This window comes from Alteromonas sp. KUL17 (assembly GCF_006538305.1).
Taxonomy (GTDB): Bacteria; Pseudomonadota; Gammaproteobacteria; order Enterobacterales; family Alteromonadaceae; genus Alteromonas; species Alteromonas macleodii.
In genome coordinates, this window is sequence record NZ_BJKJ01000012.1 from 57,672 (window position 1) to 115,342 (window position 57,671).

General features: G+C 44.3%; 55 protein-coding genes and 5 pseudogenes (2 of these 60 cut by a window edge). 23 read left to right on the forward strand and 37 right to left on the reverse strand.

The features are described from left to right. On the reverse strand, window positions 1–433 hold the 5' portion of the coding sequence (locus KUL49_RS12005; protein ID WP_131137426.1) for an SGNH/GDSL hydrolase family protein. The gene continues 383 nt to the left of window position 1, outside the view; the window shows 433 of its 816 coding nt (coding positions 1–433); it begins with the start codon at window positions 431–433; its stop codon lies beyond the left edge, outside the window. Between the two features lie 83 nt (window positions 434–516). Between KUL49_RS12005 and hemN the strand changes: the two genes are divergently transcribed. Then, a complete protein-coding gene (hemN, locus tag KUL49_RS12010) occupies window positions 517–1,890 on the forward strand; it encodes an oxygen-independent coproporphyrinogen III oxidase (protein WP_131137427.1) in 1,374 nt (457 codons plus the stop codon). A gap of 2 nt (window positions 1,891–1,892) precedes the next feature. On the opposite strand, the gene KUL49_RS12015 is transcribed toward hemN, so the two are convergent. The 7 genes from KUL49_RS12015 to moaB form a co-directional block, all read right to left on the reverse strand. Continuing rightward, complete coding sequence (locus KUL49_RS12015) at window positions 1,893–3,134, reverse strand: ATP-binding cassette domain-containing protein (protein ID WP_131137428.1); 1,242 nt, start codon at window positions 3,132–3,134, stop codon at window positions 1,893–1,895. A gap of 1 nt (window position 3,135) precedes the next feature. Next, window positions 3,136–3,831, reverse strand: a complete 696-nt coding sequence (gene modB, locus KUL49_RS12020) for a molybdate ABC transporter permease subunit (RefSeq protein WP_014976765.1) — start codon at window positions 3,829–3,831, stop codon at window positions 3,136–3,138. A gap of 2 nt (window positions 3,832–3,833) precedes the next feature. After that, window positions 3,834–5,066, reverse strand: coding sequence for a molybdate ABC transporter substrate-binding protein (gene modA / locus KUL49_RS12025; protein WP_131137429.1), 1,233 nt, complete (start codon window positions 5,064–5,066; stop codon window positions 3,834–3,836). Beyond that, window positions 5,048–5,521, reverse strand: coding sequence for a molybdenum cofactor biosynthesis protein MoaE (locus KUL49_RS12030; protein ID WP_131137430.1), 474 nt, complete (start codon window positions 5,519–5,521; stop codon window positions 5,048–5,050). The genes modA and KUL49_RS12030 overlap by 19 nt, the downstream gene beginning before the upstream one ends. A gap of 2 nt (window positions 5,522–5,523) precedes the next feature. After that, entirely contained in the window at window positions 5,524–5,772 is a 249-nt protein-coding gene (locus KUL49_RS12035) for a MoaD/ThiS family protein (RefSeq protein WP_014949773.1), read from the reverse strand. 164 nt (window positions 5,773–5,936) lie between these two features. Then, window positions 5,937–6,416: a cyclic pyranopterin monophosphate synthase MoaC gene (gene moaC / locus KUL49_RS12040; protein ID WP_014949774.1), complete on the reverse strand. Its 480-nt coding sequence runs from the start codon at window positions 6,414–6,416 to the stop codon at window positions 5,937–5,939. Next, window positions 6,413–6,919: a molybdenum cofactor biosynthesis protein B gene (gene moaB, locus KUL49_RS12045; RefSeq protein ID WP_014949775.1), complete on the reverse strand. Its 507-nt coding sequence runs from the start codon at window positions 6,917–6,919 to the stop codon at window positions 6,413–6,415. The genes moaC and moaB overlap by 4 nt, the downstream gene beginning before the upstream one ends. 124 nt (window positions 6,920–7,043) lie before the next feature. On the opposite strand from moaB, the gene KUL49_RS12050 reads away from it, so the two are divergent. Together KUL49_RS12050 and KUL49_RS12055 are read left to right on the forward strand one after the other, a co-directional pair. Continuing rightward, window positions 7,044–7,814 (forward strand): HesA/MoeB/ThiF family protein, encoded by a 771-nt coding sequence (locus tag KUL49_RS12050; RefSeq protein WP_131137431.1) that lies wholly within the window; start codon window positions 7,044–7,046, stop codon window positions 7,812–7,814. 90 nt (window positions 7,815–7,904) lie between these two features. After that, window positions 7,905–9,023 carry a succinylglutamate desuccinylase/aspartoacylase family protein gene (locus KUL49_RS12055; protein ID WP_131137432.1) on the forward strand — a complete coding sequence of 373 codons (1,119 nt, stop codon included), beginning with the start codon at window positions 7,905–7,907 and terminating at the stop codon, window positions 9,021–9,023. A gap of 308 nt (window positions 9,024–9,331) precedes the next feature. On the opposite strand, the gene KUL49_RS12060 is transcribed toward KUL49_RS12055, so the two are convergent. From KUL49_RS12060 to KUL49_RS12085, 6 genes are all read right to left on the reverse strand, one after another. Further along, complete coding sequence (locus KUL49_RS12060) at window positions 9,332–10,111, reverse strand: hypothetical protein (protein WP_131137433.1); 780 nt, start codon at window positions 10,109–10,111, stop codon at window positions 9,332–9,334. 261 nt (window positions 10,112–10,372) lie between these two features. After that, a complete protein-coding gene (locus tag KUL49_RS12065; RefSeq protein WP_131137434.1) occupies window positions 10,373–11,164 on the reverse strand; it encodes a trypsin-like serine protease in 792 nt (263 codons plus the stop codon). Window positions 11,165–11,399: 235 nt separating this feature from the next. Continuing rightward, window positions 11,400–11,696 carry a type II toxin-antitoxin system RelE/ParE family toxin gene (locus KUL49_RS12070; protein WP_131137435.1) on the reverse strand — a complete coding sequence of 99 codons (297 nt, stop codon included), beginning with the start codon at window positions 11,694–11,696 and terminating at the stop codon, window positions 11,400–11,402. Further along, window positions 11,684–11,941 (reverse strand): type II toxin-antitoxin system Phd/YefM family antitoxin, encoded by a 258-nt coding sequence (locus KUL49_RS12075; RefSeq protein ID WP_131137436.1) that lies wholly within the window; start codon window positions 11,939–11,941, stop codon window positions 11,684–11,686. The genes KUL49_RS12070 and KUL49_RS12075 overlap by 13 nt, the downstream gene beginning before the upstream one ends. Window positions 11,942–12,025: 84 nt before the next feature. Then, complete coding sequence (locus tag KUL49_RS12080; protein ID WP_242633818.1) at window positions 12,026–12,631, reverse strand: hypothetical protein; 606 nt, start codon at window positions 12,629–12,631, stop codon at window positions 12,026–12,028. A gap of 66 nt (window positions 12,632–12,697) precedes the next feature. Further along, window positions 12,698–15,145 carry a zinc-dependent metalloprotease gene (locus tag KUL49_RS12085; RefSeq protein ID WP_131137437.1) on the reverse strand — a complete coding sequence of 816 codons (2,448 nt, stop codon included), beginning with the start codon at window positions 15,143–15,145 and terminating at the stop codon, window positions 12,698–12,700. A gap of 223 nt (window positions 15,146–15,368) precedes the next feature. On the opposite strand from KUL49_RS12085, the gene KUL49_RS12090 reads away from it, so the two are divergent. After that, window positions 15,369–15,611 carry a YdcH family protein gene (locus tag KUL49_RS12090; RefSeq protein ID WP_131137438.1) on the forward strand — a complete coding sequence of 81 codons (243 nt, stop codon included), beginning with the start codon at window positions 15,369–15,371 and terminating at the stop codon, window positions 15,609–15,611. Window positions 15,612–15,786: 175 nt separating this feature from the next. Here the strand turns inward: KUL49_RS12090 and KUL49_RS12095 are convergent, their stop codons facing one another. Both KUL49_RS12095 and KUL49_RS21520 read right to left on the reverse strand, forming a co-directional pair. Then, window positions 15,787–16,032, reverse strand: coding sequence for a hypothetical protein (locus tag KUL49_RS12095; RefSeq protein ID WP_165477902.1), 246 nt, complete (start codon window positions 16,030–16,032; stop codon window positions 15,787–15,789). 47 nt (window positions 16,033–16,079) lie between these two features. Further along, window positions 16,080–16,306, reverse strand: a pseudogene (locus KUL49_RS21520) (type II toxin-antitoxin system CcdA family antitoxin). Window positions 16,307–16,466: 160 nt separating this feature from the next. On the opposite strand from KUL49_RS21520, the gene KUL49_RS12105 reads away from it, so the two are divergent. Both KUL49_RS12105 and KUL49_RS12110 read left to right on the forward strand, forming a co-directional pair. Next, window positions 16,467–17,696 (forward strand): aminotransferase class I/II-fold pyridoxal phosphate-dependent enzyme, encoded by a 1,230-nt coding sequence (locus tag KUL49_RS12105; RefSeq protein WP_131137470.1) that lies wholly within the window; start codon window positions 16,467–16,469, stop codon window positions 17,694–17,696. Window positions 17,697–17,834: 138 nt separating this feature from the next. After that, entirely contained in the window at window positions 17,835–19,010 is a 1,176-nt protein-coding gene (locus tag KUL49_RS12110; protein ID WP_101564885.1) for a trans-acting enoyl reductase family protein, read from the forward strand. Between the two features lie 74 nt (window positions 19,011–19,084). Here KUL49_RS12110 and KUL49_RS12115 read toward each other — a convergent pair whose 3' ends face one another. Then, window positions 19,085–20,266, reverse strand: a complete 1,182-nt coding sequence (locus KUL49_RS12115) for a histidinol-phosphate transaminase (protein WP_131137441.1) — start codon at window positions 20,264–20,266, stop codon at window positions 19,085–19,087. Window positions 20,267–20,636: 370 nt separating this feature from the next. Between KUL49_RS12115 and KUL49_RS12120 the strand changes: the two genes are divergently transcribed. From KUL49_RS12120 to KUL49_RS21175, 4 genes and pseudogenes are all read left to right on the forward strand, one after another. Further along, window positions 20,637–20,900, forward strand: coding sequence for a Rho termination factor N-terminal domain-containing protein (locus tag KUL49_RS12120; protein ID WP_014949788.1), 264 nt, complete (start codon window positions 20,637–20,639; stop codon window positions 20,898–20,900). Between the two features lie 299 nt (window positions 20,901–21,199). Then, window positions 21,200–22,174 (forward strand): DUF1852 domain-containing protein, encoded by a 975-nt coding sequence (locus KUL49_RS12125; protein WP_014949789.1) that lies wholly within the window; start codon window positions 21,200–21,202, stop codon window positions 22,172–22,174. Between the two features lie 125 nt (window positions 22,175–22,299). Further along, the gene (locus KUL49_RS12130; RefSeq protein WP_131137442.1) at window positions 22,300–23,340 is read left to right on the forward strand and encodes a methionine synthase; all 1,041 of its coding nucleotides are present in this window, start codon (window positions 22,300–22,302) and stop codon (window positions 23,338–23,340) included. Window positions 23,341–23,473: 133 nt separating this feature from the next. Continuing rightward, window positions 23,474–23,722 (forward strand): annotated as a pseudogene (locus KUL49_RS21175) (IS110 family transposase); the annotation flags it as partial. Here the strand turns inward: KUL49_RS21175 and KUL49_RS12140 are convergent. Further along, window positions 23,717–24,280: pseudogene (locus KUL49_RS12140) on the reverse strand (IS1595 family transposase); the annotation flags it as partial. The pseudogenes KUL49_RS21175 and KUL49_RS12140 sit on opposite strands and share 6 nt — an antisense overlap. A 185-nt stretch (window positions 24,281–24,465) precedes the next feature. Further along, window positions 24,466–25,230, reverse strand: coding sequence for a hypothetical protein (locus tag KUL49_RS12145; protein WP_131137443.1), 765 nt, complete (start codon window positions 25,228–25,230; stop codon window positions 24,466–24,468). 165 nt (window positions 25,231–25,395) lie between these two features. On the opposite strand from KUL49_RS12145, the gene KUL49_RS12150 reads away from it, so the two are divergent. The 3 genes and pseudogenes from KUL49_RS12150 to KUL49_RS12160 form a co-directional block, all read left to right on the forward strand. Next, entirely contained in the window at window positions 25,396–25,716 is a 321-nt protein-coding gene (locus KUL49_RS12150; RefSeq protein ID WP_131137444.1) for a hypothetical protein, read from the forward strand. Then, window positions 25,713–26,063: an IS66 family insertion sequence element accessory protein TnpB gene (gene tnpB, locus KUL49_RS12155; protein WP_131137445.1), complete on the forward strand. Its 351-nt coding sequence runs from the start codon at window positions 25,713–25,715 to the stop codon at window positions 26,061–26,063. The genes KUL49_RS12150 and tnpB overlap by 4 nt, the downstream gene beginning before the upstream one ends. A gap of 122 nt (window positions 26,064–26,185) precedes the next feature. Then, window positions 26,186–26,932: pseudogene (locus KUL49_RS12160) on the forward strand (TonB-dependent receptor); the annotation flags it as partial. Window positions 26,933–27,004: 72 nt separating this feature from the next. Here KUL49_RS12160 and KUL49_RS12165 read toward each other — a convergent pair. Next, window positions 27,005–27,454 (reverse strand): GyrI-like domain-containing protein, encoded by a 450-nt coding sequence (locus tag KUL49_RS12165; protein ID WP_131137446.1) that lies wholly within the window; start codon window positions 27,452–27,454, stop codon window positions 27,005–27,007. Between the two features lie 247 nt (window positions 27,455–27,701). Here KUL49_RS12165 and KUL49_RS12170 point away from each other — a divergent pair, with 247 nt between their 5' ends. The 3 genes from KUL49_RS12170 (at window position 27,702) to KUL49_RS12180 (ending at window position 29,817) form a co-directional block, all read left to right on the forward strand. After that, on the forward strand, window positions 27,702–28,586 hold the full coding sequence (locus KUL49_RS12170) for a DMT family transporter (RefSeq protein WP_014949793.1): 885 nt from the start codon (window positions 27,702–27,704) through the stop codon (window positions 28,584–28,586). A gap of 384 nt (window positions 28,587–28,970) precedes the next feature. After that, window positions 28,971–29,189, forward strand: a complete 219-nt coding sequence (locus tag KUL49_RS12175) for a DUF2945 domain-containing protein (RefSeq protein WP_071815042.1) — start codon at window positions 28,971–28,973, stop codon at window positions 29,187–29,189. Between the two features lie 28 nt (window positions 29,190–29,217). Beyond that, window positions 29,218–29,817 carry a DNA-3-methyladenine glycosylase gene (locus tag KUL49_RS12180; protein WP_131137447.1) on the forward strand — a complete coding sequence of 200 codons (600 nt, stop codon included), beginning with the start codon at window positions 29,218–29,220 and terminating at the stop codon, window positions 29,815–29,817. A gap of 16 nt (window positions 29,818–29,833) precedes the next feature. On the opposite strand, the gene KUL49_RS12185 is transcribed toward KUL49_RS12180, so the two are convergent. The 4 genes from KUL49_RS12185 to KUL49_RS12200 all read right to left on the reverse strand — a co-directional run bounded on the left by KUL49_RS12185 (window position 29,834) and on the right by KUL49_RS12200 (window position 31,671). Next, the gene (locus KUL49_RS12185; protein WP_014979563.1) at window positions 29,834–30,169 is read right to left on the reverse strand and encodes a hypothetical protein; all 336 of its coding nucleotides are present in this window, start codon (window positions 30,167–30,169) and stop codon (window positions 29,834–29,836) included. Window positions 30,170–30,206: 37 nt separating this feature from the next. Next, on the reverse strand, window positions 30,207–30,587 hold the full coding sequence (locus KUL49_RS12190; protein ID WP_131137448.1) for a VOC family protein: 381 nt from the start codon (window positions 30,585–30,587) through the stop codon (window positions 30,207–30,209). Between the two features lie 39 nt (window positions 30,588–30,626). Next, entirely contained in the window at window positions 30,627–30,965 is a 339-nt protein-coding gene (locus tag KUL49_RS12195; protein ID WP_131137449.1) for a nuclear transport factor 2 family protein, read from the reverse strand. 85 nt (window positions 30,966–31,050) lie between these two features. Then, window positions 31,051–31,671: a LysE family translocator gene (locus tag KUL49_RS12200; RefSeq protein ID WP_131137450.1), complete on the reverse strand. Its 621-nt coding sequence runs from the start codon at window positions 31,669–31,671 to the stop codon at window positions 31,051–31,053. Window positions 31,672–31,930: 259 nt separating this feature from the next. Here KUL49_RS12200 and KUL49_RS12205 point away from each other — a divergent pair, with 259 nt between their 5' ends. After that, on the forward strand, window positions 31,931–33,358 hold the full coding sequence (locus KUL49_RS12205; protein ID WP_131137451.1) for a PLP-dependent aminotransferase family protein: 1,428 nt from the start codon (window positions 31,931–31,933) through the stop codon (window positions 33,356–33,358). A 107-nt stretch (window positions 33,359–33,465) separates the two neighbouring features. After that, window positions 33,466–33,873: a hypothetical protein gene (locus KUL49_RS12210; protein WP_039216512.1), complete on the forward strand. Its 408-nt coding sequence runs from the start codon at window positions 33,466–33,468 to the stop codon at window positions 33,871–33,873. 54 nt (window positions 33,874–33,927) lie between these two features. On the opposite strand, the gene recD is transcribed toward KUL49_RS12210, so the two are convergent. The 4 genes and pseudogenes from recD to recC all read right to left on the reverse strand — a co-directional run bounded on the left by recD (window position 33,928) and on the right by recC (window position 43,772). After that, the gene (gene recD / locus KUL49_RS12215) at window positions 33,928–36,153 is read right to left on the reverse strand and encodes an exodeoxyribonuclease V subunit alpha (RefSeq protein ID WP_131137452.1); all 2,226 of its coding nucleotides are present in this window, start codon (window positions 36,151–36,153) and stop codon (window positions 33,928–33,930) included. Window positions 36,154–36,186: 33 nt separating this feature from the next. Next, window positions 36,187–39,261 carry a UvrD-helicase domain-containing protein gene (locus KUL49_RS12220; protein ID WP_242633820.1) on the reverse strand — a complete coding sequence of 1,025 codons (3,075 nt, stop codon included), beginning with the start codon at window positions 39,259–39,261 and terminating at the stop codon, window positions 36,187–36,189. Next, on the reverse strand, window positions 39,254–40,153 hold the full coding sequence (locus tag KUL49_RS21180; RefSeq protein WP_242633821.1) for a UvrD-helicase domain-containing protein: 900 nt from the start codon (window positions 40,151–40,153) through the stop codon (window positions 39,254–39,256). The genes KUL49_RS12220 and KUL49_RS21180 overlap by 8 nt, the downstream gene beginning before the upstream one ends. Then, window positions 40,150–43,772: pseudogene (gene recC, locus KUL49_RS12225) on the reverse strand (exodeoxyribonuclease V subunit gamma). Before recC ends, KUL49_RS21180 begins: the two are co-directional and overlap by 4 nt. Window positions 43,773–44,408: 636 nt before the next feature. Here recC and KUL49_RS12230 point away from each other — a divergent pair. Further along, window positions 44,409–45,062, forward strand: coding sequence for a dUTP diphosphatase (locus KUL49_RS12230; RefSeq protein WP_131137453.1), 654 nt, complete (start codon window positions 44,409–44,411; stop codon window positions 45,060–45,062). A gap of 159 nt (window positions 45,063–45,221) precedes the next feature. Here the strand turns inward: KUL49_RS12230 and KUL49_RS12235 are convergent, their stop codons facing one another. The 8 genes from KUL49_RS12235 to KUL49_RS20815 all read right to left on the reverse strand — a co-directional run bounded on the left by KUL49_RS12235 (window position 45,222) and on the right by KUL49_RS20815 (window position 54,873). Beyond that, a complete protein-coding gene (locus KUL49_RS12235; protein ID WP_131137454.1) occupies window positions 45,222–46,901 on the reverse strand; it encodes an AMP-binding protein in 1,680 nt (559 codons plus the stop codon). Between the two features lie 221 nt (window positions 46,902–47,122). Then, window positions 47,123–50,251, reverse strand: a complete 3,129-nt coding sequence (locus KUL49_RS12245; protein WP_242633823.1) for an EAL domain-containing protein — start codon at window positions 50,249–50,251, stop codon at window positions 47,123–47,125. Between the two features lie 32 nt (window positions 50,252–50,283). Further along, entirely contained in the window at window positions 50,284–51,297 is a 1,014-nt protein-coding gene (locus KUL49_RS21190; RefSeq protein WP_242633824.1) for a hypothetical protein, read from the reverse strand. A 213-nt stretch (window positions 51,298–51,510) separates the two neighbouring features. Continuing rightward, entirely contained in the window at window positions 51,511–52,899 is a 1,389-nt protein-coding gene (locus tag KUL49_RS12250) for a ribonuclease J (protein WP_131137456.1), read from the reverse strand. Between the two features lie 68 nt (window positions 52,900–52,967). Next, window positions 52,968–53,201: a DUF2789 domain-containing protein gene (locus KUL49_RS12255; protein ID WP_014949810.1), complete on the reverse strand. Its 234-nt coding sequence runs from the start codon at window positions 53,199–53,201 to the stop codon at window positions 52,968–52,970. Between the two features lie 124 nt (window positions 53,202–53,325). Beyond that, window positions 53,326–53,676, reverse strand: a complete 351-nt coding sequence (locus KUL49_RS12260; protein ID WP_014949811.1) for a DUF2750 domain-containing protein — start codon at window positions 53,674–53,676, stop codon at window positions 53,326–53,328. A 72-nt stretch (window positions 53,677–53,748) separates the two neighbouring features. Next, window positions 53,749–54,579 (reverse strand): LysR family transcriptional regulator, encoded by an 831-nt coding sequence (locus KUL49_RS12265; protein WP_131137457.1) that lies wholly within the window; start codon window positions 54,577–54,579, stop codon window positions 53,749–53,751. Between the two features lie 126 nt (window positions 54,580–54,705). Continuing rightward, window positions 54,706–54,873: a hypothetical protein gene (locus tag KUL49_RS20815; RefSeq protein ID WP_014949813.1), complete on the reverse strand. Its 168-nt coding sequence runs from the start codon at window positions 54,871–54,873 to the stop codon at window positions 54,706–54,708. A gap of 399 nt (window positions 54,874–55,272) precedes the next feature. Here KUL49_RS20815 and maoP point away from each other — a divergent pair, with 399 nt between their 5' ends. Beyond that, the gene (gene maoP, locus KUL49_RS12270; RefSeq protein ID WP_014949814.1) at window positions 55,273–55,629 is read left to right on the forward strand and encodes a DUF413 domain-containing protein; all 357 of its coding nucleotides are present in this window, start codon (window positions 55,273–55,275) and stop codon (window positions 55,627–55,629) included. 192 nt (window positions 55,630–55,821) lie between these two features. Beyond that, window positions 55,822–56,571, forward strand: a complete 750-nt coding sequence (locus KUL49_RS12275; protein WP_131137458.1) for a PRC-barrel domain-containing protein — start codon at window positions 55,822–55,824, stop codon at window positions 56,569–56,571. A 96-nt stretch (window positions 56,572–56,667) separates the two neighbouring features. Here the strand turns inward: KUL49_RS12275 and KUL49_RS12280 are convergent, their stop codons facing one another. Continuing rightward, window positions 56,668–56,979, reverse strand: coding sequence for a helix-turn-helix transcriptional regulator (locus KUL49_RS12280; RefSeq protein WP_014949816.1), 312 nt, complete (start codon window positions 56,977–56,979; stop codon window positions 56,668–56,670). Window positions 56,980–57,163: 184 nt separating this feature from the next. On the opposite strand from KUL49_RS12280, the gene KUL49_RS12285 reads away from it, so the two are divergent. After that, on the forward strand, window positions 57,164–57,514 hold the full coding sequence (locus tag KUL49_RS12285; RefSeq protein ID WP_131137459.1) for a rhodanese-like domain-containing protein: 351 nt from the start codon (window positions 57,164–57,166) through the stop codon (window positions 57,512–57,514). 56 nt (window positions 57,515–57,570) lie between these two features. Next, window positions 57,571–57,671, forward strand: the 5' portion of a protein-coding gene (locus KUL49_RS12290; protein WP_131137460.1) for a LysR family transcriptional regulator. 823 nt of this gene lie beyond the right edge of the window; 101 of the gene's 924 nt are visible here — the first part of the coding sequence; it begins with the start codon at window positions 57,571–57,573; the stop codon falls past the right edge of the window.

Sequence of the window (57,671 nt, forward strand, 5' to 3'; positions counted from 1 at the left end):
TAGCATCGATGTTTTGCCGCCACCGTTTCAACGGTACAAATTTGGTCACGTCGTTAACACCAATAGAGACGAGCACCGACGAAAAGTGCTCGGCAGGCATTTCATGAAGAAGCTTGAGCACATCTTCACTTTTAAAACCTGTTTTAGCATTCAACGTCACTCGCGTTGGCCCATGCTTAACAAGGTTTGAGTACAGCAGACCTGTGAGTGCCCCCATTTGCGTCGTTGCACCAACACCAGCGGCAGCAGAATCGCCTATAACCAAAACGTTATTAGTTAATAGCAATTTACTATCGGCTGAGGTTAATACCCGCTCGCCGTCGGGCTCTGGCAGTACAGCGGTCTTCTTCCTCACCCACAATGCTTGAAGCAAAATGACTGGAAGAAGTAAAACAATTATCAGGTTTAATACCAAAACCTTGAAGTAGATCAAATCAGCCTCCTAAGCAATCCATTAAGCTTTAACCATCGAATTGAATTCGCGCCTAGATATCTACATATAAGTGCAGAGCCAATATGACTATAATTGCCGTACAACAACGTCCCGTATCAACCATTACCAAATATGCGTTGAATGCTCCTCGCTATACCTCTTACCCTACTGCACTTAAATTTGAACCGCTACAAGATGACATACTTCCACAAGCACTTGCAGTGTCAAAAGCGCCGACAGTAAGTCTCTACGTGCACATTCCATTTTGCAAAACGCTATGCTACTACTGTGGCTGCAATAAAATGGTGACGCGTCACAATGAAAAAGCGGACGAATATTTAGATTACATAGAAAAAGAAATCCTGTCTAAGCGTTATTTAACTGACGGCAGGCGTGCAGTTTCTCTGCACTTGGGTGGCGGTTCACCCAGTTTTTTGAGCGAGACTCAGCATACTTATTTAATGTACCTGCTTAAGAAACACTTTACCTTTGAAGCAGGTGCTGAACTGTCAATTGAGTTAGATCCCAGAAATATCGATAAACACTATCTTCAAAACTTAAAATGTCTCGGCTACACACGCATTAGCTTTGGTTTACAAGATACTGATTATAATGTTCAGAAAACCATAAATCGCATACAAAGCACGTCTCACATTGCCGATTTAGTATTCGAGGCTCGGTCACTGGGTTTCGACTCAGTTAACTTAGATCTAATTTATGGTTTACCGAATCAGTCAATTGAAACGTTTTCATCAACCATCGCCGCAACTAAAGCCATGATGCCAGATCGTATTTCGCTTTTTAGCTATGCACACCTTCCCGAAAGGTTCGCAGCGCAGCATAAATTTGCTGAAGAAACACTGCCAAGTAGTGAAGAAAAAGCGGCGCTTTACAAGCTTGCCGTTAACAGCTTTACAAACATAGGTTATGAAATGATTGGTCTTGATCATTTTGCCTTAAGCAAAGACTCACTGGCTATTGCGAAAAATAAAGGCGAGCTTCACCGCAACTTTCAAGGCTATACTTTACGTGGAGACACCGACCTTATAGGGTTCGGCGTATCAGCCATTAGCACGGTAGGTAATGCCTTTGCGCAAAATGCTAAGGAGCTAAAAGAATATTACCATCGCTTAGACAACCACCTGCCCAATGCGAAAGTCGGACTGTCATTAAGTGTCGACGACCTTATTCGCAGAGACGTGATTTCTAGCTTAATGTGCAATTTAGCGGTAGACAAGCAAGCAATTGCCGACAAGCACCACATCATTTTTGATGAATACTTTGCTTCAGCCTTAAACAACCTTGAAGAACTTAAAGAAGACGGGCTTATCGAAATAACATCTCGGTATATTCGAGTGCCAGAGTCTGCTCGTATTTACATTCGGGCTATTTGTGCGCGTTTCGACGCTTATTTGAACGCAAGTGAAATACTCAGTAGCTACTCCAAAGCCATTTAAACCTAGGCCAATTTAAACCGCGCAATCACTTGCATCCCTACATCAAGCTTAAGACGCGATAGAGAGATACAGCTAATGCTGGCATAAAGGGTTTGGTTACTGCCTAGTACATCAAGTTTTAACAACACTTTCGCGCTGTTTACGGTCGCTAGCTTTTTAGAAGTTAACTTTGTATCTGCGAGTTTTGTATCGGCGTTATTTTCAGGCTCGTTCAGGGGACTGAGTGGATTCACCACGGGTTCGATGCTAGATATAACACATGGCAGCGCATTTAAAATACTGATTGTGCTGGCATTGCCAAAGTCAGCAGTATTGGTATCAATGCTTACATCACAGGCTTTAACTGCAAAACGAACAGAAACTTTTTCACCGCTTTGCTGAGGCAAATAGGACACTGATTCTGCAGTGACGAATATCTCTTGCCCCGCTACCTCAACGCGCTCAATTCCGTTTTCCGACTGGCACTGCTCATTGCCTTGTAAGGTTAGAGCATTTTGATCTTGTTGCGTTTGGCTACCGTGTTTGTAGCTGACAACGGCGTTTTGTGACTGGTTGCTGTCGTGTGCGTCGCTTTGCGCAGTAACCTTAAATCCCTCAAGTACGCTAGACGGTGTCGCAAATCCTTCTTTTTCGAATACTTGAGTCAAAACATCGCGCGTTTTTCCACAAAGCTCGGTGCGGCCTTGGTCAATAAAAACCAACTCATCGCTGAACAAGGCAAGGTCATCTAAATCGTGAGAAATCACAAGGCATATGAGCTTCCCCGACACACACAAATTGTTCAAAAACTGGTAAATTTTGCGACGGGTGAAGATATCAATTGCGCTTAACGATTCATCTAGCAATAACACATCTGGTCCATTGACCAACGCACGCGCAATCGCGACCCGCTGCGCTTCTCCACCAGAAAGCGCTTGAACTGGCTTATCAATTAAATGTTCGCAATAACAGCCGCGCAAACACGCATCGATAGACATTGCATTAGGGCTTGCGTGGCGCTGCGCAAGGGCTAAATTACCGCGCACATCGGTATGGGGAAATAGCATGGGCTGCTGAAAAACGATGCCGACCTTTTGAGAGGTCCACGGCGTTTGCACTTCTGCGCTTTTTTCTACGCCAGCTAGGGCGCGAAACAAGCTGCTTTTTCCCGCACCTGATGGACCGGTAATCCCAATGAATCGGCTTTGCGGCTGCAATGAGATTTGTGCGTTAATGCGATTAGAAAGTCGCGCAGATATTTGCATGTTAACGCGCCTCATCACTTCGTGCGACACCGTTAAAACGATAGAGCGCCGCGAGCATCACGAATGAAAAAATAAGAAGGGCCAACGCAAGGTTGTGTGCACTGTTATATTCCAACGCTTCTACCTGTTCATATAGCGCGATAGACAGCACCTGAGTTTCTCCAGGAATATTGCCACCTATCATTAACACTACGCCAAACTCGCCTATGGTATGTGCAAAGCTTAAGCCTAATGCCACCACGATGGGCGCTTTGCTTAAAGGAAGCACTATTTTTATAAACGCTTCAAAGGCCGAAAACCCCAGCGTTTTTGCTACATCTAAATAACGGTTATCCAATTGTGAAAAGCCGCTGTACAAAGGCTGCAGAGCAAATGGTAGGGAGTAGATGACAGACCCCAACACCAAACCTTCAAAGCTAAATGCTAAATTGCTCCCGGTTAGGCTTTGCCATCCCTGCCCCAACGCACTTTGCGGCGAAAAAGCAATAAGCAGATAAAAACCCAGCACAGTTGGCGGTAACACCAAAGGCAACGCGAGTATCGACATCACCAAAGGCTTAGCTTTGCTCTGCCATTTCGCTAAAAACCACGCTAGCGGCAATGCGATTAACAACAGCAAACCACTGGTTATAAAGGCCAGTTTTAAGGTGAGTAATATGGCTTCAAGTGTCGATGCCCCGAAGAATTCTGTGAGCATACTTAGTTACCGACGCCCGATGCAATGGTAGGTTCATAACCCCATTCAATTAAGCTGTGCTGCACCCCTTGCGACATTAAATACTGTACGAACAGGCTGGGTGATGACACTCCATTAGCGTCACTCAAACGAAACGCTCTGGTTGTCTCTTTGTCGCCTTTGAGAACAGTCTCATCAACTGGCGCTGTCGCATTTTTAATTGGAAGTGGTTCGAACAGATTCGGAGATAATGTAGCTACCGTTTTACTATTAACCACCAACGACTGAATGATGGGTTGATACAAGGTTTCAGGTACTGGGACGATAACCGTAAAAGTATCGGCGCTTTTGGTATTAACAACACTGTTAAAATTAGAAGGCAAGTTAGAGGATAAGTCTGCGGGCAAATCTAAGGCCAATGAGTACGCAACGAACGCCCCTTTCACGCTGCCGGTGGTATAAAACTGCAAGGTTTGTAGCACGTTTTTACCCATCACTCTGTGAGGTAAAAACTGTTGCCATAAGGATAAGTTTTGCAACGCCTGTTGCGCAGCATCACCATAGGGAGCCAGTTTAGGGTTTGCGATAGCTACCTTGTTTTGAGGGTTTTCCATTAATTGAACAAGCTGCTTCGACAAGCAATCGGTAAGCTGAGCGTTTATTTGTGCAGTTGTGTCTCCAGTAGATGAGCGGGCGATTTGCTCGCAATTCCTTTTACCGGATGTTTCACGTGATGCCTCACTTGATAAGTCGCCAGCATAGACAAACGCAAGCTTGCCTTTAGCGTAATCCACCAGATTGCCGTGGTGAACTACGTTGTTATCCACCAACGCTTGCGGCCTAGCTCGATCTGCAGATAGAAACACGTCGAAGCTAGCACCATGTTGAATTTGCGCATACAAAGTACCGCTAGAAGATACCGTTACCGCGACATCTATGCCGGTTAGCTCAGTAAACTGCTCGGCAATACTCTTCAGCGGTTTTGCAAAGTTTGCCGCAACGGCTACGTTAATTTTTTCGTCGCGCTTGAAATTTACTGACTGGTTTTGTTTTTCGGCACTAATAACGCTCCCTTCATTTACATTATCATTTGCCGCTTGAAAACTGCTCGCCTGTGCCACAGAACTTGAAAAAGCCGTAACGCCTAGGGCTACACTTGCACATGTACTTGCACTTACCAAAATAAGCATCGCCAAGTTAACAAAGCTTGAAAGTCGCATTGCTAAAGAAAAGAGCATTACTTTTTGCGCATCCACTTAAGTGCCGCTTTATCGTCAGATGCTTTCGCCGCAACCCATTCAGATTTATCGCCCTTAAACTCTTTTTTCCAAAGCGGTACCGACTGTTTAAGCATGTCCATTAAGTAGCAGGCAGCGTCAAACGCCGCCTGGCGGTGGGGAGCGGCGGCACCTACCCATACAATTTGCTCGTTGTTGTGTATGCGCCCTACTCTGTGCAGTGCGCCAGCACTGTTAAGTGAAAAGCGTTCGCTCGCTTGTTCAACCAGAAGCATTAATGCTTTTTCAGTCATGCCCGGGTAATGCTCTAATTCGATGCCGTCTATGTCGCCAACGTTATTAAAATCTCGCACTAGCCCAGTAAAAGTAACAATCGCGCCGGTGTTGCCGCAGGCCTTTTCATCTGCCGACTGTTTTAGCCTAGCGTAAAGCTCTCCTTGGTCGAAATCTTCAACTTGAACTAGCGCGAACATAGCTAGCCCCCTGTCACAGGTGGAAATAGCGCCAGCTCATCACCGTCGCTAAGTACTGTTTGCAGATCGCAAAGCTCTTGATTACAGGCAGTAAGCACACTGCCCTCTAGTGCTAATGCCCACTTGTCACTACGCGTTTTAAGCTGCGATATCACGGTCTCAATGGTGCTGTTCTCGCTTATATGAAGCGCGATATTGTCCTCTCCCGTGATCTCTCGGGTTTGTGCGAATGTTTTTACCGTTACCTGCATGCTTTGCCTGTTATCTACGTTGTTAAGGTCGCTTTGTGCGCGCTAATTAATCTTGCCAAGCCTCTGAAATGGGTTGAGCCTAAAATGCGTTGCTTTTTGAGTGCGTGTACGCTTTATGCACGTCATTTTTTAGCTCACTGGCCTTTCACTGGCCTTTGTGAAAACTAGGTGTCGGACTGCCAATGGCCTGTCTTACCGCCTTTTTTCTCCAGTACCCGTACCCCTTCCATATGCATGCCAGGGTCGATGGCTTTGCACATATCAAACAAGGTTAACAGCGCCACATTTACACCCGTGAGCGCTTCCATTTCAACGCCGGTTTTACCGCTTAGCTTACAATAACAGGTGGCTTGAATTCGATTCTGATCGGCCTGAATGTCAAAATTAATATCCACCTTTGACAGTGCCAATGGGTGACAAAGAGGAATAAGATCGGCGCAGCGTTTCGCCCCTTGAATACCCGCTACACGGGCAACTGCAAATACATCACCTTTTGCAATTTTTGATTCAGAGATTTGGCGAATAACGTCTTCGCTTACGTACAAAAAACCTTCTGCTGTGGCTTCTCGCTTGGTAACGTCTTTGTCGCTAACGTCGACCATATTGGCTTCGCCACCAGCGTTTAAATGGCTAAAGGTACTCATGCTTCCACCAGATGCTTTACGAAATTACACGGTCTAAAGTCGGCATCAAGCTGGCTAGAAATAATTTTTTCCCACGCAGTACGACACGCGCCTGTTGAGCCTGGTAAGCAGAAAATAACCGTATTATTAGCAAAGCCCGCAACCGCGCGAGACTGAATGGTTGATGTACCAATCTCTTCATAGCTAATTTGACGGAATAGCTCGCCAAAGCCGTCGACTTCTTTATCGAACAATACACTGATGGCCTCTGGCGTTGAGTCACGGTGGGTAAAACCTGTACCACCAGTAATTAATACGGCGTGAATGTTTTTATCGGCAATCCATTTCGACACCACGGCGCGCTGCTGATAAATATCGTCTTTCACCAAATCGCGATCGTAAAGGTTATGGCCAACCGAGGTAAGCGCCTCTTTCAAGTAGTCTCCCGACTTGTCGTTTTCGAGGGTGCGCGTATCTGAAATAGTGAGTACGGCAATATTAAGGGGTTGGCTGACAACTGACATATGAAATCCTAATTTGATATGCGACATTTTGGCGGTTTTTGATAAAGTACCAGCCAAAATACTATTTGGTAATCACTTTATAAGGGTGCATGCCATGAATTCAACAACTAAGTTGGCATAAACTATGTCTAAAAGCCTAACTCATCAGCAGGCTATGCGTTATAACCGCCATATCGTGCTTCCAAAAGTGGATCTAGACGGTCAAGAAGCGCTGCTAAACGCCAATATTTGTATCATTGGTATTGGCGGGCTTGGCACCGCGGCTGCTACTAACCTTTGCGCCAGTGGCGTGGGCTCTCTTACACTTATCGACCACGACACAGTTGAGGCCACCAACCTGCCAAGGCAAACCTTGTTTAGCGAACAAGATGTAGGCACAAATAAAGTAGAGGCGGCTAAAGCGCGGCTTAGTGCAATAAACAGCGACTGCGACATTACCGTAATAGCAGAACCGTTTTCGGCGCCCAGCTCTACTCAGCTTTCACCAGTATTAAAACAAGCCATAGAGCGTGCTGACGTTGTGCTAGATTGCACCGACAATACAAACTCGCGAGATTTAATAAACCTACTGTGTTTTAAACTAAATACCCCGCTAGTATCGGGTGCAGCCATTCGCTTTGAAGGCCAGCTTTTCGTAGCTATACCCGGTGAGAGCCGCTGCTATGCATGCTTACGAACGCTATTTGAATCACCCGATTTAAGCTGTGTTGAGGCAGGTATATTCTCGCCAGTAGTAAATATTGTTGGTACTTACCAAGCAATGCTAGCTATGCAAGTATTGATGGATTTCGATAATATTCCTAAAAACACGTTAATGACGTTTGATGCGCTTTCGCACGAGTGGCGAAACTGGAAACTACCTAAAGGCGTAGATTGCGAGCTATGTGCTTGTTAAGTTTATGTGCATTTGCGGCATGAATTCTAAAAAAGTGATTAAAAACAATAGACTAAAACAAAGAACAAGACAGAAAATAGGTTGATTTAAATGACAACCCAAGTAGTGAAAAAACACATGGTAGTGGCGCAAAACGCGTCTGGACGTAACATGAACGTGCCAATTTATCGAATGAAAGGAGCGCGCCCTGGCCCCACCGTGTATATTCAAAGTTCTATTCACGGCGCAGAAGTACAAGGTAACGTGGTTATTTACCATCTCATTCAGCGCTTAAAAGACATGGATATTTGCGGCGAAATTATCCTAGTGCCCAACTGTAATCCCATTGGTACTAACATTAAAGCCGGTGAGTACACATTAGGCCGGTTCGATCCTGTGAACGGCACAAACTGGAACCGCGGCTATTTCTTCGATAAAGAAGCAGTTGAGCATTTCGCCAAAACGGTAACCCGCGAAGAGTCAATTGACGGCATAAAACAACGTTTTCGTGCTCACTTGTCTAACGCTATCGACAACAAATTGGCTGAACCATGGGGTTTAGGCTTGGCACAGCAGTTAAACCTAAAGCTACAGCAAATGGCGGTCAACGCCGATTTCGTGTTAGATCTCCACAACGGCCCGGTGTCTACCCGCCACGTTTATATTCCCGAGTACGCCAAAGACAGTGCTAAGCTGTTTAACATTCCCCATTGTATTTTTATTCCAAACGTATTTGCGGGGGCGTTGGACGAAGCGACGTTCTGCCCATGGTGGACACTGCAAGAAAGCATAAAAACTAATTTAGCGCGTGAGGTAAGCTTTAACGTTGAAGCGTTTACGCTTGAAATGGGTAGCCAAGAAGTTATCGACTTTAACGAAGGTAATATAGACGCCACCAGTATTCTTAGCTACTTAAACGCCAAAGGCGTATTGCACGAATGCGATATTAAACCGACAGAAATGAAGCGTTTAGGCGTGTATTTAAAAGACTATAAAACCCTGTTTACTAACTGGGGCGGCATGGTGGAGTACATGGCGAAACCAGGCCAAACGGTGAAGAAAGGCGAACCACTGGCGCAAATTTTAAATATTGACGATCTGGATACCGACAACGGCAGCAGGACCTTAGAAGCGCCTTGCGATTTGATCCCTATTCTACACTTCCCGTCGGCTTCGGTATTGAGTGGGACGCAGTTGTATAAGGTGTTTACGAATTATAAGGAGTTGTAGATTTTTGTACGCAAGTTGATGGAGTAAAACTTTATTACATCATGGTTGATTAGGGTATGTAGATACGGCTCACACAAGCTGCTGGTTTATTCTTTGAATTAATTCCTGCCGTTCAATACATTAAATTTAACGGCAGAAGAGTACCTTAAGATGCCCATCGCACAAAGGCACTTCGATGGCTGCAATGAGCGTGAAGCGGACACTTGGTCATACCTGCTTCATTGAGCAATTTTAAACAATTAGCGGACCGTCAATATCAAGTCAAGCGGCGCAGCTTTGCTGCCGAACTCTGGCATTAGTAAAGTAACTCATAGGCTCAAAAGAGGGTTAACCTCTATTTTGACCGGGAAAGAAAGTTTAAGGTTAACTGGCTCATTCTTTCGTCTATGCCGCAATGAGTAAATTTCATTCTCATCAAAGACTTGAATTAATGCTGATAAAGTCACTTTCGTTCCTGATAAAGCTTCAAAAAAAGTACTTTTAAATTGATACGTATTATTCGATTCATCTCTTGAGAGTTTAAATTTTTTAGAATAACTAACTGATGGTATCTCCGTGATAACCGAAAACTCCTTCGCAATTATCGCAATAATATCGAAAGACACTCTAAGAACAATTTCTAGGTTGTGCTCTCTACCTAAGTTGTCTGTAACTTTTATGCCCTTATCAATAGCATAATAAGAGCCTTCAGAATCCTTGTTAACAATTATAAGTATCGATTCACAAACCTGCTCTATATCGGATACTAGCGGGTTATGCCTGTCAATTTTTTTATGCTTATAGGCATTGGCTATATCAAAGGTATATTTCAAAAACTTTCCGCTTACTTTCTTTTCACCGATACTAAAACTTCTTTTGAAAAGTGCTTCCTTGAATTTACCTTGCCCCGAAACACTGTATTTCGATTTTACCAATTCTCTATTATCAATGAATAGATACTCGATGAAGCTACTTATAGAGCTCGCGAACTTACAGGCGTCTAATTTTGACTCGTAAGATCCTATCGGAAACTTTTCTATATTGAGCGAATTTAGAAATCTTTGATAATGATAAAATGTATCCTTAATGAAAAAGTCAAAACATTCCATTTTTGAGATATCCTTTTAGAAACGATCAGTACTTATAAGTCAGGCTTTATAGTAATACCTGATCCCTCAGAAAAACAATGCTCTCTTTTTTCATGCTGAAGTATACACAATGTCCGCCTCACATACGTTGCAGCTCCTAAGTGCTAGCTGTTCATTGAGACAAGAAGCCGTCGTTCATCTTTTACCTATGGGCATGTAATGCTTAAGTAAACTAGGCGAAAAAGGAACAGAAACTAAACGCTGAGTATGCTTTGGGCTGACTCACAAATTGCCCAAAACACTTTCAATCCAGTCTCGGTAGTTTGACACCCTAACTTGATAAGCAGTAGTACCATATAAACCGCCTTTAAAATTAGCAAGATCTCCACGCCAAAATTGCCAACTCGATAAACCAACCAAATAAGTCTTACCGTTTTCAGTTATCACTGAAGCTCCGCCACTATCACCAGCACCGTGCATTCCTTCAAGGGGCAATGCTTCAGGTGGTTTATTAAATTTATATGAGAGCCAGTTTCCTTTTGAAGATTCAATAATATTTCTAAAATGGTTTAATTCTCGTAATGATTTTGTTTCGAGGTTTTCACCAATTTCTCCGTTACCTGTTGCTCCACGACCAAATACCGTGATTTCTTTACCCGCTTGGTCAATGTTTGGGTAGATATCAATTGGTTCACTCGTTGTAACAGGGGAAGATAGCTTTATTAGAGCTATATCACTTCTAGATTCTAGAAACTTCATTAAGGGAGCTGCATCACCTTTAAAGAGAACCCCATCTGGTTCAATATAAAGTGGATGTATGTGAACCTCTTCTATTTCAAAGACTTTATCGCCAACACGTAATTTTTTACCTATGTAATTATAAAAAATGGTATGAGCGACTGTCACAACCCATTGAGGTTTTATCAATACCCCATGACCTTCGTGAGGTAGGTCAATTAAGTATTCGGGTACTATTTCTAAGACATAATTGCGGGAAGGAATATCGTGCCGTTTCACTACAGCATTACTACTAGTTGCAATGAAAAAAGCAAAAAATAAAACCAAAATTTTCATATTACATCCATGTAGATTTAGGGCTAACTAAAAGCTGCTAACAAAGACCCCATACTAACACTCGTTTTGACTGAAAAACCATCTAACATTTACTCTTGGAGAGGATATTAGACATCCGCATCACTTATTCTTCCGCCGTTTAATTACAAAGAATCGAACGGCAGCTTCTGGCACAAGTCGGAAGTAACGGAAAAAAGCTGCTGTATTCATCAAGTGTACTTAAAATGAATTAACGCTAATCTAATAAAAAGCGCCTAAGATCTTGTTCGTGCCACATTATGTGCAAAGTAAAGGCTTTGTTGTCCTCAAACTTATAAAAAATTCGACAGGGCTTTACATAAAGCTCGCGGTAATTTAGAGATGGTAATTCAGAGACTGACTTTACTGATTTAGAATATTCCTCAAGTATGTCTACTTTGGCGAAGACTTCTTTAACCAGTTTCTTTGCCGCAACTAAGTTAAATACCGCTATGTATTCAGCAATCAGGTCTAAGTCATTTAGAGCAGGTTCTGTCCATACTATTTCAGCCATTTATCCATTTTCTCTTTGGCCTGCAGGTTAGTTAAAACATCATCATTTCTTATTGCCTGCTCACCTTTTGCAATACCTTCCAGAATCGACATGCGCTTTTGCATCATCTCATAATCATCGACATCAACTAAGTAAGCCGATGGCTTACCATGCTCAGTAATCAAAACAGGCTCTTTTGAAGTGTGCAGGTCTTGCAGAATTTTTGTGGCTTGCCTCTTCAATGTCGTAATTAATTCTACTTTCACGATGCAGGTTCCTGCTGTCACTATAGTATCGCTTAACGATTACCACACAAGATTTCATTCGCTCAGAGCAGAGTTACGAGGTAACTAATCACACTTTACTTCACCCAAACTAACGCGATATTTAAACTCACCACGCTGATTAAATACGTCAAAACCATTATCAGAAGTTTTAAGCTCAAGCTCCCATACCCAATTTGTTTTTTCAATAAACCTTAATTCATAGCGGTTTAAAGGTAGTGGACATTTTAAATAGAAATAATGGTAGGCCGTACCCATGGCTCCTGAGTCCGCTGTAAACACGTAAATAGTGTTATTTCCTATTTCGAATTCTTTATGAAAGTAGTCTCGGTTAGCTCCTAGTGTTGCATCAATCAGTACACCTAATAGACCTATCGCAATCTGAATAAGCGCCACTATTGCTAAAACACAGTTCAAAGCAACAGTTAACCATTTACTTTTAACAAGATATCTCAATCTACCGTGCTGCGTGAAAAGCAGGTACACACCTGCGCAAAGCGCTATAAGCTTAACTAAGGCTAACGCGTCGCCGACCTGTGACATAAACCGGGGGGAATGGTAATTTAAGCCCCACAGCACACCGCCATGCAGGCTTTCTACTAATGGAACTATTATTAGAAGTAGTATAGCGAGTAAGGATGTGACCAAGGCCGCAAAGTTTCTTTGCGGCACTTGCTTGTTACTCGGGCTATGATTTTACTCTAATTGCGTTGTCCCTAACATTAATTATCAACTTTCTTAAATCGGCGAACCAGGCGGAAGCGGTTCTACTTCAAAGGTACTTGGCCATGCCTTACTAGCCCAATAAGTATCGAACTGTTCTTTCAGTATTTCATACTGATTGTCGTCTGCTTTGTCGTCTAACCATTCGCTAAATTCAAGCAGAGCAAGTTCGGCTTCCATTCTTACTTCAGGCGCCAACTTATCGTTAGTTACTGCTTTCATCACTGCATTTAACGCCACTAACTGTAAGCGTTTTGCTAATGGGCTTTGTGACTTATTTTTATACCAGTGAACGTTAAGTATTTGCTTCACCAGCATAGAAACGCCTACTTTTTTGCGTCTGTCATTAGTGCTTCTTGTCTGCCACTCTAAGCGGTTTAAGCGCTCTGGGTGCAATAGTAATTCAAACGCAAAGTTAGATGCTGAAGCAGCCGCAGAAACAGGGTCTAACATTAACCCCATTTTGCCCTTAAAATGCTCGCGAGTAATATCGTCGCCATACGCTGTCGGTGGAATAAGGGCGAGTACCGATTCAGGTATCGTCAGGTAATCAGCGGTAGTGGCCGTAATTAACTGCTGCATAGCGCGTTGCTGCACTGCAGGCGCTACAAACTGTTGGCCCTGTGCTTTGGTATAGTCACCTTTGCGTTCGTATTCATACACTAAGCCGCCGACTTGCTTTGCAACGGCTTCTAACTGATAACGGTGGAGTAAGTAAATAGGCACTAAAGCATTTTCAAGAGAGGATAAACTGCTATTTGGGCTTAAGGTGTCTAAACCTAAATTGGCTAACGCCAGTTCGCGTACTTGTGAAATTTCATCGAAAGCATCTAGCGGATTGCTACCGTTTTCCCACATATGGCCGTTTGCCGATGCATGGCGACTACTACGGGTATCGGGGTCTGACTTAAAACTTAAACCCTCATTACGGCCTCTTACGATAATTTTTGCCAAGGCTTCCGTTGCCTCTACGTCGCTGGCAAAATCTTGATAGCCATACGCGACGGCGTGAATATCCCATGCGCCTATGCCTTTATCATACGTGCCTTCCAAGCTAATTTTGCCGTTTTTAATACTAATTTTGGGGTGAGGATAATCCATTACCGACGCACGGTTATTTTCACTTGCCGCAAAGTTGTGGGCTATACCCAATGTGTGCCCTACTTCGTGGGCTGAAAGTTGCCTAATGCGGTCTAAAGCCATTTCTTGCTGTGCAGTGGTGTCGGTGCTCCCGTCCTTAAAAGGACTGGTTAGGCCAAGGGCAATTAAATAATCTTGTCTTACACGCAATGAGCCGAGCGTAACGTGACCTTTGATAATTTCACCAGTGCGCGGGTCGACAACCGACGAACCATAAGACCAACCGCGCGTTGCGCGATGTACCCAGTTGATTACGTTATAGCGCACGTCCATTGGGTCGGCACCTTCGGGCAATACTTTCACCTGAAACGCATCTTTGTAGCCTGCGGCTTCATAGGCTTGATTCCACCAGCTCGCCCCTTCTCTAAGCGCGGTCATTACGGGTTCTGGAATACCAGGATCTAGGTAATACACAATAGGCTCCACTGCTTCGCTCATTGCAGCATGCGGGGTTTTCTTGTTTAAACGATGGCGGGTAATAAAACGCTGTTCAGTAGGCTCGCTGATAGGCGTTGAATAATCAAAGTAACTGAATTTCCAGTAGCCCGAGTACGGGTGGTACTCTCTGGGCGTGTAATTGTCGTCAGGCAGAGCCACAAACGAATGATGCAAGTGCACCGACAAGCTTTCTGGGTCGGGCGTAACTTGCTGCACGTATTCGCCTGGCTTCTTACCTGCAAAGGTGACTAAAGCCTCTAATTCAGTATTTTTTTCAAAGCCTTTGGTTTTAGGTAAATACACGCCGCTTCGCATGTTATCAACGCTGAAGCTACCTTGGTTGGTTCGCGCCATACGGTTTCCTATACCGTGAATATCACTTAACAGAAAAGGCGTATAGTCGATAAGGCTAACTTTGTCGCTTTTTGCTACCAGCGTAAAACCAGCAATAACCGAATCTGCGAAAGCTTCATCAATACTCTGCTTTTCAGCTTCGCTGCCGTGGGCCGCGCGGTATTTGGTGTTGTGCTGCTTTAATAAAACCTTATTACCAAATTTTTCAAAGCTGACTAAGCGCGTGTCGCCTAACTGGCCGCGATCAAGGCCAATATCGTTTGAACCTACGCCATAAGGCAAACTGCTTTGGAACAAGTACTCTGCGTTTTTAATTGGCACGGCTAAGTAAACTTTGTCGCTTTCATCGTCATAGTAAACAGGAATTAAACCATCTTTTTTGGTCATATCGCTGGTGAATTCACCAATGCTTGGTAACGCTGCCCAAGCTGAAGATGCAGACACGACAAACAATACCGTAAACGCAAAAGCTGATTTACCCGATGCTTTCACCTGTCGCGCGGCTTTGTGAAAAATGTTCAATTGCAGCATGCAGTTAGTCCTTATTATTGTGAATTTCTAGCCTACCCTATGTAAGAGATTTTGCCCATGGTAATTCGTCGTTTTAACGCTACTCCTTGCTCGACTCTAGGCATTGACTGCCGTTGTCAATAATTTGTTGAAACTGATTACAGTATTTAGAGCATTATATATCGAAGAAAGTGTTGATAATCTAACTTGTCTGCTATGAAACAGGACAATCAGAAGAACAATTATGTTAGGCGAAAACCACTCACTACTAAGCGACTTTCCAGAACACAAAGATACGATTAACCGTTTAAATGCGACTAGCACTGATTTTGCCGAGAAAGCAAAACGCTATCACATTTTAGATGACGAAATTAGAAACCTTGAAGAGCTTGGATCACCCGCTAATGATGAAACGCTACACAAGCTAAAACACGACCGCGCTGAGTTGAAAGATGTGCTTTATCAGGTGTTGATAAACGTTAAGTAGTCATCCATTTAGTATGCGTATCTGCGGGTTTAATGGGTGATTCGTTTATGGCCGATGCTTACACAACATGATGTTTACACGACTTAGTATTGAAGTGTTTAAAGCAAACAATATTCTTGTAGCCAAGAACTATTATATTGGTGATAGATTTAGTCGAGCATTTTAGAGCCAATCTCTAAAAACCATCGATAAGTAAATCAATGCCAGCTTTAATTTCGTTTCTCATATTTTTGAGTGGCTGTTCTGCTAAAGGCTTCAAGCCGCGCTTTGAAACAGTTGCAATATCAAGTAAGTCGATGTAGTAAAGCACGCCATTCACCTCACAGGGTATTTGTAAGTCTCTCACGTAAGGTTGTCCATCCATTATCTTTAATGGCGCTACTAACAAGCTTTCCACTTCGTTAAAAACTGTGTTAGTCAAGACGATAACTATAGAGGATGAATATCTACATACTGAAAACTGACTTATCACGATAGCTGACCGATTGATTCCGAAAACGTTCCATTCTTAATTACTTTGTCATTATGAGCTTTAAGGGCGCCGTCATTCTGCTTGAACCATTCTGCTTTTTTTTCTCGTTTACCGCCCTAATTAAAGCTGCTTCAAAAACCTCAGAAAGCTTTATATCAAGAGACTTTGCCTCATTGAGAAGGTCACTATTGATCGATGTATTGCAAGAAACTTTTTGACGCATAACTACCTCAAGCTAATCTACTAAAATTATTATGCGCAAAAGTTGTGCGCATAGCAAACGCAGCCCCCTTCCTTTTTCAAATATTTACTTGAATCACAGCCAAGAGTAAGCCCTAATTGCGCTATTGATTTAACCAGCTCAAACTATGAAGGGTTTAATTTTGAAGTTAGCCTCTCGTGCTACTGCTATTTCTCCGTTTCTTGCCATGGCCTATGGCGAGAAAGCCACCGCACTCGAACTGCAAGGTAAAGATGTTATTAGGCTTAATTTAGGCGAGCCTGATTTCGGCGCACCGGCGCCAGTACTTGCGGCAATGAAAGAAAGCTTAAATGCCCCAGTTTTTCCCTATACCTCGGCGCTGGGCATGCCTGAACTACGTGAAGCCATTGCACGCTTTTATGATGTTAAACATGGCGTAGCGGTAAGCCCTTCTAGAGTGGTCGTGACCGCTGGGGCTTCTGGCGCTTTACTTTTGGCAAGTGCTGCCTTGGTTGAACCAGGCGACAACGTGATATTGGGCGACCCTTCTTACCCTTGTAACCGACGTTTTTTAAACGCATTTGGCGCAGAGGTAACGCTGGTACCAACACGCAGTGAGGATAACTTTCAGCTAACCGTAACAAGTGTTGCCGATAATTGGAAGCACAACACGAAAGGTGTACTTATTGCCACACCTGCCAATCCTACTGGTACGGTTATAGATGCAGAAGAGTTGACTAAAATTGGCGAGTACTGCAAATCCAAAGGTGGCTTTTTAATTGTTGACGAAATTTACTTGGATCTATCGCTTTCGGCTGATCTTGATGTACGCAATGATACATTCGCTTCCCAATCGACCTTAGGCACTGATACCAAACTTCAAACCGTACTTGCCAATGCACAGCTTGAAGAAACAGTGGTCGTAATAAACAGTTTTTCCAAATATTTTGGCATGACCGGCTGGCGTCTTGGCTGGTGTGTGGTACCTGAAGCAATGACGCCCATCGTTGAAAAACTCGCGCAGAATTTGTTTATTTGCCCCTCTACCCTATCGCAAAAGGCTGCTCTTGCATGCTTTACACCAGAAGCATTGGCGCAATGCGAGCAAAACCGCCATACGCTGGAAAAGCGTGCTTCCCTTGTTTTTAGTGCACTTGAAAATATGGGGCTTGGTTTAGATGCAAAGCCTGACGGTGCGTTTTACGCCTACATCAATATTAAACATACGGGCTTAACTGCAATTGAATTTTGTGATGCCCTACTTTCACAACATCACGTAGCGCTTACGCCGGGTAATGATTTTGGTGAGCACAATGCCAACCATTACGTAAGACTGTCTTTCGCCACTAGCATTGAACGCTTGGAGGAAGGGCTTTCACGGCTTGCTGAGTTTGTAGAATTATTAAGCTAACGCTTTTTTATGCTCACCATTTAATTTCATGAATAGACAAATATTACCGAAAAAAATGATAGATATGGGTGCTTGTGCGTATATTGAGTAACGCATATTGATGACACGTGTCGAAACGAGATAAAACAGGACAAAACAATGAGTAACGAACGGGAATTTGATGTAGTTATTTTCGGTGCTACAGGTTTTACGGGTAAGTTAGTAGCTGAATATTTTCAGGCTCAGTATGGCAGCGATGACAACGTTAAGTGGGCGGTCGCAGGCCGAAACGAAGCTAAACTCAACGGCGTAAAAAAGGAGCTAGGCATTAGTGAAAGCGTTGCTAGCATTGTAGCCGATGGTGATGATGATGACGCGCTAAATGCGTTGACGAAGCGCACAGCCGTTGTACTTACCACTGTTGGTCCGTATCAAATTTACGGTGAAAAGTTACTTTCTGCATGTGTCGATAACGGCACCGGCTATACAGATCTTTGCGGTGAGCCAGCCTGGATGCACCAAATGATCAATAAATACGAAGCGAAAGCTAAAGAAACCGGCGCAAACATTGTGTTCTCGTGTGGCTTTGACTCCGTGCCTTTTGACCTTGGTGTGTACTACCTTCAAGAACATGCCAAAAAGCAAACTGGCGATGTCATTGAATATGTAAAAGGTCGCGTTCGTAAAATGCAGGGCACGTTCTCTGGCGGTACGGCTGCAAGTTTAAAAGCGACCATGGCGGCTGCGCACAAAGATAAGTCTGTCATGGCGGCACTTATTAACCCGCACTCATTAACCGATGGCGCGTCAAATCAGCCACAGCCCGATGGCAATAAACCTTACTTCGATGAGCAGTTAGGCACATGGGTTGCACCATTTATTATGGCGGCCATCAATACTAAAAACGTTCATCGCACGAACTACCTGGGCGGATATAGCTACGGCAAGAACTTTCAATATGATGAAATGATGATGACTGGCCCAGGTGAGAAAGGTGAAGCCATGGCGAATCACGTTGCCAAAGATAAGTCGCTTGCTAGTGATGATGGCCCTAAACCAGGTGAAGGCCCGAGCAAAGAAGAGCGCGAAAATGGCTTTTACGATGTCATGTTTGTGGGTACCGCTACCAATGGTGATATGCTAGCCGTATCGGTAAAAGGCGACAAGGATCCAGGTTACGGCTCTACCAGTAAAATGATTTCAGAATCTGCCCTTTGCTTGTGCAAAGACGTTAGTTTATCTGGTGGTTTCTTCACACCTGCGGCAGCACTTGGTAACAAGCTTATCCGCCGTTTAGAAGAAAAAGCAGGCTTAACGTTTGCTATCGAGAAATAGCAATTCAAAAAACGAAGGCTGAACACAAATTGCGTTCAGCCTTTTCTCTCTGCGCTAGGTGTTATTGTTGTTTTTTAAGCGAGTACCGCTTTTAATGCTTTAACGCACGCGTCAGTTTCTTCAGGTGTCCCTACGCTAATACGTGACCATGAGTCGTACCCAGGCCACGTGCGCCCTACAACCTTTATACCTTGAGCTTTCATCTTTTCTGCAAATTTATCGTGCGGCATGCCCGTATCCATGTAAATAAAATTCCCTTGTGGATTCGGCGCATATGGCTGTTTTAATTCTTTAGCAACTTTTACTAACTTATCACGTTCAGTTTTAATCCGTGAGCGCATGGTGTTTAGGTTCGCGTGGTCATCCATACTCGCCATACCCGCAACCAGTGCCAAGTAATTCACACCACCCATGCGCAGCATACCGCCCATTGTTTTAGCTTGCTCAGCAGGCATGATGGCGTAACCGAGACGCTGTCCCGCCATGGCGTGAATTTTAGAGAAGGTGCGGCAAATCACCACGTTGTACCCTTCAGCTACTAGCTTCGATTGCACATTAGCGGGGTAAGCATCAGACATTTCAATGTAGGCTTCATCAATAAAGACTTGCGCTTTCTTCGATACGCGTTTTGCAAACGCGGTAAGTTTGGCCGCATCTACCATGCTGCCCGTTGGATTGTTTGGATTACATACATAAACGGCGGTTGTATCTTCAGTTACTGCCGCTTCAATTGCATCTAGATCAAAAGTCATATCATTGGCTAACGGCACGTAGGTCACGTCTGCCCCCATAAACTCAGCGCCCCGTGGTACGCCTTCGTAGGTTGCCATAGACGTTACCAGCTTATTGCCGTTTTTGGTGATCCAGTCCGCATAGCCAAAAAGAATAGGTGAAGATCCATTCGTAATTACAATTTGCTCAGCAGATACGCCTTCTTGCTCAGCAATTTTTTGCGCTAACACTTCAACCGTAGCGTCAGTATAACGCGCTAGGTTTAAAAGCTCGCTTTGCATTGCCTTTGCGGCTTTTTTTGACGGCCCAAAGGCGTTTTCATTTGACGATAAGCGAATAAGACCATCGTTTACATTGGGGGTAGCAGACGGGAAGTGTTCAGTTTGCATCCCTGCGGCACGAAGGTCGCCCATAATACTGTCAACGCTGGTCGTTAGCGCTACCGCGCCTGCACCTAATCCCACTGACTTTAACCAATTACGGCGTGAAGAATTCACGGTGCTCTGTTGTTCATTTTTATTCATATTTCGCTCTGCCTTCCGTCTATATTCACTTTAGACTAAAGGCTTAATTTTGAACGCGCAATAGCATAAAAAACCTAAACCATTGACATAAATGCACTTTTTACGTGCATGTGGCGCACTAAAATTGACAACATAAGAAGTTTTAACGCGTTAAGTCGTTACATTACGGTGCAGCGTTATTTTGTCGTTTTTGGCGTTTGCGATGAATGACATTTTTTCTGATGTTAAAGGCGCAGCACTCTCTCGCTATTGGTTCTTCGCACTTGAAGCCTGCCTTCTAAACGACTGTGTAATCCAACTATATAAATACAAAGTAAGAATTACGGCGAAACATTAATCGATTACTCAGTATGCAAAACAGGAGTTAAATATGGCTAAGGACCACGGCAACCAAATTAAAAACGACGACACTTACGAAGCCCTTCGCGAGGAAGGCTATAGCAAAGAGAAGTCGGCGCGCATTGCCAATGCGCAAGCCAATAGCGAACAAACGCCTTCTAAAGATGGTGGAAAAGGCAAAAAGTACGAGGATCGCACTAAAGAGGAACTGTATCAAAAGGCCAAGGAAGTCGGCATTGAAGGTCGCTCTAACATGAGCAAAGACGAATTAATTGATGCTTTACGCAATCATTAGTGGCGGATAGACCGCCACATACAAAAACTGGTCGCTGTGGCGGTGGTGATTACGTTTTATCAGACACGCATAATTTGTGCATTTCGTGGCAAACCTCAACTTCAAGTAAAGATCTACCGCCTCAATAGTAGGCGGCTAGCTCTTCGCCCGCCCAATACATGACAATATTTCATGATAAAATGAAAATAAGTCATTTTTATTCATAGTTAAATCGACGTATAACGTGTTCATAGCTTTCACAGCAGTCTCACTACTCGGTTTAACTTTAGGAATAGAAGCGCATTCTCATGAACAACAACGTGAACACAGATTTCTCTTTTACTATTAACAGCGTTCAGTTTAATGAAGATTATCGCCCTTCAGACAACACACGCATCACCACCAACTTCGCCAATTTAGCTCGTGGTCAACGCCGCAAAGAAAACTTGCGCGATGCACTAAGCATGATAAACAACCGCTTTAATGCACTGGCTAGCTGGGACAATGAAAGTGGCGATCGCTATGCTGTCGAACTTGAAATTGTGTCGGTAGATATCGACGTTGAGGGTAACGGCAACACATTCCCAACTATCGAGATCTTACAAACCAATATAATTGACAAAAAAACGGGTAAACGCACTCAAGGTATTGTGGGAAACAACTTCTCGTCTTATGTTCGCGATTATGACTTTAGCGTTCGTCTATCTAATCACAATCGTGGCCAGTCTTCGTTCAGTGTCCCTACCGATTTTGGTGATCTGCACGGAAAGTTGTTTAAGTATTTCGTTAATTCAGAAGCCTATAAAGCACATTTTTCAAAGCTGCCGGTCATTTGTTTAAGCGTTTCCGACAATAAAACCTACCGTCGAACAGAAAATCAGCACCCCGTTTTAGGCGTTGAATATCAGCCTAATGAATCATCACTAACTGAACAGTATTTCAAGAAGATGGGCTTAAACGTGCGCTATTTCATGCCACCAAACAGTGCTGCTCCTTTTGCATTTTATTTCTTTGGTGATTTGTTAAACGACTACACCAATTTAGAACTTATCAGCACTATTGCTACGATGGAGACCTTCCAGAAAATTTATCGCCCTGAGATTTATAACGCTAACGCCCAGGCAGGTTTAAGCTACAAACCAAACTTGAAAAATAGCGATCACTCAGTGACTCGCATTGTTTATGACCGTGAGGAGCGGACTCATCTAGCCGTTGAACAAGGCAAGTTCGTAGAAGAGAACTTTATAAAGCCTTATCAACACAAGTTAGCGCAATTCACAGCAAGCTACGCCTGATCCGTTCATTTAGATACTTGCGATATTCAAACCGCACATGTTGCGACTACAAAACTATGATAAGGGCAGCACGTTCTGCCCTTCGCGCATCCATACAAATTATTGATTAGAAGAAAGCGAATCACATGAAAAAACTACTCCCCACTTCAATTGCAGGCAGTCTTCCAAAACCATCGTGGCTTGCACAGCCTGAAACCCTGTGGTCGCCTTGGAAGCTAGAAGATGAAGCATTAGAGGAAGGCAAAAAAGACGCGCTTCGCGTTACGCTTCAGGAACAAGCTCTATCAGGCATCGATATTGTGTGTGACGGTGAGCAAACCCGTCAGCATTTTGTAACTACTTTTATTGAGCACCTAGACGGTGTTGATTTTGAAAACCGTAAAACCGTACGTATTCGCAATCGCTACGACGCTAGCGTACCTGTCGTTACCCAAGCTGTTACACGGCCAAAATCAGTGTTCGTTGAAGACGCAAAGTTCTTGAGAAGCCAAACCGATCAGCCCATCAAATGGGCGTTACCTGGTCCTATGACGATGGTTGATACGCTGTACGACGACCATTATAAAAGTCGCGAAAAACTTGCGTGGGAGTTTGCCAAAATACTAAACCAAGAGGCAAAGGAGCTTGAGGCTGCTGGTGTTGACATTATCCAGTTTGATGAACCTTCGTTTAACGTATTTTTCGATGAAGTCAATGAATGGGGTATTGCCGCTTTAGAAAGAGCCATTGAAGGGCTTAAATGCGAAACTGCAGTGCACATTTGCTACGGATATGGCATCAAAGCTAATACCGATTGGAAGAAGACATTAGGCTCTGAGTGGCGACAATATGAGGAGAGCTTTCCTAAGCTAGCAAAATCTAATATTGATATGGTTTCTCTGGAGTGCCATAACTCTCATGTACCCATTGAACTGATCTCGCTTCTTAAAGGCAAAAAAGTGATGGTGGGCGCTATTGATGTTGCAACTGACACAATAGAGACACCAGAAGAAGTAGCAGCTACATTTCGTGAAGCATTAAAGTACGTGGATGCCGACAAACTCTACCCTTGTACAAACTGTGGTATGGCGCCCCTTTCACGACAGGTTGCTCGAGGCAAGCTTGAGGCGCTCAGCGCTGGCGCTGAAATAGTAAGGCAGGAATTAGCTCAGAAGCTCAGTGCTTAATACGCCTCAAACTTTTGTTAAGCAAGAGCATTTTGAAAGCGCACTAAAGCCCATATCAACGTGGGCTTAATTAGATGGTCCGCCTCACCTCTAAGCTAGTCTTAGAGTTAGGCAATCAAAGAGGCGAACCATCATGTCTACTATTAAAGTTCTTGGTATCGATTTAGGCAAATCATCCTTTCATGTTATAGGCCGTGATTATTCTGATAATCAGATTATTCGCAAAAAGTTTTCCCGCGCAGCACTCATTCAGTTTCTTCACCAAGTACAGCCATGCACAATCGCGTTCGAGGCTTGTGGCGGTGCACATTGGCTCGGCAGGCAATGTGAGTCGATGGGACACAAAGTCAGACTGCTCCCTCCGCAATATGTAAAGCCCTTCGACTACCGTCATCTTCATGCGCACTGGATGGCCTTCTTCGTTTAATGCAACGGCAGCTAAAAACGGTGTTTTACCTCCTGCACCTCGTCCTCGCTTTCCCCCGCGATGCTCGCCACCCCAGTAGACGTCGTCTAGCTGGACGATTCCGCCTATCTTGGATTTATCCTCGCTCTCTTTCATCGCCTGAAGCAGCTTGTGTTTCACTTTCCAAGCGGTGTCATAATTCACACCCAACTGGCGCTTCACTTCCATCGCAGATAACCCTGTCTTCGATTGGGTCAATAAATGGATTGCCATAAACCACTTGGTGAGAGGCAATTTGCTATGTGCGAACAGAGTCCCGCTAGTGAGCGAGTGTTGATGACCACACCGATTACATTGCAATAGCTTCCTGCATTTAAGCTGACAGTAGGTTGTATTACTGCACTCGCGGCATACATAACCTTGGGGGAAACGCCAATTGAATAAGGCTTTCTCACATTTATCTTCTGTGCCAAAGTCTTGCATGAAATCAAACACGCTATAGCCTTTCTGAAACTGTACCTGATTCTTTGCCATGCTCTATCTCACTCAAATGCTGTTTATATATACAGTATAGCAATAACTGAGCAATGTGGGTAATAAGGTAAAAATTTGAAGCGACCTGAAACTAAATTTTTATCCAGTATCAAGGCCGCTAAGTAATTTATGTTAAATGCACAAGATCCGTATATTAAAAAATAACGAATAAGATTTTTTTCGCACTAATAACTAAAATGACAGGTGACCATAATAACTTCAATGCCATCAACAACTCTGGAGGTGGAACTGCATTCTAACTGGCCTCGCTCATTATCTCGTATCCAATTGTTGAACGAAAAAATTGCATGCTCGACTAATGTGGAATCTTCATCAGTCGGACTTAACAACGGGTAATCATACTCAAAGCCATTAGCGCCAACAGGCTTTATTGTAATCTGTGTAACGTTGTCGCAACCACTACTGGTCAGTGTGCATATTGCACTGGGAATGCCATTAGTTTTAAATACTACAAAATCAGCAGACGAAGACGTACTATCTTCATACCATTCTGTTACATCATCAGCTACGGCATCAATCAACCCCTCAAAACCTCCCGCGACTTGTGTACCTAACTCACCTTGGAACTCACTTACAAATCTATTTGGTTCAGAACTCGCAGGTTGATTTTTTCGCCTTTTGTAACCCACATGACAATGCGCTGTAGGACAAGTAGTGTAATCATATGTGTACAATCTGTTTTCAATTGAAGCTCTGATGAAATCTTCAAAAACTGGCATAGGAGCTTGAGATTCATCGATAAAGAAACTGAAACGAACATCTTTAACTGAAGAGCCTGTTTTATCCCATACAACTCTTACCTCATCTCCGCTTTGAGTTTCAAAATAGACGAGAGAACTCGCACTAGAACTACCAGAGAAGATTGCAAGTACAAAAAAGAAAAAAACAGTGATAGGGTTAAATTTTGTGAAGCTAGTTACTACTTTCATTGATATATCCTTATACATTGACAAAAAGTAAATTTATGTAAACTGCGTTTACATAAACTTACAGTCGTGAGTTCTACATTGTCAACAGTGTCCGTCCGGTAATCCCCACGTTCAATTCATAAGTCAGCTACGGCATGGTGTTCTTTTTTGCTAAGGAGAATGACCATGCAGCAACATCAACGAAGAGACATCCAAGACTGGCTCAATCTATTTGAACAACAAAAACAAAGTGGACTCACCGCGGTGGAGTTTTGTCGCCAACAGCAAATTAATGTTCAAACTTATTACACTAGACGGCGAGATATTCGGCTTCAACGAACAAGCAGTAGGTTCGTTCAGGTAAAGCGTAAAGTCACTAAGGTTGAGTCATACACAGAAGAAACCGATAGCGACCTTGTCCTGCAACTCGAAAACGCTCAATTGAGGGTGCCAACGAACATGAGTCCTCACTGGATTGCTACTGTGATAAAGGCATTGGTCGAATGAAGATGTTCGTTGAGCCTGCCGATATCTATCTGTACATGGATATTGTCGACTTCCGCAAATCGATTAACGGCTTGATTGTCGTGGTTGAGCAGGATATGGACCTTAATCCGTTTCGCGATGCACTGTTCGTCTTCTGTAACAAAAAGCGCGATAAGGTCAAAATACTCTATTGGGATAAAACGGGCTTCGCACTCTGGTATAAACGCCTCGAAAAACATCGCTTTAAATGGCCTGTCGATGCGAACTTAAAACAGATGCATATGAGTGAACAGCAACTACAATGGCTGTTATCGGGCTACGATGTCGTAGGGCATCAGCCGTTGCACTACAACGCATCCGGCTTATAACCTGTGATCATAAGTAGCGATTAACGATCACGAAATAGTCTTAATAATGTAAGGTAATCAGCAGCTTAATACGGGGTAATAGCGGTATGAACGAGAAAAAATACCAATCCCGCATCGCTGAACTTGAAGCGCTTCTTGAAGAGAAGAGCGCGCGTATTGCCAACTACTCTTCGATTGGCAACACGAAAAGCTGGAAGCTTGGTCTAGATTGGAAAGTGTATGAAGATTTACGTCTACGTGCGACAAAATCATCTGCACTACGCGCGCCGAACATCGGTGAACTTTATGGTGAAGCAAGCCAAACCTTCTTCCGCGTAGACGATCCATGTCGTACAGACAACCTTGCTGACTTAGCCAACGCCGACCAACGCATTTCAAACTGTGCAGCGTTAGGTATCCCTGCAGATTTCAACTCTGATTACGACTCAGCAACGCTAGAAGGCGCATTCCGTACTAGTTTGATTGCGACTTACCTTAAAGACCGCAAAGAATTCCCATTCCAAGATAACCCTGAAGTATTCTATCAGTACGCAGGTACGGCAGGTGAATCTGATAGGCAGGGTGTATTCACCATCAACTATAGCCGTGGTGATTGGGAAGCAAGCTGGAAAACTCGCTACCTAGAACGTTCAAGCCTTTACGACAACCAAGAGTTAGCGCGTAACCCAAATCCGAGCAACCGTATGGAACTGCCTTCATACGCTGTGACTGACGTGACCGCGGGTTACAACTTTGCTAACGGTGTTAGCCTAACCGTGGGTATTGATAACCTGTTTAACCGTGCGCTACCGACAGGCACGGGTTCAATAGACGGCGCGTACGACAACATTGGCCGCTTCGGATACGTTACCGTAGCGTACAAAATGTAATTTACGTAATATTGAGCAATGATAAAAACGGCGCTTATTAGCGCCGTTTTTTATTATAAAGTTAACATGACGTCATTTTATCGCTATATAGACGTCTATATGGTTGCCATTCACATAGTGCTCGAAGTCTATTGAAAACGTCCTTTCATACTCGGCACCTCCTTCTGTGAAATAGCGCCAAATATCGCTCCATGCATCAATGGCAATTTGCGGCATTTCACCTTGTCGCGAAAAAACGAGATACTTTCCTGCGGGAATAGTGATGTACTCAACCTTTAAATGTTCGGGCACTGAGTCACCGTCAAACCCAGCCAACACGGAAAAGTCACCGGAATGATCGGATTCGTAGTTGAAATACACGCCATACACTCGCTCGCCGCCTTTATAGTCAACAGCTATCGAATTATCTAACCTTTGCCAAAGTGTGGGTATCTTTCCCTGTGGTGAGAATTCAGTGTGATTATTGGTAATCACCGAAAAGCCTTTAATATCTATCGGTGAAGAGAGTTGTCGCATTTCCATGTCTTTATTCCATTTATTTGTGCGAGATAATCATGATACACGCTTGTGCTTTGCCCACCATTCAGATCTTGGTTATTTCACTTACTTTTCATGTGTATTCTAACTGCAAAGTAAAAGGCTCATTGGTTTAAAATAATGAAACTAGCTGTTATCACCTTTTAATTTTCAATACTTTCCCTTATCAACGAGCATTTCAGTTTTAGAACAAATATAATCCGGTTTTGTCTCATCCAGGTTGCAATATATTGTGAATCAACGTTTTTTACTTGCCATAGTCGCAGTGCTTCTGGCGATGGTAACCATACAGTCTGGTGCATCGTTTGCGAAACAACTCTTTCCTATAGTTGGCCCTGAAGGCACCAGTGCTCTTCGTGCGTTTTTCGCCGCGTTGGTGTTAACAGTAATTTTTAGACCTTGGAGAGCGCGCTTAAGCGCGAAAGGATGGCGTAACGTTATTTTCTACGGCGCTTGCTTAGGCGCAATGAATATCATCTTCTATCTTGCGATTGAGCGTATTCCCCTTGGCATAGGTGTTGCGCTTGAGTTCACCGGGCCATTGGCTGTGGCGTTTTTTAGTGCCAGAAAAAAGCGAGACTTTGCTTGGGCTATTTTAGCCGTTGCAGGCGTTTGTTTGCTGCTTCCCGATATTGGCGGCGCGTCGGCCGAGAGCTTAGATCCCGTCGGCGTTATTCTTGCCCTTACAGCCGGAGCGTTTTGGGCCGGTTATATCGTATTTGGAAACAAAACAGGCAACGAAGGTTCTGGCGGTGTTACGGTAACATTAGGCATGCTAGTGGCCGCTATCTGTGTAGTGCCTATTGGCGTTGCAAGTCAAGGTATCGCCTTACTCTCGCCACAGGCTATTTTCATCGGGTTCGCTGTAGGCGTATTCTCGTCGGCTATCCCGTATACGTTAGAAATGAGTGCAATGCGCAATATGCCTAAGCAAACCTTCAGCATTATGATGAGTGTTGAGCCTGCCGTTGCAGCCATAGCGGCGTTCATCATTATTGATGAAACCCTCACGCTTTCACAATGGTTTGCAGTGGCTTTAGTCGTTATTGCTACCGCCGGGAGTTCAGCTACGCAAAAACAACTACCCAAACAAAAACAAATTGAAACCCTTTCCTAGGGCCTGTTGACCTTTGGTGTACGAATTTTGGTCTAAATGGAAGCCTTTTAATCGCGAAACAGTCCTGCAAGCCTAGCGAGCTAAGTTAAAGGACTGTGACAAAGAGTAAAAGGCTTCCATAACGCCCCCTTCGGGCAGCGCCTTTGTGCCATCTATACTGCGTTGAATGTTTTCGATTTAGAACCACTAAACCGTCAAACATCCGCCTTGTCTAGATGGCACACAGACCGCTGCAAAAATGTACAACAAAGGTCAACAGGCCCTAGGGTTTCAAACTTTCTGTACTTTTTTACCATCCTTATTTTTCCCCTTTTTGAACTCAGGTCTTATTCTTTTCGTTAAACAACTAAGTGAATAGTTGATTTAGTGGCTTAGGGAATAATTATGAAACATTATGCGGTAAACACAGAAGTGGAATGGGAATGGGGTAACGGCAGTGCCACGGGCAATATCAGAGAAAAATTTACTAGCGACGTGGAACGCACAATTAAAGGCTCATCAGTAAAACGAGAGGCTAGCGACAGCGACCCAGCATATCTCATTGAACAGGACGACGGTAGCAAAGTGCTAAAATCTCACAGCGAAATTACGAAGTCATCTTAATTTGTTGATTAATAAACCTAAACGAAAAATGCAGCGTTCTTTTTTCACTGATAGCGATGTCGTCAATATAGCGAAGTCGCTCATTGGTAACGTCCTGTTTAGTAATGTCGACGGCGTACTAACCGGGGGAGCGATAACAGAAACGGAAGCCTACCGTGGTCATCAGGATCTTGCCATGGAAAAACACCTGTTGCGGCGCCCTTCTTCGATATCAACACTTAAAAAGCAAGGCGGCGTTGCTTACATCTACACCATTTATGGTTCTCACAGTATGTTGAATATTGTTACAAATGACGCTGACCACACTGATTCAGTTCTGATCCGAAAAATTAAGCCTACAGAAGGTGTAGACAAAATGCGTGAACGTCGCGGCGTGAACACATCATTGCGTAATCTATGTGACGGTCCAGCTAAGCTGACACAAGCTCTTGCGATAACACCTGCGCTTAATGGTGAGCCTGTAGTGAATAACACTTTGATTTGGATTGAGGAAAGTAACCATGCCATTGCTAGTAAACATATCACTAGTTCGCCTCGCATCGGCATAGACTACGCAAAAGACGATCAAACCGGTAAGCTAGGTGTACGGGATGACACAACCTTGCCTTGGCGGTTCACGCTTAAGTAGCGCACCTCAATTGAAACTACTTCGCAAAAGCGAAAGTCAGCTTGCAGTCGATGTATTTGAGCAATTTGTTTACCACCCTTGGCACGGCAATATCACCGTTAGCAATTTTTGATTCAACATAGATATCGCAGTCATCATATTGAATTTGCTGGCGAATAACGTAATCGTTGAGTTCGTCAAACAGGCTTTCTTTTAAAGGCACCATGCCAATGAACGCACCTGAGCCTTTTTCATCTACAAATTCTTCACGCTTGCTAAAGTAAGCGCCTTCAATTTCTCGTTTTAGCGTATACGCCTGCATGGCATCTAATTTTGTTAAGCGAAAGTGCACGCTAGTTTGGGAGTCTGTCACTGGTTATCTCGGTTTTTCTTGAAGTTTATCTAAATGGCTACTGCTTTATTTCCACTTTCCAAGGCGGGTTCACTCTATTCTCTCCTGCCCAGTACAGCTTTATTTTGTTGCCAGATGGATCTCTTAAAATGGCCTCTTTCCAAAGGTAGCGCTGCTGCGTTGGCGGCTGCTCAAAACGAATACCTTTTTCCACAAGAGAGGTATACAACTCGTCTAGCGCCTCGTGTTCAAAATAGATCACACTGTGATTTTGAGCACTTTCGCTTTCTAAAGAGACCGAAAATGTGGACGAGCCTTCAGGACACGTGAATCTGGCATAATGCGGTGTATCTACAATTTGAGTGAACCCAAGTGTAAGGTAAAACTCCACCGCTTCGACCATATTGGTAACGGGTAACGTAACTTGGTTCAATTCCATGAAGACTTGCTCCTTGTATTTGTATTGTTTGCGCTAGATTTAATCGTCGCGTCCTAGATAAGCGTGAATAGCTATGATTTTACCGTTTTCATTAAATTTCAAGACATCAACAACGAACAGTGTTTCAGACTTATCCACCACAATTTTGAGCTCACCAGACACCATCTTCTCGTTTACCATAGTAGACAGCACATCTATTTCTATCGAGTCAGCATTCTCAAAGTTCTTACGTGTTTCATCAACGGCTAACCGTTTACCTTTTACAGAAATTTTCCAGTCCCTTAATGCAATGTCATCCGCAAACATATCGGAAACACTGTCTAGGTCCTTTTGTTCATAGGCGCTTAAGTATTGAATAAAGACGTCGACCCACTCCATTTTACGTGTTCCCTTTATCAGTTTTTTAAAAGACACCAGCCAATCGGTTTACACCCAAAAGGCCAGCGTCCAGTTAATATAACCGTTACACTATCAAAAATAACGTGGCTGCTGTGGCCGCGCCCATTGTAAGGTTAAACTGCCGTCTTCGAGTTGGCGAACTCAACCACACGCGTATTTTTGCGCCTACCGCTGCCCAAAGCGAGATGCTTGGAAAACCAATCACGGCAAAAGCGGTAACAATTGCAATACCAGATTGGGTGTAGTGCTCGCCAGGCAGTGAAAACGTGCCTACGCTGGCTAACGCCATCATCCATGCTTTAGGGTTAATTAACTGAAATAATGCCCCTTCCCACCACTTGAGCGGCCCTTGGCGTTTGGTCGACTCAATTTTGTTTTCTACTAGGCCTACTGGCTCATCTACGGGGCCAGTGGCAATTTTAAATGCTAACCATAACAGGTATGCCACGCCAAGTACTTTTAGCACACTGTACAGTACGGGAAATATGTTGAACAGCGCACCAATGCCTAGCAGTGTGCTTATCATTAGACCTGCAATACCAATTACAATACCCAGCATGTGCGGCAGCGAACGTTTATAACCGTATTGTGCTCCAGAAGCCAATAGCATCATATTATTCGGGCCAGGCGTTACCGTACTGATGAACGCGAATGTCGCAAGCGCGATGAGTAAAGATGTTTCCATGACAGTCCTTATGTGTTGAGGTGACCAATGCGTTTCTTTAAAAGAAAGGGGTCGGTTAGCCAAACGCTTGTTTTTCACCAACACAATACAATCATATTTTTGTATGCATCATACCCAAATACACTTAAAAACAGCCATACAGTTTAATCATTGTAACGTCTGTATGGTAGTTATTTCACCAATCTGTATGGTTAAAAGCTCCTGTCAATTAAGATATAGTTATCTGTATGCAGATGACTTCATAAGAATAAATATTGCGATGACGCTTTACGAAACATTAGCCAATGAACTTAAAGCCCAAATCGAGCGTGGTGTTTTTGAGGTGGGGAACAAGTTACCTTCGGTTAGGCAGCTGTCAACGGAGCATAAAGTAAGTATAGCTACCGTGCAGGAAGCATATCGAGTATTAGAAGCGCAGCAACTGGTAGAGGCAAAACCTAAATCAGGTTATTTTGTCGCCCATAGTATATTAATAGATAACACCCCTAGCATGACGAAGCCTCCGCAACGCCCTATGGATGTGTCTCAATGGGAAGACGTGCTAGACACTTTGCTGAATACCTTCAATAAAGATCATGACGCTAAAACCCTGTGCCAGTTTCAGCATGCCATGCCCACCATGACTGCCAAAACCCTTAAACCGCTTATAAAACGCCTGCATGAACTCACCAAACATCGAGCCTTGGACGGCATGATATACGGTGACGTAAAAGGTGATGAAACTCTGCGAAAACAGCTAAGCCGATTGGCAGCAGCATCTGGCTGTGTGTTGCAAAGCGACGAATTCATTGTGACTTCTGGCTGCCAGGAAGCCCTATCTGTTTGCCTTCGCGCAGTGGCGAGCGCCGGCGATGTGATAGCGGTAGAATCCCCCGGATTCTATGGTGCTATGCAAGCTATAAAAGGCGCTGAATTAAAAGCATTAGAGATCCCCACCGACTCTGAAACAGGACTGAGTTTAGAGGCATTAAAGCTAGCGCTTGATCAATGGCCGATCAAGGCCATTTTAGTCGCCCCAACGGTAAATAACCCTCAAGGATTCGTTATGCCTGAGGCGAAAAAGAAAGCGTTATATGAATTGGCCAGAGAGTACGATGTAGCCATTATAGAGGACGACATTTACGGCGATATTGCCTACGCCTACCCTCGTCCAAAAACCATTAAATCGTTCGATAAAGATGGGCGCGTTTTACTGTGCTCCTCGTTTTCAAAAACGCTAGCGCCTGGTTTTCGCGTGGGTTGGATAGCGCCGGGAAGCTATAGAAATAAAGTGCTCCACGTTAAATATGTCAGTAGCTCTATGTGCCCTACTCTACCCCAATTAGCTATAGCCAGTTTCATTGAGCAAGGCGGTTATGACAAACATATTCGGGCTATGCGTCACCATTACCTAAGTGCACGAGACGCACTACGTTCAGACATTAAGCGTTACTTTCCCGCCGACACCTGTATTAGCTACCCTCAAGGGGGATATGTGCTTTGGGTAGAGCTAAACAGCCGTTATGACTCCGTGAAGCTGGCTGACGAAGCCAAGCAAAAAGGAATTTATGTCGCGCCAGGGCAGCTATTTTCAGCAACAGGTAAGTATCGACATTGCCTGCGTTTTAATTTTATTGATAGTACGCAGGCTGCGCGCACCGAAGCTATTCAGCGTCTTGGTGAGATGCTTGTTGCACAAGAAGCCTAATTTTTTATACAAAGTGCGTAAACCCAAGGGCAGTTGATCCACATCAACGCAGGCTAGCCGTAAGTCCACCAAAATAAAACCATCCAAACTAACCTGTGAAACTTTGTATGCTTACGTTAGTGAATAATACAGATGCGAATGATGACATTGTGCCTGAAGCACACGGACTATACCGTCTGCATTTAAAGCCTAACACGCAAATGGCGATAGAGAATAAGCCCGTCTTCGGTGCGAATATTACGCTACATAGCAGCGTATTGAAGCACGATAATTTTGTGGCAACGCCAGATAATATATTAGGTTGGCTGGATCACTGCGGTTTGTCACACTTTGCAGTGAAAGCCGAGACCGACAATTCAGAAAGTGAAGACACGTCTGTACTTTTGCCTTCACAGTTTTTAAATGCCGAAGGCGGAATTTTGCGCGTAACTGCCCCCACTCGCATTTATCTAATCAGCAAAACCCCAATTGATATTAACAAACGCGGCCTGTGCCTTTTTACGCCAGTGAAATAACCACACAGAAATGTACTCTGCCCCCAAAATTTTGGGGTCAGAGTACATTTATTTCTATTCAGTCTCTGGGGTGGCGTTTGATGTACTCTCTAGTTGCAGGCTTATTGCCTCAGAAAGCCCGGAATAACGCTTATCCACCCGTTGAACCATGTGGCTAAATGTAGCGTTGTCAGAGATGATTAAGCAGCCGTCTTTAGCACGGGTTAACCCGGTGTACACTAGGCCTCGATGAAATAAATTGGCGGCTTTCTCGCTATCAGGCTTAGGTAAAATAAGCACAACATGGTTAAACTCAGAGCCCTGAGATTTATGTATGGTCATGGCGTACACAGTTTCAAACTGCGGTACTCTTGATAGCGATATGCTGCGCAACGCTTGTTTTTGCGCTAGCGTCTTGTTAGCACTGTCCCCCGCATTTGCCGAAGCTTTTTGACTTAAACCGTTTTGACCCGAAGCTTGGCTATCCTGGTAAAACCATGCATATAGCTTTCCTTTGCTGTCAGGCCAGATTACACCAACCTCACCGTTTGATAGTCGTTGAGGATGATGATTCTTGACAATCATAATGGGCTGACCTTGATAGAAATGACCTTCCCGCTTTTTGATTTTGTGCTTGATAGCGTCGAACACCAAATTATTCAGGCCTTCTACGCCCATTCCGCCTTTGCGGACCGGGGTTAGCCACCTAACCACATTCAGGCGATTAAGCGCTTCTTCGGCACTGCCAGCGTCAAAAATAGGCAAGAAGCTTTCTTTGGCCAACTGGTGTAAATCACGGCCGCTAACCTGGAACTCTGGCCATAGGTGAACGCCAGACTGTAGGCGTGATGAAGTATTTGAAACAAGAGTTGAATCGATATTTGAATTAGGGCCAGCAGTTTTATCATTGTCAGTTGCTTTGTCGCTAATAGCGGCAAGTGCACCGCTTGCATCACCTCGCTGTATGGCCGTTGCAACTTTAGCCACCTGTCCCTTAAAGCGCTGCGGTGCTTGCAGTGTTGCTACATAACTTTTTGCCTGCTCATCAACCGGTAACAAGGGCAGATGCGGGCATAGCGTAGCAATGTGCTGTCTCATTAACGATGACACGCCACCTAAAGAAAGCCCGTCGTCATGACTGTTTAAACTAGTTGAACTATGTGCGCTGTTTGTGCCATTTGGCACATTCGCATTTTCGTCAAAACTTGCTGGCCCGGTACTAACTAGCTGCTCTAACACATTGCCAAGCTCAACCGCAGGAAGCTGGTCGGCATCACCGATAAAGTAGAGCCGTGCATGGTCTGGCAATGCTCGTACTATACGTGTCATTAGCGCTAAGTCGACCATACTTGCTTCATCGACAATAAGTACATCTGCTGCCAATTGATTGTGCTGATTGAACTTAGTCGATACACCGTGCTCGCGCAAACCTAGTAATCTATGCAGCGTCACAGCATCGGTAGGCACGTTGTTAAGTACTGCGTCGTCCAACTTGCCGCGAAGCCCGTCGATGCTGTTCATGATAGACTCCGTCATACGCTGTTGCGCTTTACCTGTAGGCGCTGCCAGCACAATTTTTAAGTTTTCATCGCAAGCCTGTAGCGCCAGTAATAAGCGCAATACAGTATAGGTTTTACCTGTTCCTGGCCCACCGTTTATAACGCAAAAGCGCTGCATTAGGCTTTTCGCCACCGCTATTTGCTGCCAATCTTGCCGATCGGTTGTTTCGGTAGGAAAGATTGCTGGCCAAAGTTGCTTTACTTTTTCGCTTGCCTCATCACTTAACGGCGTAAGCGCAGCTCGTTTTACAACATTGCGTGCTACTTCTTGTTCAAATTCATAGTAGCGACGGCTGTACAGCTTGCCGTTGCTATAGACAAATAGTTGAGCCACCTGCTCGTTAACCAGTGCGCTTTTTAAAATTCTAAGTAACGGTGTTAGTTGTGGCACGTCAACACCTGCTTTGGGCGCTTTTTCCTGCTCGGTTTGTTCAACCAGCGTCAGTGAAGCAGCCGCCGCCCCATTACTGCTATGCTCATTCGTTTCAACCGCCAAGGCTGCCTCTTGTTCTGCGACTACCTCTTTAAAAAGCGTCGTACCCGCTATGTCTTTTAGATAGATACAGCTGTGGCCATTGCGCTGCATATACGACAAGTATGCTAAGATCCCAGCCCAAATAAACTGTTCTTCTTGCTCCAGTTCATCAATAAAGCCAAATTCTTTTGCGACAAATTTGTCGATCGCCTCGATGCCAAACAAGTTATCAAAAAATGACGGTACAGAGTGTTGATTGCTTTTCATTATTTTCCTTTGCTTTAGCCTCTATGATGTTGACTACTCGTCATCGAAACTAAACTGCTGCTGACCCGAAGACGTTTGTTCCAAAGGCTGGTGAGAGCTGCCTGCATTCGAAGAACTATTGCCTTGCTGGGCATCGTCTTTGCTCGCAAATATCCCGTCTAATCGATTGAGTACAGACGATGGAACATCAGTATAAAATACCCCTTCCCCGCGCTCGTTTTCTGGGTGCATACCGCGTAGATACAAGTAATACACTCCACCAAAATGCATATCTGGGTCGTAGTTAGGCAGCGTATTCTTTAAATAGCGATGTAGCGCCAAGCAGTAAATTAAGTACTGAAGGTCGTAAAGGTGATGCTGGTTATTGTGAAACAGCGCTGTTGGCGTGTAGCTATCAAGGGTGTCGCCAAGCCAGGTTGATTTGTAGTCTGCCACATAAAACTGACCGTCATGTTCAAAAATCAAATCAATAAACCCGTGCATCATTCCCTGTAATTTAGCTGTGATTAATTGAGGCGCTGTTTCCATCTCGCCACCAATAACGTCAGCTACGTTTTGCCTATGGGTAGCGAGTACTTCACGAAGCTGAGTCCATTGCGTGTCGTTCATTGGAAAATAGAATTCGGCTTCGCGCAGGGTTTGCGCTAAGGGCAAATCACTCATACTTAGCTGCATATTGGGATACAGAGGCGTCTGTAGCGCTTCTTCTAACCATTCATAAAGTAGCGGCGTTCGCTTTTCATCTAACCCGAAGCGGTTAACCAGTTCCTTACCCGTTTCTTCCCAATCGGGCGCACTAAAGTCACTGTGCTCTAGAATATCGTGAAGTAAATTACCTGCGCTCGCACCTTTCTCTAGGGTAAAACGCAGATCACTTTTACTTACCGTACTTTCAACAGCTGCCGAGGAATTGATGTCTGCATCAATTGAGCCCATCTCACCCATGAGGGTGTCGCTTGCATACACTTCTTCATCTCGAATGGTTTGAAGTACGGGCACACTAGGAAGGGTTTGACCCAAGGGCTCTGTTGATGCGCCGCTCTCTGCTGCTGTGCCTGTTTCAACGCTTTGGTTAGCACCAACCGTGGTTAAACGGCTCATTGCTGAGAATGAATACAGTCGCCATTCTTCGCTTGCCGTGCCGGTAAATTGCAACGCGGTAAGCTGAGGAAGCTCATCTTCTTGTTCAAAGCCAGTATACACTTCCTCAAACTCATCACCGTCGATATGGCTGGCATGGGACGCATCTTCTTCAGCAACGCGGTTTAACACACTCGACCAATCGTTGTTGCTGCCATCGTCGCCTACACCAAGTGCTCGTGCTAATGCGCTTCTTTCATTGTTAGTTAGCGGTACAACACCCATGTAACAGCGATGGGCAGCTCGTGTTACCGCCACATAGGCCAGTCGCATGTCTTCCGCTTCGCTCTCGCTTTGAACGCGAGCTATGGCCTGTGGCGTCTGCCCAAGCTGCATTTGTAAATCTTGTTTTTCCTCGTCGTAATAAGTAAATATTTGCGACGTAGTGTTGCCGTTTTTAGCGGCGTCTCTGTAGCCGGTGGCAAAAGGAACAAACACGATGGGGTATTCTAGCCCTTTCGAGCCGTGTTGAGTAATAAGTCGAATAAGTTGGCTGTCACTTTCAAGGCGCAAAGTAAGCTCTTCATCGCTTTCAGGCTTATGAATTTGCTTATTCAACCAGTCGAGTAGCTGCTCTGGGCGCTGGTGAGTAGTGCTAGCTTTTTCCATCACTTCGGCCAAATGCTGATAGTTAGTAAGGGCGCGTTCCACGCTGTCAGCATGAGGTTGATAGCTGTCTTGCATTAAATACAGCAGCACACTCATGCACCCTTTTTGCAGCCACATATCCCGCAGCGACAATACCTTGTCGATAGCAGCATCCCACTGCGCGTCATCTTCATGGTATAGCAATTCAATAAGTGTTTGGGCACTATAACCCCAAAGCGGTGACGCCAAGCTCGACGCCACTTTACTGGTGTCGTTAGCGTGCCAAATACCGTTAAGTAACCGCAGTACATCTTTGGCTTCGGCACTGGCAAATAAGTTACTGCGATCGCTTAAATAAACACACGCCAAGCCTTTTTGCTGCAGTACACTTTTGATAGCGCCAGCTTCGGTCCTGTCTTTCACCAAGATAGCGATATCTTGAGGCCTCACCGGCGCGGTGCCACCATTGGCGGTTTGAAAGTGCGCTTCGTTCAATAAGCGGTAAATCTCTTGCGCAATCCACTGAGCCATTTTGCGACGCATAATGTGGGCGTTTTCTTTGTCGTCCAAACACATGCTAACATAGTTCATTGCGCTGCGTTTCGTTACAGCACTTTTCATTACACCGCTCTTCATTACAGCACTTTTCATTACCTTGTCTTGTTCGGCAGGGTCGATAAGTGGCGTTTTTGCCGCGGCCGCTTTAGGCGTAAATTCGACTGGGTTGTATTTGATATCAAAACCAAACACATCGGCAGGTCTATTTGATGCCACAGGCGCGCCATAAAATAACCGATTATAGGCTTTAACCATTCCCTCAACCGAGCGCCAGTTGGTATTCATCACCCAGCGGTAATCTGCCTGCCTACCCGCCTTTAAATAGGTAAAGATATCGCCGCCGCGAAAGCGATAAATCGCCTGCTTGGGGTCACCTATCATTAATAATGCACTTTCGTTAGCATCCGCAAGATTAGGATAAACTGCGTCTAAAATAGCGTACTGCTTTGCATCGGTATCTTGAAATTCGTCAATAAGCGCTACGGGAAACTTCTTACGAAGCTCAGGCACAAGGGTATTGTTCGGCTTCACCACTTCGTCGGCGAGCATGCGAATAAGATCGTCGAAGTCGATAACGCCAAGCTGCTTTTTCTGCTTTTCAACGCGGGATTTGATGAACGCAATGGCTTCAACCACCAGCTTGAATACAGGCACCTTACCAAGCGCTTTGTCTTTCTCACTAAATGCTTTTTTAAGCGCCCCTGCAAAATCTTTTATAGGCGTTAAGATCTCTTTTACACCAGATGAATTTCGCGCATATCGGTTACCTTTAACAAAGGCTTCCGCTTCGGGCGGCGGAAGATAATAACTTTGTTCATCCACGCAAGAACGCAACCAAGCTTTCAGTGCAGCCAACTCCTGTGGCCGTTCGTTTTTTATGAGCCGGTGTTTTGATAAGCTGTTCTACCAATAGCCCTTCATTATCCTCTACGCTTTGAAGTAGAGACTTCACGTAGGCTAAAGATGTATGCGGCGCTTCATCTAGCTGCTTTTTACACGCCGCCTCAATATCCTCTTCACTAAGCAATATTGGGGTCAGAGTACTTTTAATGCTGGCGTTAAACTCTCGCAGCAGTCTGTCAGGTGTATGCCAGCCAGACTCTGCCAGTAGCCTAAACTCGTCCTCACTTTTGCTAATTTTTCGAATGAAGTCTTCGGCAGCTTCAAGATATAAGTCGCTGGTGTCATTGCCCAAATTAAGCGACATGGCAAAGCCGCTGTTAAATGCTAATTGGGTAATAACATGCTGACAAAAGCCGTGAATAGTAAACACCGAGGCTTCATCAAGCTCCAGCTGCGCCGCTTTTAAAAGTGCCAAACTCTCGTCAATATCACAGCTATTAAATAAATACTGATAAACCGGGTCACAGCCACTGTCTATTTCATTGCCGTTATCTTTGGCTTGCTGCCAAATAAGGAGGGCTTCTCTTAGTGTTGCCGCAATACGCCCCTTTATTTCTTCGGTCGCGGCTTTGGTGAAAGTCATCACCAATATTTCTTTGACGGTAAGCTTTTTTTCAAGCAATAGACGCAGATACAAGCGCGTAATATTAAAGGTTTTACCTGTGCCCGCGCTGGCCTCAATAAGGTGGCGCCCTTTTAAAGGCATAGCGACTACATCGAGTAATTGCGCTTCAGTGCCGCTGTGGTCGTCGGTTTGCAGCTTAGCTTGCTCGTCTAGAGGGTTGTCAGAGGATGTAGGGTTGTAACTCATAGCTTCTCCTCCTGAGACGCATTGTTGACCATGGCGAGCAGCACAAAAGCACTTAAATGCGGTATATCATTCCAACTCACGCCCTGAGGAAACAGCCAATGTAAGTAAGGGTTGCTTGCCATATCGGCGCTGAATTGCCCGCTACTTTGCTGCCAGTCTGTTAATGCTCGCTGTAACTCTATCGTGTTAAAAGTGCAGCGGCTTGATCCACCGCCTGTTTCGCTTTTTCATGTTTTTCATTTGTCGCTTCACTACCTACAGCGTTCTCTTTATCTGCAAACGGACACATCTCGTCAATTGCCTGTTGAACTTGTCTAAGTATCGCTTTGTCGGTTTCACTAGTCCCGTCCGCACTCTCTAGTAACGCATGCAGAATGTCGGTAATCATCTCAGGCTTTATGCTTTCCACTACAGGCTTAGTGTCTGAATTTCTGGTTCCGGGCATAAACGTACCGAACAAACTTAAATGAATAGGTGTCGGCGCCGTGTAAACTGCCATATAAAGCTGTTCAATAAACAAAAGTAAACGCACAGCAGTTTCCCGGTCGTAAGCGGGGAAGCGCTGCTTTTTCAAAATGGTTTCGCCCTTTTCCCAGGCACACGAATAGATATCCAGCGGATAGTTGCTGTAGCTGGTTTCTTCATCGCTACTTGAAAAAACTAATTGTGAGATGAAGAAACCCAAAGCGCGATGTGCGTCAATCTTGCCTGCACAAAGCTCGACTAGCGCGTCACTGCCTAATAAAGCCGATGAAGTAAAGGTGATGTATTTGCCTTGAAAGTGCGCTTTTTTAGGCTCCGCGTCATGAGGGCCCATGGCCTGACTCAATGCCAACGCCCCTTCTTTCCACATGTCAACTTCATCTCTGGCAACGGGGTTATTGGGAATATCCCCTCTAAGCGACGCAAACGTGATCACTTTTTCACTATAGGAAAGCTGGGTAACATCATCTTTCTCTGGCGCAACGCGCTCTGCAGACGAAAAGATAGCGTCGAGCACCTGGTAGCGCAGCCGCGCATTGGTTTCAAACGGCTCGCTATTTTCAAGTAGCGTAAACGATTGAGACAGATTCACGCCCAGCCGTTGGACGGAAAAATACTCCAGCGGATCTTTGAAAGCTCTCGCAATTTGAATACCTGATAAACGAAACGTTTGCGTTGAAAGCGTATCAGCTGATGGCGCTAGCGTTGCCGAATTACCATCATCGGTAGAGTCATTATCTGCTTCGTCGGTATTTAATTTCGTTTTTTGTAACGCGTCAGCTAACCGTAACCACCCTGTTTCGTAGCTCGGCAAGGTTCCCGTAAAGCCTTCTTCACTAAACGGGTGTAGCGGCGCATTAACGCTGTACTTTGATAACTCCAGTGCGTAGCTGTTTGCTAACATATCCATGAACTCAGCCAATACCAGACTGGGTTGTCGCTCACTATTATTAGTAACATCGTTTCCTTGGTAGCTTAAATATAAGCTCTCTCTGGTGGAAATAATGGCTTCGAGGAATAAATATCTGTCCTCCAAACGTCGTGAGCGGTCACCAATTTGGCGGCCAGCACCTGCCATTAAATCGAGACCCAGCGGGCTTGATTTTCTGGGGAATTCACTGTCGTTCAGCCCCAAAATGCACACTTTTTTAAATGGAATGCTACGCATTGGCAGCATAGAACACACCGTAACCTGACCGGTCATAAAGTGGTTACCGGCATCTGGCGACGAGAATCGATTGAGTAGCAGGTCGCGAACCTGACGAAGGGTGAGTTCGTGTTCATAACCTGCCTCTTCGCATCGTGCAGCAAGATCGGCAGCAACTTTGGCGATAAGATCCCAACTTTGCTGCTGCTCTTTTATCGGCATAAAACACGCATCTCTAAGCGATATTAAGGCTTTAGACCACTGCGCGGCCGTCCTTGGGGCTGTTAATACTTGGGCAAACTCACCCAACAGCGCCACAACGTCAATAAGCTTACCTAGCGTAAGCGCACTTTGTCCTTCAACGTCGGGAATAGTAAGTAAGTCACTCACAATGACTTCACTATCTGGTGCAAGCATACCCATAAGTAATCGACGTATTCCCCACCACCAGCTGTAAGTGTCGTCTAGATCAACACCTTCTGAAACGGCCGTTTTATGGGCGCTATTAAGACCCCAATGAATATGAGCTTGTTTTAGCCAAACCACCATTTGCTCGATATCTTCTTGTGACACTGAGAAACGCTTTTGCACTGAATCTAGCTGCAGATAATCCATAATGTCCGACACACCAAAGCGGCTATCGGGCAGCTGTAACAGCGCCATAAACGCCGCAATCAACGGCTCTGCATCCATTGGGCTTCTATCTGCAATGGTACAAGGAAGCCTAACCTGCCCCCTGCCAGCCAAAGCCTTAGTACCTACTCTGTGAAATACAGCATCAACAAATGGCGCGTAGTTTTCGATGGCGGGGCACATCACCAGAATATCAGATGGGGTGCGCGTTTTATCTTGAGATAACCAGTGTAACAAGTGGTCGTGTAAAACCTGCACTTCGCGAAGTGCGGAATGGGTACACATGATAGTAACGCTATCGTCTTTTTCTCTTAAATCATGAGCAAGTGGCTTCGGTTGAGCGGCCTGCAAGATATCGTTGTGAATATACTCGAGGAGACCACGAGCATTGTCGCTGCCAGCGTTATCGTTTGTTTCTTCAAAATCCGGTGAATCAAACGCACTAATCTCAAAGGTATCCAGTTCAGTGAGTAAGTTGAATAGCTCTCTGCCCTGTTTACCTAAGTTGCCAAGCAGCGGGTTTGACTGATCTTCTTCCATCCATTTTTTAAGGCCTTCTAACCGCAATAATTTCGCCTGTTCGCTACTGCTTTTCGCTTCACCCCAATAATTAACGCTAGGATTTAAATGAAATATATGAATATCAATGTGCTGCGCGAGGGCATCAAAAAATGCGATAAGCTGTGGGGCCATAGTATTAATAGCAAACACTATCACACGATCAGGCAACTTGTTCGTTGGCTCGCTTGGTAAATGACCAGCTTCCAACGCATCGAGCGTCATTTGATGCAAACGTGCAGGATGCAACGGCTGCTCTTTGACCAATATGCGCCAAATTTCGCTTTGCCATATCTCTATGTCATCAAATACAGCGCGTTCGTTAGCTTCCCATTTAAACAACCAGTCCGGGCGGTACAACAAGTATTGCTCGTACACGTCGGCCAGAGCGGTAGCAAGCTGAAGGCGCTGTAACCCCTGCTCTTGTTCACTTCCCGCATTTTGCCAATACCGGTTAACTTGTTCGAAGGCTTCTGCGCTCATTAGCGAGCCATCTTGGAGAATATTGTCGATTCGCCATGTCAGTACTTCACGACGATAGGGAGATTGCTTGGGTACTTTGTCTTGTCCTAACACAGTACGTGCTGTATTCCACATAAAGCGCACCGGCAAAGGATAATCAATATTCATTGCCACACCGTGTTCTGTGGCAAGCTGCATACTGACCCAGTGCTGCATTCCCGGGCTTTCAACCAAGATGGTTTCTGGTGTAAACACACCCATGGGCTGCTGACGTAAAAGCGTGGTGAGAAGAAAACTTAAGTGTTCTAATTTATTAGAGGGATATAGCGCAAGCAATCGAAAAATCCTTTGTAGAACGTGCTTTTAGATACTGTGCAAAGACTGTACAGGTATCGTCGACCTTATAATTTAGTGTATCGCATTGTGCTCAGTAGTTAAGTTATTTCTCCAAAATTTAGATAAGCAAATGTCTTATGATAATAAAACAAATATCGGGGTGCATGGCGAAAACAATATCCGGAGGGTTCTTAGCAAAGTGATAGAGAGATCTGGCGCAGTAAATGAGTGCAAAGAAGCGTGTGTGGGCGATTTTCAGACAAAAAAAACCCACACAGACCTCAGGACACGAAAAATCTGTATGGGTAAGGTTTACGGTCTACTCAGTAACAACGTGAATAAGCGTTGCCTGGCACTCATTCACGTTAGCGCTACTGAGCAGCACTGTTAACGCTTTATGTTTAGCAGGTTGAATGCCAACTTTTTAAACTTGAAATATCAACAACTTAAACAAAAATAGAAAACATGACCAATAAGTCATAGTTTTACCGTGGTGCAAGTGCACCACAAGCAAGCAGACATTAAAGAAAGCGCTTTACTCTCGCCGTCGTAAATTTAGCAGTTTCTCCCGAAGCGTCATTCAAGTACAATTTCGCCTTTACGAAACGCAACACAATTTCACGGTCAGGAGCAACAATGTTAACCGCGCAACAACTCGCCACTATGCTTTCTCTTCAGGATAAAATGAACGCCAAAGTAAACCCAGACTGGCTAAATGCTGGTTACGGATACTTACGTGCAGCAATGGTAGAGTCAGTTGAAGCAATTGAGCATCACGGCTGGAAATGGTGGAAAGCACAGCAAAAAGACTTGCCACAGCTTCAGATGGAATTGGTGGATATCTGGCACTTTGCACTAAGTGCCTGCATTATTGAATATAAAGGCGATATCGCTGAATCTGCAAAAAGTATTGCTTCTGAACTGGCAAGTGGCAACACCTTAGTGATTTTTGATGGCAAAGACTACGACGCGTCAAATCTGTCGCTTCTTGATAATTTAGAGCTCATGACGGGCCTTTGCGCCGCCAAACGCTTTAGCGTGCCACTATTCATGTTCATCGTAAGCCAGTGTGAAATGTCAGCTGACGAACTGTATCGTCAGTACGTAGGTAAAAATGTACTTAATTTTTTCCGCCAAGATAACGGCTATAAAGAAGGCACTTACGTTAAAGTGTGGGAAGGTCGTGAAGACAACGAGCATTTGGTAGAAGTAATGGATGCCCTAGATTTAACGAAGCCAGAGTTTAGCGACTTAGTGTATGAAGGGTTACGCTCTCGCTACCCTTCTTAAAGCGACCAGTGCGTTTCGTTTAACGCGATGTAGCCTCGCTGTAGTACTTATAGCCCAACACAGTTTCAACGCTTATTGCGTCTCCTTCCGATAACAAAAAGCTCTGTCATAGACAGAGCTTTTTTAATTATTGCCAAAGCAAAAGACTCAACGACGATTTTACGCGTCAACCCAAACTAATTTGTCGCTATAGCTACCTTGGATAATATCTACAAAGCGGTCTTCTAAAACATGACGCTTTACTTTGAGCGTCGGAGTCAGCAAGTCGTTTTCGATGCTCCATTCGTTTTTCATAATGACGACGCGATCCATAACTTGATGGCTTTCCAGTTTTGCGTTGATAGCTTCGAATGTTTTCTTAAGGCTTGCTTCAATGCCTACTTTGTCTTTTTTCTGCGCTTCTTCACTAAGCACTAGCAAAGCCACAGGTTGAGGCAAATTAGTCCCCGTTACACACACTTGCTCAACAATAGGGTTTTCCATGAATTTTGCTTCAATCGGCGCTGGCGTAACATACTTACCCTTCGCGGTTTTAAAGATGTCTTTTAAACGACCAGTAATTTTAACGTAGCCATCAGCATCAATGACCCCTTTATCGCCAGTGCGCAGATAACCATCCTCAGTAAAGACTTCAGCCGTTTTTTGTGGTTCCAAGTAGTATTCCAGCATATTGCACGGCGACTTAACTTGAATCTCACCTTCTTCTGACGTGCGAATGTCTACGCCGTCGTATGGCTTGCCGATACAGCCGATTTTATCATGACGGAAAGGTACACTGCCGGTGCCATAAGCACTGTTCTCGGTCATTCCCCATCCCTCAGAAATGTAGATACCAATTTTCGCGAACCATTCAATGACTGCTGGAGCAAGTGGCGCCGAACCGCTTGCCCACAAACGTGCGTTATTAATGCCCAAGCCATCGCGAATTTTCTTCGCAACAATTTTGTTCAAAATTGGAATTTTAAGCAGCGTATCCAGTTTCTTCTGCGGCATTTTCGCTAACACGCCCATCTGAAACTTCGTCCATAAACGCGGTACCGAAATAAATAGCGTTGGCTGACAGTGACCTACATCCCGTTGGAAGGTAGTTAAATCTTCTACAAAGTGAATTTTGCCACCACTGTAGTAGCTTGAAAGCTCGACCAGTACACGCTCTGTAATATGCGCAAGTGGTAAGTAGCTCATTGTGCGATCGTCTTGGTTAATACCCAATTGATCAAGCGAACGACGCGCTGCCCAACAAGCCGTATTGTAACTGTGCACCACCCCTTTAGGCTGACCGGTACTGCCAGACGTATAAATGATTGTCATCAAATCATCCATATCAGGTACAGGCGAGTCTGTTATGGGCGCGATATCCATAAACGCTTTCCACTGCTGCTTAGTAGCAATGTTTGGATAAGGAAAGGCAACCGTTAAATATTCTGAAGGGATGGAGGCAACTTGTTCTGCAGTATTATCTAGTTTTCCAACGAACAGTAGCTGTACGTCAGCATGTTTCAATACATACTGGACCGTGTCTGGACCGGCTGTTGAGAAAATAGGTACCGACACGTGACCTGCCATCATAATGCCCAGATCAGCGATAAACCACTCAGCACAGTTTTTTGAAAAGATACCTATACGGCTGCCTTGCGGGAAATCGAATTCACGTAAACGTGCTGCCACTTTTCTGGCTTGTTCGGCGACTTGCTTCCATGTGTAGTCGTGGTATTCACCGTTAATAGGCTGCGTAAGAAATACGTCGTTCCCACGGCTCTGTTCCCAGTGGTACAACATACTTAATGGCGATGTTATTACTTCCGTGGTATTTGCGTTTGCTGTCATGTCTAGCGGCATAAGTCACTCATATGTTGTTATAATGTAGCTCATTTTTACAATGATTTCACAGACTTCTAATAAGCCCTATTTTTTATTGAAAAACAAGCTTTTTAAACAAGCGTTTACATTCTATGCGACGAATAACAAGGCTTTAGAGGTTAAATTTAGTTTTCTTATAGATTTGGCTTTTGAATCTTTATGGTCTTATCTGTTAGAAAAACGCGGTAAATATCGACGTTTTACCACGCTTTAAATAACAGCGGTGCCACTTCCTCGGCGGTACAAGGCTTGGCGTAGAAATAGCCTTGGTGGAAATAACACGCTTTTCCAATCAATTCTTCTGCTTGCGCTTTTGTTTCAACGCCTTCCGCAACACAACTCATATTCAAGTTATTCGCTAACGTAATGGTTGTTGTTACCAGCGCTTCGTTTGCATTACCCGGCGCCATTTCGTTAACGAAACTCTTGTCGATTTTTAATACCGACAACGGATAACGCTTTAAATAGCTTAAAGACGAGTAACCTGTACCAAAATCGTCAAGGGCTAATACAAATCCTTCTTTCACAAACCGATTAATCTGTCTTAACGCATTGTCACTGTCATCCATCAATACGCCTTCGGTAATCTCGAATCGAAACGCTTCTTTGGGTAGATTGAACTCATCAAGCAGGGTTAGCACACCGGTTAAGTCGAATTCGGTTTTGAAGTGAAGTGCAGATAGATTAATAGAGACAAACCCCGTGAACCCTTGGCTGTACCAGGACGACAAGTCCTCTGCCGCTCTTCGCATTGCCTGTCGTGTAACTTCTATTATGTACTTCAATTCTTCAAGTACCGGAATGAACTGATCGGGGAAAAGAGGCTCGTTATCCAGTTTTCCTCGCAGCAGTAACTCAACCCCAATAGTGGTATTGGTTCTGGCATCTATAATTGGCTGGTAGTGATTGAAGAAGCAGTCATCTGAATAGGCACGTTTTACTTTATTTTCAAGCTGTAAACGCGTTTTGGCACGTTCATTCATGTCTGTCGTAAAGTAGGTAAAGCCGCTTAATACGTCCTTCTTCGCCGTATACATGGCCACATCAGCCTGCTTGATAAGCTCAGCAGGCTCAGAGGCGTCTTCTGGATAAAACGCCACGCCAATACTGCAAGAAACACGAAGCACTTCCTCTGCTAACGATATAGGCGTTTCTACTGACTCAATGATTTGGGCCACGAATGAGCTCAAGTCGTCATTGGCATTAACTTCCTCAATAACAATAACGAATTCATCGCCACCTAATCGCGCAACGGTGCCCGACTCAGCCACAAGGTTTCGCATTCGGTTGGCTACAATGCGCAGCAGTTTGTCACCGTAGTCATGCCCAAGTGAGTCGTTAATACCTTTAAATCTATCCAAGTCAACAAACATCACCGCCACACGATGCTCATGATGACGGGCAAGCCCAATAGCATGCTCCAGTCTGTCTAGCAGCAATGTTCTATTGACCAAGCCTGTTAAGCCATCGTAGGTCGCGATTTTCAGAAGTTTGCGCTCAGCATTTTTTTGTTCTGTGATGTCGGAAATAACAATCAGGTAATGCTCTGCAGTATTACTTTCGCCACTTACCGCCGTTATATCAATAAGCACGTCGTAGCGCTTGCCATCAGCACCATCGATCACGGCCTCGTCTTTCCAAAAATCCCCTCCCTGCATTTCCGGTAATTTGCCAGAAAGGTGTCTATTCAACGTTGGGTAACGCAAATAAAGTCGTGCCAACTGCTTGGGTAACGGCTCTTTATTATTAAAGCCGAACACGTGTTCAAAAGCTGGGTTCGCGGCAACTAAACGCTTTTCTTTATCAAAAATTAAAACCCAGTCTCGAGTTTGTCTAAAAGCGTCACTGAATAGCGTTACCTGCTGCTGAGCTTTTTGTAGTCTAAACAGTTGGCGTTGACGGGAGAGTAAATATGCTACGAATAAACTTACGATGAGCGCTGCGTAAATAGTATATGCAAGCGGTGAACGGAGAGGCGCATGTGGCATATAAAGCGTAATTTCAGCCGGTAGCACGTTATAGTCGAAACTACCTGGCGTGGGGGCAACAGAAAAAACGTAGTCACCCGGTTCTATGTTGGTAAAGGTTATTTTTGCATCGTCAGTCACGCCTTCTGTAACGACGCGATCACCGTTCAACAGCTTGTAGTAGTACTTTACTTTTCCTATGCCTGACATCGCTAATGACGAAAAATGGATTGTTAACCCATAATCTTCGTAATCGAGATCGAAATGATGTCCACTTAGGTTTTTAAGCGGCTGATTAAGCACCCTATTGTCTACGGCAACTTCCGTTATAGCAGTTTGCTTACTGAGCAAACTTCTTCCAACTTCCAAGCTTTCCAATTGCGATGCAGAGAAAACCACAGCGCCGCTTGTCGAACCGTAAGCCAGTCGACCGTCCTTAAGCTTAAGCGAAGCCCCCTGGTTAAACTCAGAAACACTTAGCTCTCGTCCGTAGATAAAGTTCTTAATTTGGCCGGTAGACGGATCGTAATTGTGTAACCCTTTGTGCGAACTAAACCAGATATTGCCTGCTTCGTCTTTTTGCAGTCCGTAAACAATGTTTGATAATAAAATATTCGATTCATTTAGGTTGTACAACGGCTCAAACGTGTCTGCGTCTATACCAACCAACCCTACGCCGCTGTATGCAAGCCACAGCACACCCATATCGTCGATAACCCACGACGATATAGAGCGATCTCGGCCACGCTGTAGCTCTGAGAATCGATAGACCAATTCATGCTGGAACGTCTCTGGGTCGATTAACCACAAACCACCTTCGGTAGCAAAAAATAATCGATCATTGTGGTAATGAGACTGCCCCAAAAAACCCAATGAAAAATTTATGTCAAAAACACGAGGATCCAGCTCTAAAGAGGAAATTTCTTTCTCGTCCACGTCATACTTTACAAAACCTTCGTTGCCAATAAAGTACAAATCCCCTTTATCTGAAAGCATCATTCCCGTGCCATACGCATCAAATATAGTGTCATCGCCACCTTTTAATACCTCTGGCCGGTTAGCCTCCCCTGTTTCCATATCAAACAACCGTATTCCGTTGTACGTATTGAGAAACAATTCGCCACTTTGCGTTGGAACAATTTTGTCTACGGCTCCTTCACCGATAATCGCTCTTTCACTTTTTGAATACAGATACTTCTCAGACTTTTTTGTCGAGAAATCATAGTGATTAAGCCCATTTTCTGTACCTATCCAAATTTTATTAGGCTCAGTCTCAGCAAACGACCACACCACATGGCTAGTCAAAACGCTAGCCTCACCTGCTCGTTCGTTCTGGATGGCAAAAATATCCGCACTTTTCACACCGAAATACAGCGCGCCAGCATAGACTGAACTTAACCAGAGGTTGTCAGATTCATCTTTGGCAATGGCGATAATTTTTTGTTTGAAATTTCGGTGAAACCGTTATGCGGTTCTAAGATGTGTTCGTATTCCCAACCACCTGCTTTTTTACTCAGCTGATATAGCCCTTTATTAGTGCCCATCCAAAAAGCGGCGTCTTTGTACTGAACCAACGTCCACACGTTTCTGTCGGATACGACCTGTGTAAAGACATGTTCTTTTTCACCCTGTACCTGCTTGAGAAAGTCTTGTTTCTGAGCAACAAATACGCCCAAAACCGTTGAAATCCACACCCTGTCCTTATCGTCTAAAAGTAGAAACTTTGCATTGGCGTTATCGAGGTTTTCGGGAATATCACCCAGGTAATCAAGTCTACGTAAAGGCTGTTCTAAATTGTTGATATTTTTGACGTACACCCCCGATGTAGTGGCTACCAGTAAGGTGTCTTCAACGGTGATTGCCGCCCGGATGCTTTGGCTGTTACCCAACAGCGGCTCAGGGAGCTTTGCTATTCGCTCAAGGGTTTTAGTTTGCGTGTTAAATTTATGCACTTCTTCTGTCAGTGCAATGATAAGGTGCGTGTCATCTTGCCAATGAAAGGTTTCCGCATGTTGCACAAAACCTTCAAAGTCGTGGTAGTACGTTGGCTCTAATTGCACCACATCCTGAGTGGCTAAATCGAGATAATAAACTCCTCTGCCGTACACGCTAAACCACAACGCTTCAGTACCTTGAAGAGCAAGTCGATAAATGGATGAGTCGATAAGAGAATTGTCTGGACCTGCTACTCGTTTAGTTCTTACTCCATCCCAACGAACCAAACCACCTTCTGTGGCTATCCACACAAAGCCATCTTCGTTTATAACAATGTCGTTGACGATATCTTGCGGAAGGCCATTTTTGGTCGATAAAGACTGAAAGACGGGATTAGACAGTCGCGGTGAGGCCACCGCTTGTAGGCTTACAACTAAAACCAGCAGTAAAAGATAGTTGAAATATCTCATCAAAAATGGGTCGCACGTTTTAAATTTTTATTATAAACCGAAGTGTAACAGAATGTTTTAAACTTGGGCAGCTTCTAAAATGAGGTTTTTAAAAACGTGAAGGAAACATCTATCACATTGATAAATAAAAATTAATTTTTCTAAAGAGTGCAATATGAACAAAAGCAAAAGGCACGTCCGACTAAATACACTTAGGGCTATTTCGATATTTTTATTTTACTCTTGCTGTACAGGAATGCGACCAACTGGAACAACCTGCCTGCGAATGCTTGGCTGTGGCGCTAGCCTGTACAAATCACCGTTCTGCCCTACATAGGTCTTTTTAATACCGCACGCTTTAGCAATATTTGCATGTGCTTGAAGGTGTTGATGCTCGCCGTGAACCGGAATAGCAATGGTAGGTTTTACCCAATGATACATGAGCTTTAATTCTTCTTCACAGGGGTGACCGCTGGCATGAATTGGCAGCGTGCTATCTTCACTGTGAATAACCGTTACTCCCTTTGCCTGCAGCGCTTTACTTAGTCGACCTACACTTTCTTCATTTCCAGGAATAACTATCGAAGAAAATAGCACAGTATCCCCTTTATCTAAACTAAGGTGAGGGTGAGTGTCTTTTGCAAAACGCGCCAGCGCGGTATTTTTCTCGCCCTGGCTGCCTGTCGCTACGGCTAAAACTTCATGGGGGGGAAGATAACCTAAATGTTGGGGATCGGTCACAGGTAAATCGTCTGGCCAAATGCCCTGTTGCTTGGCAATGCCGTACATGTTCATTAACGAACGACCGTACAGCGCCATGTAGCGCTTAGTTTTCTTCGCGACTTTAGCCAGCGAAATTAGCCGTGCTATATTGCTACCAAAGCATCCTACCACCGCTCTCCCCTTTAACGGCGCGATAGTGCTTAATAGGCCGTCGTAACAATTTCTCTCTGAAATTGAAAAGCCCGGTTTTGTTGCATTGGTAGAGTCGCCAACCATGGCAAGAATATTCTCACTGCCTAGTCGCTTGTAAAGGCTAACGTCAAAAGGTAAACCTGTTATGGGGTTGGCATCAATTTTCCAGTCTGCTGTATGCAATACTGTGCCTACTGGTGTATTGATTTTTAGTGCGAAGGGTTCTGGAAGCGAATGAGTAATGGCTAGCCAGTTAACGCTAAAAGGCCCGATTTGCTTGGTATCGCCTGCATCGACTTCAATAATGGCAATACGGTTAGCCAATTTGCTCCTTGCAAGCTTTCGCCTTAACACTTCGGCGGTAAAAGACGTAGTATAAATTGGCTTTTGGAAACGTTCCCAAAGGTAAGGAATTGCGCCTACATGATCTTCATGGGCGTGGGTAATGACAATGCCAGCTAGTGCTTCTTTTTGTTTAGCAATAAATGAAGGGTCCGGAGCCACAACGCGATGCGTAGTGGCTTTGAACGTATTCTCGTTAGACGCTTGGATGACGCCTTTGTAGGCAGGTACGAGAGGCTCATCAAAAGAAACCCCACAGTCAACCATTAACCATTGACCATCGTGACCATACAAATTGAGGTTCATCCCAATTTCGCCCGTTCCGCCTAACGGAAGAAACCACAAATCATCAGCAGATAGGTGCAACAAAACGGCTATTACCTTCTCTCAGAGCTTTGAATATTAGTTTGACGTTTAAATCTATGAGCGCAGAGCCATCATTCGTGCAATTCAGCATTAAGTTGGTCTATTACTTCGGCCCACGCAGCGTCTTCAACAATGGCATCTTTCAAAAATGCAGACTGACTTTCATTCCAATAAGGCGCTTCATGAAGATGTTGGCTCTTATTCAGCCCTCGATGTGTTTCAAAAAATTCAGCAATTTCTTCGTCTGAACTTCCTAAACCTAGTTGGCTGAATAGACTATTCATTGTGGGTTGCTCAGTAAACATAACGCCTCCTTGGGTTATCAATTAAGGGCACAATAAACGCCAGATACGTTGTACCCAACTAACTTTATTATGCCCCATTTGCTTACTGGATAATTACCCTTTGTCTTCCCCTTGAGATCACATCTTAAAGGTAGTCAGCGAACTCTTCTGGCGTAATCACCTCTCCTTCTTCAGCAGGTACAGGACATACAATGACCATTAATTCATCTTGCGTCATGCCCGGCACCCACTTAGTCAAAAACTCTTCGGTGCTTAATTCCATCGCTTCACAGTGTGCCCAGTCTTCGGTTGCCCACAAGAGTGCTAATTCAGCATCAGGCCAAACCGGAACACCATCTTCTTCATCAGTAGTTAGCATTACGCAGCCGTGCTCATCTTTAAGAATGAAGAGTTTCTCTTCCGCTTTAATTGTTGCAAGGCTTGCTTCTAGTCGTTGAAATGCGTTTTTTTCCAATAAAGGATGTAATTGTGACATAAGTTTCTCTCTTTAATTCTGCGATTCACATGCCTTTAAATTAGGCACCGTGGGTAAATTTATTGGCAGCGGTTAACACGCTTTAGACACGCTTTCTATTATCTCTGCTAGACCCACTCGTCTGACTTGCTTCATGCTGTGCACATACACCTTAAACGATACGTTTTCTAACGTTTCAATTCTGGTCACTTTCACACTACCGGGTAACTGACTCTCAACGTTGGTCGGTAATACGGCTATACCACCTTCGCTCTGTAAATTGTTGAGCGCAAGATTCAACGAATTGGTTCTTAACTTTGCATCGCGAAGTTGAGGGTAAGCAGTAAGCAACCAGTCTCTTGCCTTAGTTCCCCAATCAATAGCCACAAAATCTGCTGCATCAATAGACTCAGACGCTTGTCCAATTCTATATAGCGCCAAATCCTGCTCTAGCAATACATCACTGTTTACTTCTTCAGATTTCAACGGTTCAGTGGAGAATGATAAGTCTGTCACCCTTTCGTGCAATTGTCGCGAAAGGGTATCTAACGTAAGAACTTCAGCCTTTACTGACCAATCGGGAAACGAGTTGTGTAGGTGGCTGAGCATCTGAGGCAATAACAGCTCGCTCGCCAGCTGTGTTGCGCCGCAAACAACATATTCAGAGGATTGAATTTGGAGCTCTTGTTTTGCTTCGTTTAGCGTTGCGCATAATTGCCTAGCGTAAGGCAGAAGTTTCTCACCAGATTGAGTGAGCTGTATACTGTTGCGTTGCCTAATAAAAAGCGTGGTATGAAAATACTCTTCAAGTAGCTTTATGCGCGCACTGACTGCAGATTGAGTAAGGTAAAGGTTTTCAGCCGCTTTACCAAAGTGACGAGTTTTTGCCACCTCTATAAAGGTGGTGAGAAAGCGTATATCCATGCTTATTGTACAACCGAATCAAAGTGGGTCTAAATTGACACAGATAATACGGCAAGTAAACACAAAAGCACAGAAGCGCACCGCTATAAACGGTACGCTTTATTAAAATTTCACCAACTCGCTGAATTAATACTCTTCTTGGTGCAGGCGACGCTGTTTGTCACGGCGTTGCAGGTCACGCTTCTGCTTTTCCTTTACAGTACTTTGACGTTTGGAATTTGGCTTTTTAGCGTGAAAATCTTCCTCTTCTACCGAGTCCCATTCATCACGCTGGTAACGATAGTCTTTACTCATTGACTTCTCTGGGTTGTTAACACACCTCAATTATTATCTTAAGCGACAAAATAGAAAACGAATTTTAATCATCGTAGCGACAAGAATTTTTGATTATTCCCATCAGTGATTTTCATAGACTTTTAACGTCCAACTCATTTACGCTCGTGTAATAGCGACGCCCGTTGCAGGGCCAATAAATAAAAGCTTACATTTTACTTTAATTTCAAAAACTTAGACATCTCACGCTTGAGGTTATCCCCTCGCACTTTCTGTATACTTTTCAAACGTAATCTAAAATTTAGTGTTAGATTTTATACCGTTAAAAATTTTTTATTGATAAGAGAAAAATCTTTTGTTTTATCTTCGTTTTTAATTATCTTAAAAGTGCGCTGAACAAAACATTACGTTGGGTACAACATGAAAAGTTTAGCTATTCGACAATCTGCAAAACCTTATATTGACCGTCAGAAGTTTCCATACGGTTTTCGTAAATCAGGTGACTTCAGTATCACTGAAGCCGATCTTCTAACCCACTACGGCAAAACACTGCTAGGACTTGAAAGTGGCGAATTGTCGCCTGAAAGTGATGATGAGAGACATTTCGTCGAATTCGTTACAGGTAAAGTTGAAGCTAGCAATAACCTAGAAAAAGCCTGGGCGAAATACGTCAGATTAGCAAGGGGCAAAAAGCACTTCTACACCCTTCACAGCAGTGCGAGTAACCAATCAGACTATGATGAAGACTACTCTGATGAAGAATTCGATGTAGCATAATGCTACAGCATTGCTAAAAAGCTCGCTCCGGCGAGCTTTTTTGTTATTGAACAAATGATCTCAATCAACTTCAGACAAGAACAAAATGAAGAAACATTAAGGACTGTCTACACTTAGTAGTAATACAGAGTGATGTGCAGTGAATTGTGCATTTCATTCTGAAAAACGAGCCCATGCAAAGGAGGCGCAACGATGATCATTAGTTCAAAACAGCTTACTCACTTTTCTATACATGCCCTTGATGACAAAGTGGGCGGCATCCGCGATATCCTTTTCGATGACGAAACCTTCACTGTTCGCTACTTGGTCGCAGATACCAATACTTGGCTACCGCTTAGCCGTAAAGTGGTGATATCACCTATATCTGTCAAACAGTTAGATGAAGATAGTGAGTCTGTTCATATCAATATGACAGTTGATACATTAAAAAACAGCCCCTCTATTGACGAACATAAGCCTGTGTCACGTGAATACGAAGAAAATCTCTTCAAATATTTTGGTTACGGATACTATTGGATTGGACCAGGAGCTTGGGGGGAGTTCGCACATCCAAATGAACTGGTCGAATTACAGCGCGCTGAAGAGTCTGAAACTGAAAACCCGAAAAAGAGCACCAACCACCTGAGAGCAGTGGGCGAAGTTGGTGGATATGAAGTTGCTACAACCACTGATAACGTTGGCCACATCAGTAACTTCGTCATTGACACCGAGAGCTGGAAGATAATCATGCTAGTGGTAGATACCAACAACTGGCTTCCGGGTGGCAAACATCTCGCACTTCTGCCTAGCGATATTGAAAGTATAGACTGGGCGGCGCACAGCGTAGTAGTGAATTTAAGTCACGACGAATTGGTTGATAGACCTGAAGTGGAAAGTGAAAAAATATCTGAAGAAGGCTATGTGCCTATGCTTTGCGATCAATTGAATAAAAACGGAAATTAATAACCGAAGAATGTCACTGTTGGCGATTTTTAGTTAGGAACTTTACAATGTCCGTTGTTGAAGGCGGACATTGTAGCTTAGGATACAAAAAGAAAATTACTCGCAGAAAAATTCGTACATCAAAGCAATCAAACGCTTGACGCGCTCGTCTGCTAAGCGGTAGTAAATAGTTTGACCTTCCCTTCTTGTGGCCACCATCTTTGATTCTCGCAATAAAGCAAGATGCTGAGAAATCACTGGCTGCGAGACGCTAACAACTTCGAGAAGTTCGGTTACCGATTTTTCCTCTTTCAGCAACGAACAAAGCACCATAAGGCGTGTTTTATTCGCGAATTGCTTTAGGAAGATCTCGGCTTCCGCAGCGTGTTCCATTATATCATCTGAACCTATTACCATATCCTCGGACATAAGCACTCTCTATCTGTAAAGTATTTCGGCACCAATTTAGCCATTTACTATACTAAAGTATAAGACATTTTGCCGACCTGCCAATTTATGCGACGAATCCCTGTATTTTACATTGTTTTATTACGCTGACATCAATATATTAGATTTTACTTATTTTAACCAAGTTTAGGCAAAAAGGAAAAGTATGCTTATAGACATGAAGACTCGAATAGAAAACATAGACGATAACTTACGCACTGTATCTGCGGAGCAAGCGGCCAGTGAGTGCCGAAACAATAGCGGTATACTGATTGATGTACGAGAGAGTGCCGAAGTTGCCAATCAGCCCGTACCTTCTGCGCTTCACATACCACGCGGCGTGCTCGAAATGAAGGCACTGGAACAGTTTAAAGATGCTTCAGCGCCACTTTATATTCACTGTGCGTCGGGCGTTCGAGCAAAACTAGCAGCAGAGCAACTTATAAAAATGGGCTATGAGAACGTTTCGGTTGTGACATGCCCTGTACCCACGATAAACCAAGCAAACCGAAAATGACTTCTTAACCACGTGTATGCTATAAGTAGCGTTAATTAAGAGTTTTAAGGGCCTGTATGCTGAAATCTACGTTAGAACAATGGCGAATGTTCAAAGCCGTCGTCGATGCAGGCGGCTTTAATCAAGCTGCTGCTGAAGTTCACAAAAGTCAATCGAG

What these genes read in the sequence shown, in the direction of transcription:
- KUL49_RS12110 (WP_101564885.1), top strand. Translation starts at nt 17,835, where the DNA reads ATGAGTAACGAACGGGAATTTGATGTAGTTATTTTCGGTGCTACAGGT.
- hemN (WP_131137427.1), top strand. Translation starts at nt 517, where the DNA reads ATGACTATAATTGCCGTACAACAACGTCCCGTATCAACCATTACCAAA.
- KUL49_RS12050 (WP_131137431.1), top strand. Translation starts at nt 7,044, where the DNA reads ATGTCTAAAAGCCTAACTCATCAGCAGGCTATGCGTTATAACCGCCAT.
- KUL49_RS12235 (WP_131137454.1), bottom strand. Translation starts at nt 46,901, where the DNA reads ATGCCGCTAGACATGACAGCAAACGCAAATACCACGGAAGTAATAACA.
- KUL49_RS12085 (WP_131137437.1), bottom strand. Translation starts at nt 15,145, where the DNA reads ATGCTGCAATTGAACATTTTTCACAAAGCCGCGCGACAGGTGAAAGCA.
- KUL49_RS12175 (WP_071815042.1), top strand. Translation starts at nt 28,971, where the DNA reads ATGAAACATTATGCGGTAAACACAGAAGTGGAATGGGAATGGGGTAAC.
- recD (WP_131137452.1), bottom strand. Translation starts at nt 36,153, where the DNA reads ATGAAAAGCAATCAACACTCTGTACCGTCATTTTTTGATAACTTGTTT.
- KUL49_RS21180 (WP_242633821.1), bottom strand. Translation starts at nt 40,153, where the DNA reads ATGAGTTACAACCCTACATCCTCTGACAACCCTCTAGACGAGCAAGCT.
- KUL49_RS12230 (WP_131137453.1), top strand. Translation starts at nt 44,409, where the DNA reads ATGTTAACCGCGCAACAACTCGCCACTATGCTTTCTCTTCAGGATAAA.
- KUL49_RS12090 (WP_131137438.1), top strand. Translation starts at nt 15,369, where the DNA reads ATGTTAGGCGAAAACCACTCACTACTAAGCGACTTTCCAGAACACAAA.
- KUL49_RS12055 (WP_131137432.1), top strand. Translation starts at nt 7,905, where the DNA reads ATGACAACCCAAGTAGTGAAAAAACACATGGTAGTGGCGCAAAACGCG.
- KUL49_RS12150 (WP_131137444.1), top strand. Translation starts at nt 25,396, where the DNA reads ATGCAGCAACATCAACGAAGAGACATCCAAGACTGGCTCAATCTATTT.
- KUL49_RS12260 (WP_014949811.1), bottom strand. Translation starts at nt 53,676, where the DNA reads ATGTCACAATTACATCCTTTATTGGAAAAAAACGCATTTCAACGACTA.
- KUL49_RS12120 (WP_014949788.1), top strand. Translation starts at nt 20,637, where the DNA reads ATGGCTAAGGACCACGGCAACCAAATTAAAAACGACGACACTTACGAA.
- KUL49_RS12060 (WP_131137433.1), bottom strand. Translation starts at nt 10,111, where the DNA reads ATGGAATGTTTTGACTTTTTCATTAAGGATACATTTTATCATTATCAA.
- KUL49_RS12035 (WP_014949773.1), bottom strand. Translation starts at nt 5,772, where the DNA reads ATGCAGGTAACGGTAAAAACATTCGCACAAACCCGAGAGATCACGGGA.
- KUL49_RS12285 (WP_131137459.1), top strand. Translation starts at nt 57,164, where the DNA reads ATGCTTATAGACATGAAGACTCGAATAGAAAACATAGACGATAACTTA.
- KUL49_RS12200 (WP_131137450.1), bottom strand. Translation starts at nt 31,671, where the DNA reads ATGGAAACATCTTTACTCATCGCGCTTGCGACATTCGCGTTCATCAGT.
- moaB (WP_014949775.1), bottom strand. Translation starts at nt 6,919, where the DNA reads ATGTCAGTTGTCAGCCAACCCCTTAATATTGCCGTACTCACTATTTCA.
- KUL49_RS12275 (WP_131137458.1), top strand. Translation starts at nt 55,822, where the DNA reads ATGATCATTAGTTCAAAACAGCTTACTCACTTTTCTATACATGCCCTT.
- KUL49_RS12210 (WP_039216512.1), top strand. Translation starts at nt 33,466, where the DNA reads ATGCTTACGTTAGTGAATAATACAGATGCGAATGATGACATTGTGCCT.
- KUL49_RS12065 (WP_131137434.1), bottom strand. Translation starts at nt 11,164, where the DNA reads ATGAAAATTTTGGTTTTATTTTTTGCTTTTTTCATTGCAACTAGTAGT.
- KUL49_RS12015 (WP_131137428.1), bottom strand. Translation starts at nt 3,134, where the DNA reads ATGCAAATATCTGCGCGACTTTCTAATCGCATTAACGCACAAATCTCA.
- KUL49_RS12190 (WP_131137448.1), bottom strand. Translation starts at nt 30,587, where the DNA reads ATGGAATTGAACCAAGTTACGTTACCCGTTACCAATATGGTCGAAGCG.
- KUL49_RS12180 (WP_131137447.1), top strand. Translation starts at nt 29,218, where the DNA reads ATGCAGCGTTCTTTTTTCACTGATAGCGATGTCGTCAATATAGCGAAG.
- KUL49_RS12130 (WP_131137442.1), top strand. Translation starts at nt 22,300, where the DNA reads ATGAAAAAACTACTCCCCACTTCAATTGCAGGCAGTCTTCCAAAACCA.
- maoP (WP_014949814.1), top strand. Translation starts at nt 55,273, where the DNA reads ATGAAAAGTTTAGCTATTCGACAATCTGCAAAACCTTATATTGACCGT.
- KUL49_RS12255 (WP_014949810.1), bottom strand. Translation starts at nt 53,201, where the DNA reads ATGTTTACTGAGCAACCCACAATGAATAGTCTATTCAGCCAACTAGGT.
- KUL49_RS12115 (WP_131137441.1), bottom strand. Translation starts at nt 20,266, where the DNA reads ATGAATAAAAATGAACAACAGAGCACCGTGAATTCTTCACGCCGTAAT.
- KUL49_RS12280 (WP_014949816.1), bottom strand. Translation starts at nt 56,979, where the DNA reads ATGTCCGAGGATATGGTAATAGGTTCAGATGATATAATGGAACACGCT.
- KUL49_RS12265 (WP_131137457.1), bottom strand. Translation starts at nt 54,579, where the DNA reads ATGGATATACGCTTTCTCACCACCTTTATAGAGGTGGCAAAAACTCGT.
- tnpB (WP_131137445.1), top strand. Translation starts at nt 25,713, where the DNA reads ATGAAGATGTTCGTTGAGCCTGCCGATATCTATCTGTACATGGATATT.
- KUL49_RS12030 (WP_131137430.1), bottom strand. Translation starts at nt 5,521, where the DNA reads ATGTTCGCGCTAGTTCAAGTTGAAGATTTCGACCAAGGAGAGCTTTAC.
- KUL49_RS12070 (WP_131137435.1), bottom strand. Translation starts at nt 11,696, where the DNA reads ATGGCTGAAATAGTATGGACAGAACCTGCTCTAAATGACTTAGACCTG.
- KUL49_RS12145 (WP_131137443.1), bottom strand. Translation starts at nt 25,230, where the DNA reads ATGAAAGTAGTAACTAGCTTCACAAAATTTAACCCTATCACTGTTTTT.
- KUL49_RS12165 (WP_131137446.1), bottom strand. Translation starts at nt 27,454, where the DNA reads ATGGAAATGCGACAACTCTCTTCACCGATAGATATTAAAGGCTTTTCG.
- KUL49_RS12205 (WP_131137451.1), top strand. Translation starts at nt 31,931, where the DNA reads ATGACGCTTTACGAAACATTAGCCAATGAACTTAAAGCCCAAATCGAG.
- KUL49_RS12195 (WP_131137449.1), bottom strand. Translation starts at nt 30,965, where the DNA reads ATGGAGTGGGTCGACGTCTTTATTCAATACTTAAGCGCCTATGAACAA.
- moaC (WP_014949774.1), bottom strand. Translation starts at nt 6,416, where the DNA reads ATGAGTACCTTTAGCCATTTAAACGCTGGTGGCGAAGCCAATATGGTC.
- KUL49_RS20815 (WP_014949813.1), bottom strand. Translation starts at nt 54,873, where the DNA reads ATGAGTAAAGACTATCGTTACCAGCGTGATGAATGGGACTCGGTAGAA.
- modB (WP_014976765.1), bottom strand. Translation starts at nt 3,831, where the DNA reads ATGCTCACAGAATTCTTCGGGGCATCGACACTTGAAGCCATATTACTC.